56 protein-coding genes, 2 tRNA genes, 1 other RNA gene and 1 pseudogene (2 of these 60 only partly in view) are annotated in these 57,671 nt (G+C 70.6%); 14 read left to right on the top strand and 46 right to left on the bottom strand.

Annotated elements, in window-relative coordinates:
• Positions 1-266 carry the 5' portion of a hypothetical protein gene (locus tag C8E84_RS17085; RefSeq protein ID WP_246197009.1) on the bottom strand. Its footprint begins 19 nt before the window's first position, so only the first 266 of its 285 coding nucleotides appear in the window; its start codon is at positions 264-266; the stop codon falls past the left edge of the window.
• Between the two features lie 289 nt (positions 267-555).
• Between C8E84_RS17085 and C8E84_RS17080 the strand changes: the two genes are divergently transcribed.
• Positions 556-1,206: a copper resistance CopC family protein gene (locus tag C8E84_RS17080; protein WP_159904088.1), complete on the top strand. Its 651-nt coding sequence runs from the start codon at positions 556-558 to the stop codon at positions 1,204-1,206.
• A gap of 65 nt (positions 1,207-1,271) precedes the next feature.
• Positions 1,272-1,347, top strand: a tRNA-Lys gene (locus C8E84_RS17075).
• A gap of 148 nt (positions 1,348-1,495) precedes the next feature.
• Here the strand turns inward: C8E84_RS17075 and C8E84_RS17070 are convergent.
• From C8E84_RS17070 to C8E84_RS17015, 12 genes are all read right to left on the bottom strand, one after another.
• A complete protein-coding gene (locus tag C8E84_RS17070) occupies positions 1,496-1,807 on the bottom strand; it encodes a DUF3618 domain-containing protein (protein ID WP_159904086.1) in 312 nt (103 codons plus the stop codon).
• Positions 1,808-1,814: 7 nt separating this feature from the next.
• Positions 1,815-2,285, bottom strand: coding sequence for a thioredoxin-dependent thiol peroxidase (gene bcp, locus C8E84_RS17065; protein ID WP_159904084.1), 471 nt, complete (start codon positions 2,283-2,285; stop codon positions 1,815-1,817).
• A gap of 91 nt (positions 2,286-2,376) precedes the next feature.
• Positions 2,377-2,461: transfer RNA gene (locus C8E84_RS17060), tRNA-Leu, on the bottom strand.
• 28 nt (positions 2,462-2,489) lie between these two features.
• Positions 2,490-3,128, bottom strand: coding sequence for an RdgB/HAM1 family non-canonical purine NTP pyrophosphatase (rdgB, locus tag C8E84_RS17055; protein ID WP_159904082.1), 639 nt, complete (start codon positions 3,126-3,128; stop codon positions 2,490-2,492).
• Positions 3,125-3,883, bottom strand: coding sequence for a ribonuclease PH (rph, locus tag C8E84_RS17050; RefSeq protein ID WP_159904080.1), 759 nt, complete (start codon positions 3,881-3,883; stop codon positions 3,125-3,127). The genes rdgB and rph overlap by 4 nt, the downstream gene beginning before the upstream one ends.
• Before the next feature lie 123 nt (positions 3,884-4,006).
• On the bottom strand, positions 4,007-4,774 hold the full coding sequence (locus C8E84_RS17045; protein ID WP_159904078.1) for an MBL fold metallo-hydrolase: 768 nt from the start codon (positions 4,772-4,774) through the stop codon (positions 4,007-4,009).
• On the bottom strand, positions 4,771-5,598 hold the full coding sequence (gene murI / locus C8E84_RS17040) for a glutamate racemase (protein WP_159904076.1): 828 nt from the start codon (positions 5,596-5,598) through the stop codon (positions 4,771-4,773). The genes C8E84_RS17045 and murI overlap by 4 nt, the downstream gene beginning before the upstream one ends.
• Before the next feature lie 127 nt (positions 5,599-5,725).
• Positions 5,726-6,358, bottom strand: a complete 633-nt coding sequence (locus tag C8E84_RS17035; protein WP_159904074.1) for a DUF2017 family protein — start codon at positions 6,356-6,358, stop codon at positions 5,726-5,728.
• The gene (clpS, locus tag C8E84_RS17030; RefSeq protein WP_159904072.1) at positions 6,358-6,648 is read right to left on the bottom strand and encodes an ATP-dependent Clp protease adapter ClpS; all 291 of its coding nucleotides are present in this window, start codon (positions 6,646-6,648) and stop codon (positions 6,358-6,360) included. The genes C8E84_RS17035 and clpS overlap by 1 nt, the downstream gene beginning before the upstream one ends.
• 31 nt (positions 6,649-6,679) lie before the next feature.
• The gene (locus C8E84_RS17025) at positions 6,680-6,943 is read right to left on the bottom strand and encodes a hypothetical protein (RefSeq protein WP_159904070.1); all 264 of its coding nucleotides are present in this window, start codon (positions 6,941-6,943) and stop codon (positions 6,680-6,682) included.
• Positions 6,940-7,707 carry a hypothetical protein gene (locus C8E84_RS17020; RefSeq protein WP_159904068.1) on the bottom strand — a complete coding sequence of 256 codons (768 nt, stop codon included), beginning with the start codon at positions 7,705-7,707 and terminating at the stop codon, positions 6,940-6,942. Before C8E84_RS17020 ends, C8E84_RS17025 begins: the two co-directional genes overlap by 4 nt.
• Positions 7,708-7,784: 77 nt before the next feature.
• Positions 7,785-9,032 (bottom strand): homogentisate 1,2-dioxygenase, encoded by a 1,248-nt coding sequence (locus tag C8E84_RS17015; protein ID WP_159904066.1) that lies wholly within the window; start codon positions 9,030-9,032, stop codon positions 7,785-7,787.
• Positions 9,033-9,114: 82 nt separating this feature from the next.
• On the opposite strand from C8E84_RS17015, the gene C8E84_RS17010 reads away from it, so the two are divergent.
• Positions 9,115-9,984, top strand: coding sequence for a hypothetical protein (locus tag C8E84_RS17010; protein ID WP_159904064.1), 870 nt, complete (start codon positions 9,115-9,117; stop codon positions 9,982-9,984).
• 3 nt (positions 9,985-9,987) lie between these two features.
• Positions 9,988-11,214 carry a fumarylacetoacetase gene (gene fahA / locus C8E84_RS17005; RefSeq protein ID WP_159904063.1) on the top strand — a complete coding sequence of 409 codons (1,227 nt, stop codon included), beginning with the start codon at positions 9,988-9,990 and terminating at the stop codon, positions 11,212-11,214.
• A gap of 35 nt (positions 11,215-11,249) precedes the next feature.
• Here fahA and C8E84_RS17000 read toward each other — a convergent pair whose 3' ends face one another.
• Entirely contained in the window at positions 11,250-12,119 is an 870-nt protein-coding gene (locus tag C8E84_RS17000) for an RDD family protein (protein ID WP_159905084.1), read from the bottom strand.
• A 68-nt stretch (positions 12,120-12,187) separates the two neighbouring features.
• Entirely contained in the window at positions 12,188-13,426 is a 1,239-nt protein-coding gene (gene hppD / locus C8E84_RS16995; protein ID WP_159904061.1) for a 4-hydroxyphenylpyruvate dioxygenase, read from the bottom strand.
• 108 nt (positions 13,427-13,534) lie between these two features.
• Between hppD and C8E84_RS16990 the strand changes: the two genes are divergently transcribed.
• On the top strand, positions 13,535-14,026 hold the full coding sequence (locus C8E84_RS16990) for an Lrp/AsnC family transcriptional regulator (RefSeq protein ID WP_159904059.1): 492 nt from the start codon (positions 13,535-13,537) through the stop codon (positions 14,024-14,026).
• Here C8E84_RS16990 and C8E84_RS16985 read toward each other — a convergent pair.
• Together C8E84_RS16985 and C8E84_RS16980 are read right to left on the bottom strand one after the other, a co-directional pair.
• Positions 14,023-15,810: a DEAD/DEAH box helicase gene (locus C8E84_RS16985; protein WP_159904057.1), complete on the bottom strand. Its 1,788-nt coding sequence runs from the start codon at positions 15,808-15,810 to the stop codon at positions 14,023-14,025. The two genes, C8E84_RS16990 and C8E84_RS16985, sit on opposite strands and share 4 nt — an antisense overlap.
• Before the next feature lie 144 nt (positions 15,811-15,954).
• Positions 15,955-16,257, bottom strand: a complete 303-nt coding sequence (locus C8E84_RS16980; protein WP_159904055.1) for a DUF3039 domain-containing protein — start codon at positions 16,255-16,257, stop codon at positions 15,955-15,957.
• Between the two features lie 151 nt (positions 16,258-16,408).
• On the opposite strand from C8E84_RS16980, the gene C8E84_RS16975 reads away from it, so the two are divergent.
• Together C8E84_RS16975 and C8E84_RS16970 are read left to right on the top strand one after the other, a co-directional pair.
• On the top strand, positions 16,409-16,744 hold the full coding sequence (locus C8E84_RS16975) for a helix-turn-helix transcriptional regulator (protein WP_211675648.1): 336 nt from the start codon (positions 16,409-16,411) through the stop codon (positions 16,742-16,744).
• A 52-nt stretch (positions 16,745-16,796) separates the two neighbouring features.
• A complete protein-coding gene (locus C8E84_RS16970) occupies positions 16,797-17,972 on the top strand; it encodes a type II toxin-antitoxin system HipA family toxin (protein ID WP_246197008.1) in 1,176 nt (391 codons plus the stop codon).
• 5 nt (positions 17,973-17,977) lie between these two features.
• Here the strand turns inward: C8E84_RS16970 and C8E84_RS16965 are convergent, their stop codons facing one another.
• From C8E84_RS16965 to C8E84_RS16950, 4 genes are all read right to left on the bottom strand, one after another.
• Entirely contained in the window at positions 17,978-18,538 is a 561-nt protein-coding gene (locus C8E84_RS16965; protein ID WP_159904052.1) for a YqgE/AlgH family protein, read from the bottom strand.
• The gene (locus C8E84_RS16960; RefSeq protein WP_159904050.1) at positions 18,535-20,943 is read right to left on the bottom strand and encodes a DEAD/DEAH box helicase; all 2,409 of its coding nucleotides are present in this window, start codon (positions 20,941-20,943) and stop codon (positions 18,535-18,537) included. Before C8E84_RS16960 ends, C8E84_RS16965 begins: the two co-directional genes overlap by 4 nt.
• 322 nt (positions 20,944-21,265) lie before the next feature.
• Positions 21,266-21,652: a VanZ family protein gene (locus C8E84_RS16955; protein ID WP_159904048.1), complete on the bottom strand. Its 387-nt coding sequence runs from the start codon at positions 21,650-21,652 to the stop codon at positions 21,266-21,268.
• Complete coding sequence (locus tag C8E84_RS16950) at positions 21,649-23,046, bottom strand: NAD-dependent malic enzyme (protein ID WP_159904047.1); 1,398 nt, start codon at positions 23,044-23,046, stop codon at positions 21,649-21,651. Before C8E84_RS16950 ends, C8E84_RS16955 begins: the two co-directional genes overlap by 4 nt.
• A 78-nt stretch (positions 23,047-23,124) precedes the next feature.
• Between C8E84_RS16950 and C8E84_RS16945 the strand changes: the two genes are divergently transcribed.
• The 3 genes from C8E84_RS16945 to ppdK all read left to right on the top strand — a co-directional run bounded on the left by C8E84_RS16945 (position 23,125) and on the right by ppdK (position 27,142).
• Positions 23,125-23,745: an SIMPL domain-containing protein gene (locus C8E84_RS16945; RefSeq protein ID WP_159904045.1), complete on the top strand. Its 621-nt coding sequence runs from the start codon at positions 23,125-23,127 to the stop codon at positions 23,743-23,745.
• Between the two features lie 5 nt (positions 23,746-23,750).
• Positions 23,751-24,365 carry a YgjV family protein gene (locus C8E84_RS16940; protein WP_159904043.1) on the top strand — a complete coding sequence of 205 codons (615 nt, stop codon included), beginning with the start codon at positions 23,751-23,753 and terminating at the stop codon, positions 24,363-24,365.
• Between the two features lie 89 nt (positions 24,366-24,454).
• Positions 24,455-27,142, top strand: a complete 2,688-nt coding sequence (gene ppdK / locus C8E84_RS16935; protein WP_159904041.1) for a pyruvate, phosphate dikinase — start codon at positions 24,455-24,457, stop codon at positions 27,140-27,142.
• Here the strand turns inward: ppdK and C8E84_RS16930 are convergent.
• The 6 genes from C8E84_RS16930 to C8E84_RS16905 all read right to left on the bottom strand — a co-directional run bounded on the left by C8E84_RS16930 (position 27,061) and on the right by C8E84_RS16905 (position 34,294).
• Entirely contained in the window at positions 27,061-27,993 is a 933-nt protein-coding gene (locus C8E84_RS16930) for a phosphatase PAP2 family protein (protein WP_159904039.1), read from the bottom strand. The two genes, ppdK and C8E84_RS16930, sit on opposite strands and share 82 nt — an antisense overlap.
• 47 nt (positions 27,994-28,040) lie before the next feature.
• Positions 28,041-28,408, bottom strand: a transfer-messenger RNA (tmRNA) gene (gene ssrA / locus C8E84_RS16925).
• Positions 28,409-28,546: 138 nt separating this feature from the next.
• Entirely contained in the window at positions 28,547-29,095 is a 549-nt protein-coding gene (locus C8E84_RS16920) for a hypothetical protein (protein WP_159904037.1), read from the bottom strand.
• Between the two features lie 72 nt (positions 29,096-29,167).
• The gene (locus tag C8E84_RS16915; RefSeq protein ID WP_159904035.1) at positions 29,168-31,705 is read right to left on the bottom strand and encodes a GcvT family protein; all 2,538 of its coding nucleotides are present in this window, start codon (positions 31,703-31,705) and stop codon (positions 29,168-29,170) included.
• Positions 31,702-32,625, bottom strand: coding sequence for a choline kinase family protein (locus C8E84_RS16910; protein WP_159904033.1), 924 nt, complete (start codon positions 32,623-32,625; stop codon positions 31,702-31,704). The genes C8E84_RS16915 and C8E84_RS16910 overlap by 4 nt, the downstream gene beginning before the upstream one ends.
• 13 nt (positions 32,626-32,638) lie before the next feature.
• The gene (locus C8E84_RS16905; RefSeq protein WP_159904031.1) at positions 32,639-34,294 is read right to left on the bottom strand and encodes an amino acid permease; all 1,656 of its coding nucleotides are present in this window, start codon (positions 34,292-34,294) and stop codon (positions 32,639-32,641) included.
• A 265-nt stretch (positions 34,295-34,559) separates the two neighbouring features.
• On the opposite strand from C8E84_RS16905, the gene C8E84_RS16900 reads away from it, so the two are divergent.
• Both C8E84_RS16900 and C8E84_RS16895 read left to right on the top strand, forming a co-directional pair.
• Positions 34,560-37,946 carry a pyruvate carboxylase gene (locus C8E84_RS16900; RefSeq protein WP_159904029.1) on the top strand — a complete coding sequence of 1,129 codons (3,387 nt, stop codon included), beginning with the start codon at positions 34,560-34,562 and terminating at the stop codon, positions 37,944-37,946.
• Between the two features lie 151 nt (positions 37,947-38,097).
• Positions 38,098-38,271 (top strand): CsbD family protein, encoded by a 174-nt coding sequence (locus tag C8E84_RS16895; RefSeq protein WP_159904027.1) that lies wholly within the window; start codon positions 38,098-38,100, stop codon positions 38,269-38,271.
• Positions 38,272-38,432: 161 nt separating this feature from the next.
• Here the strand turns inward: C8E84_RS16895 and C8E84_RS16890 are convergent, their stop codons facing one another.
• The 17 genes and pseudogenes from C8E84_RS16890 to C8E84_RS16815 form a co-directional block, all read right to left on the bottom strand.
• Positions 38,433-40,499: a DUF2207 domain-containing protein gene (locus tag C8E84_RS16890; RefSeq protein WP_246197007.1), complete on the bottom strand. Its 2,067-nt coding sequence runs from the start codon at positions 40,497-40,499 to the stop codon at positions 38,433-38,435.
• Positions 40,500-40,979, bottom strand: a complete 480-nt coding sequence (gene smpB / locus C8E84_RS16885) for an SsrA-binding protein SmpB (RefSeq protein ID WP_159904025.1) — start codon at positions 40,977-40,979, stop codon at positions 40,500-40,502.
• A gap of 60 nt (positions 40,980-41,039) precedes the next feature.
• Positions 41,040-42,416, bottom strand: coding sequence for a M23 family metallopeptidase (locus C8E84_RS16880; RefSeq protein WP_159904023.1), 1,377 nt, complete (start codon positions 42,414-42,416; stop codon positions 41,040-41,042).
• Between the two features lie 92 nt (positions 42,417-42,508).
• Positions 42,509-43,414 (bottom strand): permease-like cell division protein FtsX, encoded by a 906-nt coding sequence (ftsX, locus tag C8E84_RS16875; RefSeq protein ID WP_159904021.1) that lies wholly within the window; start codon positions 43,412-43,414, stop codon positions 42,509-42,511.
• 3 nt (positions 43,415-43,417) lie between these two features.
• Complete coding sequence (gene ftsE, locus C8E84_RS16870) at positions 43,418-44,113, bottom strand: cell division ATP-binding protein FtsE (protein ID WP_159904019.1); 696 nt, start codon at positions 44,111-44,113, stop codon at positions 43,418-43,420.
• Positions 44,114-44,240: 127 nt separating this feature from the next.
• On the bottom strand, positions 44,241-44,684 hold the full coding sequence (locus C8E84_RS16865) for a TY-Chap domain-containing protein (protein ID WP_159904017.1): 444 nt from the start codon (positions 44,682-44,684) through the stop codon (positions 44,241-44,243).
• A gap of 3 nt (positions 44,685-44,687) precedes the next feature.
• Positions 44,688-45,806 (bottom strand): peptide chain release factor 2, encoded by a 1,119-nt coding sequence (gene prfB, locus C8E84_RS16860; protein WP_159904015.1) that lies wholly within the window; start codon positions 45,804-45,806, stop codon positions 44,688-44,690.
• 53 nt (positions 45,807-45,859) lie between these two features.
• Positions 45,860-46,318, bottom strand: coding sequence for a pilus assembly protein TadG-related protein (locus tag C8E84_RS16855; RefSeq protein ID WP_281348957.1), 459 nt, complete (start codon positions 46,316-46,318; stop codon positions 45,860-45,862).
• Positions 46,315-46,740 (bottom strand): TadE/TadG family type IV pilus assembly protein, encoded by a 426-nt coding sequence (locus C8E84_RS16850; RefSeq protein WP_246197006.1) that lies wholly within the window; start codon positions 46,738-46,740, stop codon positions 46,315-46,317. Before C8E84_RS16850 ends, C8E84_RS16855 begins: the two co-directional genes overlap by 4 nt.
• 32 nt (positions 46,741-46,772) lie before the next feature.
• Positions 46,773-47,153 (bottom strand): TadE/TadG family type IV pilus assembly protein, encoded by a 381-nt coding sequence (locus C8E84_RS16845; RefSeq protein ID WP_159904009.1) that lies wholly within the window; start codon positions 47,151-47,153, stop codon positions 46,773-46,775.
• A 9-nt stretch (positions 47,154-47,162) separates the two neighbouring features.
• Complete coding sequence (locus C8E84_RS16840) at positions 47,163-47,372, bottom strand: hypothetical protein (RefSeq protein WP_159904007.1); 210 nt, start codon at positions 47,370-47,372, stop codon at positions 47,163-47,165.
• A 23-nt stretch (positions 47,373-47,395) separates the two neighbouring features.
• The gene (locus C8E84_RS16835) at positions 47,396-48,328 is read right to left on the bottom strand and encodes a type II secretion system F family protein (protein WP_246197005.1); all 933 of its coding nucleotides are present in this window, start codon (positions 48,326-48,328) and stop codon (positions 47,396-47,398) included.
• Entirely contained in the window at positions 48,325-49,194 is an 870-nt protein-coding gene (locus C8E84_RS16830; protein WP_159904005.1) for a type II secretion system F family protein, read from the bottom strand. The genes C8E84_RS16835 and C8E84_RS16830 overlap by 4 nt, the downstream gene beginning before the upstream one ends.
• Positions 49,191-50,420, bottom strand: a complete 1,230-nt coding sequence (locus C8E84_RS16825) for a TadA family conjugal transfer-associated ATPase (protein WP_159904003.1) — start codon at positions 50,418-50,420, stop codon at positions 49,191-49,193. Before C8E84_RS16825 ends, C8E84_RS16830 begins: the two co-directional genes overlap by 4 nt.
• Before the next feature lie 139 nt (positions 50,421-50,559).
• Positions 50,560-51,396, bottom strand: coding sequence for an ERCC4 domain-containing protein (locus C8E84_RS16820; protein WP_159904001.1), 837 nt, complete (start codon positions 51,394-51,396; stop codon positions 50,560-50,562).
• A 200-nt stretch (positions 51,397-51,596) separates the two neighbouring features.
• Positions 51,597-51,773: pseudogene (locus C8E84_RS18620) on the bottom strand (phage tail sheath C-terminal domain-containing protein); the annotation flags it as partial.
• Positions 51,760-52,203, bottom strand: a complete 444-nt coding sequence (locus tag C8E84_RS16815; RefSeq protein WP_159903999.1) for a hypothetical protein — start codon at positions 52,201-52,203, stop codon at positions 51,760-51,762. The pseudogene C8E84_RS18620 and the gene C8E84_RS16815, both read right to left, overlap by 14 nt.
• A 231-nt stretch (positions 52,204-52,434) precedes the next feature.
• Here C8E84_RS16815 and C8E84_RS16810 point away from each other — a divergent pair, with 231 nt between their 5' ends.
• Positions 52,435-56,673 (top strand): FtsK/SpoIIIE domain-containing protein, encoded by a 4,239-nt coding sequence (locus C8E84_RS16810; protein WP_159903997.1) that lies wholly within the window; start codon positions 52,435-52,437, stop codon positions 56,671-56,673.
• Between the two features lie 30 nt (positions 56,674-56,703).
• On the opposite strand, the gene C8E84_RS16805 is transcribed toward C8E84_RS16810, so the two are convergent.
• The gene (locus C8E84_RS16805) at positions 56,704-57,111 is read right to left on the bottom strand and encodes a hypothetical protein (RefSeq protein WP_159903995.1); all 408 of its coding nucleotides are present in this window, start codon (positions 57,109-57,111) and stop codon (positions 56,704-56,706) included.
• Positions 57,112-57,329: 218 nt separating this feature from the next.
• On the opposite strand from C8E84_RS16805, the gene C8E84_RS16800 reads away from it, so the two are divergent.
• The gene (locus C8E84_RS16800; RefSeq protein ID WP_159903993.1) at positions 57,330-57,578 is read left to right on the top strand and encodes a WhiB family transcriptional regulator; all 249 of its coding nucleotides are present in this window, start codon (positions 57,330-57,332) and stop codon (positions 57,576-57,578) included.
• 41 nt (positions 57,579-57,619) lie between these two features.
• Here the strand turns inward: C8E84_RS16800 and C8E84_RS16795 are convergent, their stop codons facing one another.
• Positions 57,620-57,671: the 3' end of a sensor histidine kinase gene (locus tag C8E84_RS16795; protein ID WP_159903991.1), read on the bottom strand. Its footprint extends 1,430 nt past the window's final position; the window shows 52 of its 1,482 coding nt (coding positions 1,431-1,482); the start codon falls outside the window, past its right edge; the stop codon is at positions 57,620-57,622.

Below are 57,671 nucleotides of genomic sequence, written 5' to 3'. Positions count from 1 at the left end.
TCGTCCACGATGAGTCCCGCCTCGACCAGTGCAGCCCGCACGGCCTTACAGTCCACGCCCATCCGGCGACCGATGGCCCGCATCGAGACGCCCGCTCGGGTGAGCCGCACGGCCTCGACCTTCTCGTCGATCCCCAGCCTTGGTCGGCGGCTCGGCACGTTGCGGCGACGCAGATGGGAGAACACGGTGGCGCGGTGAATGCCGTACCTCTCAGCGAGCGCCTTGACGCTCATCCCGGCCAGGTAGTCGCCGACAAGCGCGTCCACCTCGGAGGCGGTCAGAAAAGTTTGAGCCGTCTCGACAGTGCTCGCAACAGGGCCACGATCATCCTTCGGAGCGGTATCCTGGGGACGTCGAGAGACCTCGTAGACCCCACGCTCTAGGCGGTTGACCAGGGTTTTTGTCTTGGGGGCGGAGTTGCCGAACGTACTACTCAGGCACCCCAGGCACTGCGAGGCCCCGATCCGCTACGGCGGGTCGGGGTTTTTGCAGTCCTCGGGGATGTCACCGGACCTGCGACCGGATCCGCGCGCAGGCTTTGGGAGGATGGGCCCCATGCAATCCCGTCGCTTCGCCACCGTGGTCACGCTCGTCATCGTGGTCGCGTTCTTCCTCGTCGCCATCGCGCCCGCCTTCGCCTCCCCTGCGCCCGGAACCCTGCCGTTCCACGCGCGCCTGGTGTCCTCGGAGCCGGCCGACCGGACGAGCGTCGAGACCGCGGACCGGGTGGTGCTGACCTTCAACGAGAGCATCAACCCCGACTTCGTCGCCGTCCGGGTGAGCGGACCCGAGGGGGCCGAGGTCGACGGGGCGCCGAGCGTCGAGGGCGCCACCGTGACGCAGCCCCTCGCGGCGCCACTGGCGGCGGGCGAGCACACGGTGACCTACCGGGTGGTGAGCAACGACGGGCACCCGATCTCCGGGACGGTGACGTTCACGTCGACGGCGGTCGCGGCCACTGCCTCCCCGACGGCGAGCACCCCGACGAGCACCCCGGAGGCGAGCCCGACGCCGACCGTCTCCACGGCATCCGCGACGCCCATGCCGTCGGACTCCCCCACACCCACCCCCGAGCCCGTGGCCGACGAGGCGGGCACGTCGCCGTGGGTCGGGGTCGGCATCGCCGTGGGTGTCGCCGCCCTCGCCGCCGCCCTGGGACTCGTGTGGCACCGCCGCCGCAGCCGGCCGGATGACCTGCGGGACTGAGCCGGGCACCGCTTCGCCACCGCGATTTCGCGGGTCGCGGGCCATCCTGCTAATGTCTGCGACGCGCGCCATTAGCTCAATTGGCAGAGCAGCTGACTCTTAATCAGCGGGTTCGGGGTTCGAGTCCCTGATGGCGCACCAGGCTGGACCGAACGAGGCTCCCCGACACCGGGGGGCCTCGTTCGCTGTTCCCGGACGTCTGCCCGTCGCGGAGACCGACTCGCCTCCCGGTCGTGCAGCATGCGGACGGGCAGCCGCCCCGTGGCCGCCGTCGAGGCCACGACCACGCTCAGCGGCGACGCAGCCGGCGCACGATCAGCCAGCTGCCCACGACCGCCGCCACGGCCACCACCGCGGCCAGCCGCTCCACGCGCAGCTCCCCCGACGGCGTGGTCGCGACGTCGGCGAACCGCTGCTTGGCCACGTCAGTCTGGCGCTGGATGATCGAGGACGGGCGCACGCGCTCGGCGAGCTCGTCGATGGTTTGTGCGAGCCGGTCACGACGCGCGGTGATCTCGGCCTCGAGGGCGGCGATGGTCAACGGTGCGGGTGCCGCGGCCCCGGTCGAGGGCCCCGTGGCCGCAGGCTGGACGTTGCTCATGGGTTCCTCACTGCAGTCCGAGGTCGCGCCGCAGCTTGGCGACGTGTCCGGTTGCCTTGACGTTGTAGAACGCGTGCGTCACGGTGCCCTGCTCATCGAGGACGACGGTGCTGCGGATGACACCCTGGACCGTCTTGCCGTAGAGCTTCTTCTCGCCGAAGGCACCCCACGCCGTCATGACGGCCCGGTCCGCGTCGGACAGCAGGGTGATCGTCAGGGCGTCCTTCTCGCGGAAGCGGGCAAGCTTCTCCGGCGTGTCCGGAGAGATGCCGAGCACCGTGTAGCCGTGCGCGCCCAAGGACTCCAGGGACTCGCTGAAGTCGCACGCCTGGGTGGTACACCCCGGCGTCATCGCCGCCGGGTAGAAGTAGACGATGACCTTGCCGCCGCGCAGTGCGCTCAGCGTCACCGGCGTGCCGGTGTCATCGGGCAGGGTGAAGTCGGGCGCGCTGTCGCCGGGGCTGAGCCGGTCACCCACGGTGCCTCCTCGTCGTGTCGTGCATCGGTGGTGCCAACCTACATCGGCCCCGGGACAATGGAACCGGGGGCCGACGAACCACCACGGGACCTGGTGCGCAAGGCGGGACTCGAACCCGCACACCCGAAGGCACCAGAACCTAAATCTGGCGCGTCTACCAGTTCCGCCACTCGCGCGCGGTCGACAGCCTACGACGAACGGCGCTCAGCCGCCGAGGAGTTCTCGCAGCACCGGCTCGAGGGCGCGGAAGGCCCGTCCCCGGTGGGAGATCGCATTCTTCTCCTCGTCGGTGTGCTCGGCGAGCGTGCGCTGCTGCCCGGTCGGGACGAACACGGGGTCGTAGCCGAAGCCGTGGTGGCCCTCGGGGGCGCGGGCGAGCCGGCCCTCCACGCGTCCCTCGACGCCGTGGACCCGACCGTCGGGCATCGCAAGGACGGCGGCGCACACGAAGGCCGCGGCCCGGTGCTCGTCGGGGACGTCGCCGAGCTGCTCCAGCAGCAGGTGCAGGTTGGCCCTGTCGACCTCCGCCCGCGTGGCCCCCGGCCCGGCGGCCGAGCCCGACCATCGGGCCGAGAACACGCCGGGGGATCCACCGAGGACCTCGACGGCGAGGCCGGAGTCATCGGCAAGCGCAGGCAGGCCGGTGGCCTCGGCCAGCGCCACGGCCTTGAGCCGGGCGTTGCCGAGGAACGTCACCTCGGTCTCGGCGACGTCCGGGGCGCCCTCCACGTCGCCGGCCCCGATGATCTCGAGGTCGAGGTCGGTGACCAGGCCGCCGAGGATCTGGCGCAGCTCGTGCACCTTGTGCTCGTTGCGGGTGGCCAGCACCAGCCGACGGCTCACGCGCGTCGCTCCCGCGGGGTCGCCTCAAGGGCTGCCTGCTGGAGGAGGGTGAGCTCCGCGCAGCCGACGGTCGCGAGGTCGAGCAGGTCGCCGAGCACGGCGCGGTCGAACGGCTCCCCCTCGGCGGTGCCCTGCACCTCCACGAACCGCCCGTCCCCGGTCATGACGACGTTCATGTCGGTCTGCGCCGTCGAGTCCTCCGGGTAGTCGAGGTCGAGCACCGGGAGCCCGTCGACGAGCCCGACGCTCACCGCCGCGATCGACCCGGTGAGCGGCTGGGCGGACGGTGGGATCAAGCCCCGGGACCGGGCATCGGCCACGGCATCCGCCAGGGCCACCCACGCCCCGGTGATCGCGGCAGTGCGGGTGCCACCGTCGGCCTGGAGGACGTCACAGTCCAGGACGATGGTGTTCTCGCCGAGGCCCTTGGTGTCGATGACCGCGCGCAGGCTGCGGCCGACGAGCCGGCTGATCTCATGGGTGCGTCCGCCGACCTTCCCCCGGCGCGACTCCCGGTCCGAGCGGGTGTTGGTCGACCTGGGCAGCATCTCGTACTCAGCGGTGACCCAGCCGGTGCCCCGGCCCTTGAGCCACCGAGGAACCCCTGCGGTGAACGAGGCCGCGCACAGGACGCGGGTTCGCCCGAACTCGACGAGCACGCTGCCCTCGGCGTGGTCGAGCCAGTTGCGGGTGATCCGCACCTCACGAAGTTGATCTGGGGCACGACCATCATGGCGAATTGAGTCAGAAGGCATGGACACAAGGCTATGGCGTCACGGGGGGCAGATCGGCCACCGCGGGCGGCGTCGAGCCGCGGGCGGCGTCGAGCCGCGGGCGGCCGCACGGTTGCCCGTGAGGTCCGCGCGCACAGGGGACGCTCAGATCTCGTAGACCGCATCCGCAGCGGCGAGCCCCACGGCAGAGGGCCAGTGCATGGCCGCCTGAGCACGACAGACCTCGGGGTCGTTCCAGGACGGGATGTGCGTCAGCACCAGGCTTTGCACGCCACCCGCGCGCAGAGCGGCCCTGGCGGCGCGGGACCCCGACAGGTGGATGTCGACGACGTCGTCGCGCCCGTCGATGAAGGCCGAGTCCATCAACGCGAGATCGACACCCCGCAGCAGGGGGTCGAGATTCGGGCAGTCGTCCGTGTCGCCGGTGTAGGCCAGGAGCGCGCCCCCCGCCTCGACCCGGTAGCCGTACGCCTCGACGGGGTGGTTCACGCGATAAGGAGTCACGGTGAACGGCCCGATCAGGATCGGTGCCGCATCCACCACGGTGTGGATGTCGAACTCGGCCTCCATCCCACCGGGCTCGAGACCGTGGTACATCAGCTGCAGCCGTCGTGCCGTTCCGGTCGGCCCGAAGACGGGTAGGCGTGCCGGCAACGGACCGAGGGGCCGGTAGCGACGCGAGACATAGAGGCCGCAGAGGTCGACGCAGTGATCAGGGTGCAGGTGCGTGACGAGCACGGCGTCGAGGTCGTCGGGGGACATCTGACGCTGCAGCGCCCCGAGCGCTCCGCTCCCGAGATCCAACAGGATGCTCCACGTCCGCCCACCGAACTCCGCCTGCACCAGGTACGAGGACGCTGGGGAGCTCGGGCCGGCGAAGGAGCCCGAGCACCCGATGACAGTGATTCTCACTCGGGCCCCTCGACGCCGAGGTGCAGCGGGGCGGTGAACACCGGTCCCAAGCGTGAGCCGACACCCAGGAAACGGGCGGCCAGGCGGCGGAACTCGTCCGGATCCCCCGTGGTCGTGAACCCGTGGTCAGGCGGCGGAAGTCCATCGGGTCGCAGGAGGTCTGCGTCGGCAAGGACGCGATAGACGTCCTTGGCGGTCTCCTCTGCCGACGAGACCAACGTGATGCCGTCGCCCATGACATACGTGATCACCGCCGCGAGCAGCGGATAGTGCGTACACCCGAGCACGAGGGTGTCGACACCCTGCTCACGCAACGGGTCAAGGTAGGTGTGCGCGACCGCGACCAACTCCGAGCCACCGGTAATGCCCCGCTCGACGAACTCGACGAAGCGCGGGCACGGCGTGCTCACGACGTCAAGGTGCGGAGCTGCGGCGAACGCGTCGAGGTAGGCACCCGACTGGTGGGTGCCGACGGTCGAGATGACACCGATCCGACCATTGCGCGTGGCAGAGGCCGCGCGGCGCACTGCGGGTCGGATCACCTCGATGACCGGGACGTCGTAGCGTTCACGGGCATCGTGCAACACCGCTGCACTCGCCGTGTTGCAGGCAATGACGAGCGCCTTGACACCGTGGTCGACGAGCCGGTCCAGGCACTCCAGAGCGAGCTCACGAGTCTGGGCGATGGGACGCGGGCCGTAGGGGGCGCGCGCCGTGTCACCGAAGTAGGCCACCGACTCGTGTGGCAGCTGGTCGAGGACCGCCCGCATGACGGTCAGCCCACCATAGCCGGAGTCGAACACCCCAATCGGTTGGTCAGCCACCCGCAAAGGGTATGCGCCCACGCCCACCGGCACATCGCCGTCGGCACGTCGCACGCGTCACAGCGCCCTCGCAGTCGCCCGGTGACGGGCTGGAACGCATGACCGAGGCGGCCGGGACCCGGCACGCTCACGCGGTCAGCATGGCCGAGGCCAGGGTCTCCTGGAACCAGGTGAGGAAGTCGTACACGGCCAGGGCGTACCCGAGCGGGTCGTCCGGGTCGAGCTCGCCGGCCGCCGCCTCGAGGGCCTCGAGGTCCTCGTCGGTGCGCAGGCCCATCCGCTCGCCGAGGACGAGCCGGACATCGGTGAGCGCGGTGAGGAAGGCACGCGCCGAGGCCTCGTCCAGCACGACCTTGTCCTCGGCACGGAGCAGGCTCGCCGCCAGCGCGAGGCCCGCTGCCTTGCGCTGGCGCAACCCGGTCTCGGTGAGCCGGCGGAACTCCGCCGCGGCCTCGTCGTCCTGGCGGTTGGCCGTCGGCAGCAGGCGGTCGAGCGCGGGGTCGCGGCCGGCCCCGGAGGCCACGAGGTCGGCCTGGTCCTGGGCCGCGACGGTGACACCCATCCCCAGGCCGGCGACGATCGCGGCGAACTCGTCCACCTGCCCCTCCGACCCGGGCCCGACGGTCGTCGGCGGCGGTGGCTCGAGCAGGTCGTGCACCTGGTCCATCAGCCCGGCGACGGTCGCCCGCTCGAGCGGGTCGAGGCGTGCGACGTAGGATGCGGCCCTTCCCCGCCCCTTGCGGCGGAACCCCCGCGCCACTAGGAGTCCTTCTGGAACGTCGCCCAGAGGCCGTAGCCCTGGAGCGCCTCGGTGTCGGCCTCCATGGCCTCCCGGGTGCCGTTCGCGACGACGGCGCGACCCTGGGTGTGCACGTCCATCATGAGCTTCTCCGCCTTGGCCCGGGAGTAGCCGAAGTGGCTCTGCAGCACGTAGGTCACGTATGACATGAGGTTGACCGGGTCGTTCCACACGATCGTGATCCACGGCAGGTCGGGGGCGAGGTCACCGCCGGTGGCGGTGACCTCCTGCGTGACGGGTGCGAGCGACACCTCGCAAGGATAGGCCGCACCCGCGCGGTGCTCAGCGCGAGGACCGCGTGAGGATGCCGCGGCGCACCATCATCGCGACCGCCGCCTCGGTCGCCTCCAGGGTCGAGCGGTCCGCAGGGGCTCCCACCTGGGACTCCAGGGCCTCGGCGAGGGACTCCACCTCGATCTCGTGCTCGGTGAGCTCGTAGATCGCGACGGCGACGGCGCTGAGCCGCAGGGCCTTGCCGTGGGCGAGCACGGCGGTCTCGCCGTCGCGGGTCAGCAGGTCGTCGACGGGGCGGCGCTGCACCTTCATGCCGCGCCACCCAGCAGGGCCGTCAGCGTGCCGTCGAGGTCGGCGGCCTCGGCGTAGCGAAGGCGCAGCACGGGGCCGGCCGCGTCGATGAAGTCGGCCATCCGGTGCAGTGGCCGTGGCAGCGCGGCCAGCGAGGACGACTGCTCGGTGAGGGCGAACACGGCATCCATGAAGGGCACCTCCTCGACGTCGGCGGCCGTGGCCGCAGGGTCCCGGGCCAGCAGCACGACCCGGGACGCCACCGGCGCCGGCGGCGCGGCGAGCAGGCCGAGGGCGTCGGGCGACAGCTCGTCCTTGACGCCCGGCTGCTCCTGCCGACGCACCGACAGCGGTTTGGGGTAGGGCAGGATCCGACCGTCGGCATCCATGCCGACGGTCTCGTCGGTGAGGTAGCCGTACGACTGCCCGAGGCGCCGGCTCAGGGTGGTCTTGCCCGTGCCCCCGGGGGCGACGTAGACGAGGCTGACCCCGGTCAGCGGGTGGCTGACCGCTCCGGCGTGCACCATGAGCAGGTGCCCCGCCTGGGCGGCGATCAGCGCCCGGGTCACCGTCTGGGTCGTGACCATCAGCCGCTGGGCCAGGTCACCCTCGTCGTCGAGCCGCGCCAGGACCGGGCTGGCAGCCCGGGACTCGCCGCGGCCGTCGGGGACGAGGCACCGTGACCATGCCGCCCGCAACGCCTCCAGCAGCGGGGCGGCCGCGTCACCGGAGCACCGGACCTCGACCGAGCACCCCAGCCCGTGCAGGGTCAGCACGTCACTCACGCGGTGGCCCCTCCTGCGGTGCGGGCCACGCACGCGACGGGGCCGAGATGAGCGGCCAGCCTACCCTCGCGGCACACTCAGGCGCGGTGGCGGTTCCACGACCCGGCGTACACGCCGTCGTCGCAGGCCCGGCCACCTTCACCGATCTCCAGCGGGCGGAAGGTGTCGACCATGACGGCGAGCTCGTCGAAGGACTCCTTGCCGATCGACGCCTCGGCCGCGCCGGGCTGGGGTCCGTGCGCGTGCCCCCCGGGGTGCAGGGAGATCGAGCCCTTGGCGATGCCCGACCCCTTGCGGGCCTCGTAGTCACCGTCGACGTAGAACATCACCTCGTCGCTGTCGACGTTGGAGTGGTAGTACGGCACGGGGATCGCCAGCGGGTGGTAGTCGACCTTGCGCGGCACGAAGTTGCAGATGACGAAGTTCCAGCCCTCGAAGACCTGGTGTGCCGGCGGCGGCTGGTGGATGCGCCCGGTGATCGGCTCGTAGTCGCTCACGTTGAACACGTACGGGTAGAGGCAGCCGTCCCAGCCGACGACGTCGAGGGGGTGGAAGGGCACGACGTGCACGGTGCCGACGATGCCGCCGCTGCTCGCCGGGCCACCTGCGCGGTGCTTGATGTAGACCTCGGTGTACGCGTCGGGGTCCTCACCGACGTCCTCGGCGAGCAGCGGCCCTTGCGGAACGCGCAGGTCCCGCTCGCAGTACGGGCTGTGCTCGAGGAACTGGCCGTACTTGCTCAGGTAGCGCTTCGGCGGCGCGATGTGGCTGCTCGCCTCGATGCAGATCGTGCGCAGCGGGTCCTTTGCGGACTGCTTCGGGATCCACCGGTGGGTCGTGGCCCGGGGGATCACCACGTAGTCGCCCTCACCGACCTCGAAGGAACCGAAGACGGTCTCCACGCGGGCCCGGCCGCGCTCGACGTAGACGCACTCGTCGCCGATGCCGTTGCGGTACCACGGGCTCGGGGCGCCCGCCACGGCATACGACAGGCGCACGTCGCCGTTGCCGAGCAGGAGGCGACGGCCGGTGACGACGTCGGTGTCCTTGACCACCTTGGCCGGGAACAGGTCGTGGGGCTTCAGGTGCAGCGGCAGCAACGGGTGGTTCGGCGTCGTCGAGAGGTCGCCGACGTTCCAGACCCGGTACTCGGCGACGGCCGAGGGGATGTTGCGGTGGTAGAGCAGGCTGGAGTCGGAGGAGAAGCCCTCCTCCCCCATGAGCTCCTCGGAGTACAGCTCACCGACCTGGCCGCGCTTGGCGGGCCGGCGGTGCTGGGTGTGCCGCTTCGGGGGGATGCTGCCCATTGCCTGGTAGTGCGCCACTGCTGTCGTCCACTCCCTCGAGGTCCCTGGTGTCTCCCCCGCAGGCTACGCCGGGTCGGGGCGGCTCGGTACCGTGAGCACCATGCCCTCGACGACCAGCAGCGTGTTCCGCGACCTGATCGACGACGCTGCCGTGTTCCCTCCCGGGAACGCCTCACTGCCGGATGCCGTGGCGCGCCACCGCGCCCACCGCACCTCGGGCTACGCGCAGTACATCGGGCCCCTGCTCGTCCCGGCTGGCAGCGCTGACGACCTGGTGGCCGTGCTCGACGGCGAGCCGAGCACCGAAGGTGAGCGGACGGCATCCGGGCTGATCGAGGTCGTGCTCATCGCGCGCCCCGGCGCGGACCCCGCGCTGGTGCCTGCGGCGCAGGACCTGCTGGTCGACGACCCGCGGGTGCAGGTCGTGGGCGCCGAGGTCGGGTGGTTCGACGGGTGGGTGAAGGCCCTCGCGGGGGCGCTGCCGCTGGCCATCGAGATCCCCCGGGGCCCTGATCAGCAGCGCGCGATCACCGAGATCCGTGCCGCGCGGGAGGCCGGCCACCCCGTCGTCGCGAAGTTCCGCACCGGGCAGACACCCACCTGGGTCTGGCCCGACGAGACCGAGCTGGCCGAGGTGCTGCGCTCCGTGGCCACCCAGGTGCCGTTCAAGCTGACCGGCGGGCTGCACCACGCCGTGCGCGGCACCTACGAGGTGGGCGGTGTGCCCGAGGAGAACCACGGCATCCTCAACATCCTGCTCGCGACGGCTGCCGCGCTCGACGGGGCCGGGCACGACGAGGTCGCCGGGCTGCTCGCTGTGCGCGCTGCGCAGGCCCTGGCCGCCCTCGTCGGCGCGTGGACGCCCGAGACAGCCAAGCGGGTACGCGCCGCCTTCACGGCCTACGGTTGCTGCACCGTGACCGACCCGATCGACGAACTGACCGTTCTCAACCTGCTGACGAAGGACTGAGCGATGACCTGGCTCGACCTGCCCGCCGACCACCCTTTCGGCATCCACAACCTGCCCTACGGGGTCTTCTCGACCCACGGCACGCAGCGACGCGTGGGGGTTCGCGTGGGCGACCACGTGCTCGACGTCGCCGCGTGCGCCGAGCAGGCGGGCATGGAGTCCGGCGCGGTGTGGCGGGCGGGCTCGCTCAACCCGTTCCTTGCCCAAGGGCGAGCCGCGTGGACGGCCGCCCGGGAGTGGCTCACCGAGCAGCTGACCAACGAGGCGCACCGCGAGTGCGTCGAGGCCCACCTGGTGCCGGTGGCCGAGGTAACGATGCACCTGCCGATCGAGGTCGCCGACTATGTCGACTTCTACGCCAGCGAGCACCACGCCACCAACGTCGGGCGGATGTTCCGGCCCGACTCCGAGCCGCTCACCCCGAACTGGAAACACCTGCCCATCGGTTACCACGGCCGCTCCGGCACCGTCGTCGTCTCGGGCACCGACATCGTGCGCCCCTGCGGCCAGCGCAAGCCCCCGACCGAGCCGGTGCCGGTGTTCGGGCCGTCGGCTCGTCTCGACATCGAGGCCGAGCTGGGCTTCGTCATCGGGGGCGCCACGACCCTCGGTGCGCCGGTGGCTCTCGCGGATGCCGGGGAGCACCTGTTCGGCGTCGTCATCCTCAACGACTGGTCGGCTCGCGACCTCCAGGCGTGGGAGTACGTGCCGCTCGGGCCCTTCCTCGGCAAGTCGTTCGCGACCTCGATCTCACCCTGGGTGGTCACCATGGACGCTCTGGGCGCAGCCCGCGTGCCGCTGCCCGGCCAGGACCCCGAGCCGTTGCCCTACCTGCGCGGTGAGCCGACCGCGGACGGTGCGAGCACGGCATCCGGGCTCGACATCAGCCTGGAGGTCGAGTGGAACGGCACGGTCGTGGCCCGGCCGCAGTTCCGCGACATGTACTGGTCACCCGCGCAGATGCTCGCTCACATGACCGTCAACGGCGCGACGCTTCGTGACGGCGACCTGTTCGGCTCGGGCACCATCTCCGGAGCGGAGAAGGACACGCGGGGCAGCTTCCTGGAACTGTCGTGGAGCGGTGCAGAGCGGGTCACCCTGGCCGACGGGTCACAGCGGACCTTCCTCGAGGACGGCGACACGGTCGTGCTGACTGCAGTTGCCCCCGGACCGGACGGTTCGGTCATCGGCCTCGGCGAGTGCGTAGGAAGGGTGCTGCCAGCCCGCTGAGGCGGCCCTCACGGGGTGGCGCGCCTGCCCGTGGCTCAGCGCTGCTTGAGCACGACCACCGTGTCGGCGACCTTGTCGTGCAGGGTCTGCCGCTTGGGGTCCCAGAGCAGCCACGCTGGGTCGAGGATGCTGACGATCGAGCCCAACAGCCCCACCACCGGCACCACACCGACGACAGCGGTGGCGAGCCCGATGAGCTGACGCTTGATGGCATCGACCACGGTGAGCTTGCCCGGCCCATCGACGCGACGAACCACCGTGCCCAGCGCCATCTTGCCGGGGGTGGCGCCACGCCAGGCGAGGAACACCGTCTCGTAGAGGAGGCCCACGACCAGGCTGACGATGGTGATCGGGAGGCTGGCTGCCAGCATCTCGGTGATGTAGGCGTTCTGGTCGGGCATGGCCCCACCCGCCTCTGCCGCCGCCACGGAGGCGTCGATGAAGTCGCTGACGGCCGTGAACAACGGGCCCAGCCAGGGAATGGCCACGATCACGGCCACGATGCTCGTGATGACGCTGTCGAGGATGCGGGCCAGCAGGCGACGCCACCACTGGGCGAGCACCGCCCCATCGGCAAGCACGTCGCGACGCTGGGCGTAGGCCGTGCCGTAGCCGCCGTATCCCTGACCGCCCCCGTAGGCCGGGCCCGACCAGCCACTCGACCCGGGGCCCTGGGGCCCTGGACCCAGAGGCGCGCCGTGCTGCGGCGCCCCCGGGTGAACCCACCCGCCCTGCAAGCCGGCACCCTCCTGCTGCGGCGCACCACGGCCGATCACGGAGTCGTCGATCGTCGGCGACTTGCGCGGCGTGGTGTGCGAACTCCACACCACGCCGTCGAAGTAGCGCAGCTGCGACGCGTCGTCAGGATCGTCGTACCAGCCGGGTCCGGAAGGGGTCTCGCTCATGGCCTCAGGGTCTCACGCGTGCGATGACTCCTGGACACGGCACACGCCCAACCGGTGCACCGCCTCGGTCAGAGGTTGCCGCGGCGCTCCTGCTCACGCTCGATCGACTCGAACAGGGCCTTGAAGTTGCCCTTGCCGAAGCCGAGCGAGCCGTGCCGCTCGATGATCTCGAAGAACACCGTCGGGCGGTCGCCGAGGGGGCGGGTGAAGATCTGGAGCAGGTAGCCGTCCTCGTCACGATCCACGAGGATGCCGCGTGACTTGAGGTCCTCGATCGGCACGCGCACCTCGCCGATGCGGGCGCGCAGCTCGGGGTCGTCGTAGTAGGCGTCGGGGGTGTCGAGGAACTCCACACCCTCCTTGCGCAGCTCGTCGACGGTGCGCACGATGTCGTTCGTCGCCAGGGCCAGGTGCTGGGCACCGGGGCCGGCATAGAACTCGAGGTACTCGTCGATCTGGCTCTTGCGCGCCGCGATCGCGGGCTCGTTCAGGGGGAACTTCACTCGGTGGTTGCCGTTGGCGACGACCTTGGACATCAACGCGGAGTAGTCGGTGGCGATGTCGTCACCGATGAACTCGGCCATGTTCACGAAGCCCATGACCTTGTTGTAGAACCCGACCCACTCGTCCATCTTGCCGAGCTCGACGTTGCCGACGACGTGGTCGAGCGCCTGGAACAACCGCTTGGGGGCGCCGTCGCGCTTGACGTACGTGGAGGTGGCGGTGACGTACCCGGGAAGGTACGGCCCGGCATACGTGACGCCGTCGATGTCGCGCTGAACGAGGGTGTGGCGGGTCTCGCCGTAGGTCGCGATCGCCGCGATGCGCACGCTGCCGTGCTCGTCGCTGACCGTCTCCGGCTCGCTGAGGATGGTGGCACCGGCGCGGCGGGCCTGCTCGATGCACCGGTCGACGTCGGGCACCTCGAGGGAGATGTCGACGACCCCGTCGCCGTGCTTCGCGTGGTGCGCGATGAGTGGGCTGTCCGGGCTGACCGCACCCTTGATGACGAACCGGATGGACCCCGACTTCAGCACGAACGCCTTGTGGTCGCGCTGACCGTGCTCGGGCCCGGTGTAGGCGACGAGCTCCATGCCCCAGGCGCTCTGGTAGTAGTGCGCGGCCTGCGTGGCGTTGCCGACGACGAAGACGAGGGCGTCCCAGCCGGTGACGGGGAACGGGTCCTGCTGCTCGTCGTAGTCGACGAGGCCGACGAGCTGCTTGAGCTGCTGCAGGTCCAGGCCGGCCTGGCGCTCCTGCTCGGTGAGGTCGATGTGGCTGGCAGGCGTCATGGTCGTGTCAGTCATCCGCTCACTCTGGGGCCTGTGGGCAGCGGTGTGCAACGGTGCCCCTCTTGGCTGGTCAGGGTGCGCACGGTGTTGCCCTGAGCGAGGGTCAACCCGAACAATGTGACCATGCCTCGCCAGACAGGGATCGACGATCTCGACGCCCGCCTCATCGCCTTGTTCACCGAGCAACCCCATGTCGGCGTGCTCGGCGCCTCGAGAACGTTGGGCGTCGCGCGGGGCACGGTGCAGGCTCGGCTCGACCGGCTCGAGGAACGCGGGGTCGTCACGTCCTATGCGCCGCACGTCAGTTCCGAGGCCCTGGGCTATCCCGTGACGGCGTTCTGCACCCTGGAGATCCGCCAGCGCCAGGGCCACGCACCGGTCGTCGCACACCTGTCGGCCATCCCCGAGGTGCTGGAGATCCACTCGATCACCGGCGTCGGCGACCTCATCGTGCGCATCGTCGCCCGCGACAACGCCGACCTCGGCCGGGTCATCGACGAGATCATCGACGACACGCACGTGCTGCGGGCCAACACGGCGATCTGCCTGGTGACCCACCTGGACCACCGCACCGGCCCCCTCGTCGAGGCAGCGGCAGCATCCAAGGACTCCTAGCAGCGGCCGACGAACCAGCGCCTGATCCGGTCGATCCGCTCGGTGACCTGCTCACTGGTCGCCGATGCGAGCTCGGGGCCGCCACACGCACGACGCAGGTCCATGTGGATGGTCGCGTGCGGGGTGCCCGTCTTCGACGAGTACGCCGCCACGAGCTTGTTCAGCTCCTTGCGCTGAGAGGCCAGCGCGCGGTGCGCAGAGACCACCGACGGGCCGGATGCCGTCGCCCCACCTCCCGCACCCGCCCCACCTCGGCGGGTCGCCGACTTGGATTGGCGCGCCTGCCGCTCGTTGAGCAGGGTCGTCACCTGTTCGGGCTCCAGCAGGCCCGGGAGCCCGAGATAGTCCTGCTCCTCCTGCGATCCCACGGCCGCGTGCAGGCCGAACTGCTGGGCGTCGAAGAGCACGTGGTCGAAGTGCGCGTCGGACTCCAGCGCCTCGAACGAGCTGTCCTCGAGGTCGGCCTCGGTCTCGGTGCGGTTGGCCGCGGCGAGCAGCCCCTCCTCCTCCGCCCACAGGGAGGCCTCACCCTCAGCGGTGGTCTTGCGGTCGAGGGCGTGGTCGCGCTCGACCTCCATCGCGGCGGCGTGGCTGAGGATCACGGGCACCGAGGGCAGGAACACCGACGCCGTCTCACCGCGCTTGCGGGCCCGCACGAACCGCCCCACGGCCTGCGCGAAGTACAGCGGCGTCGAGGTCGAGGTGGCATAGACGCCCACGCACAGGCGCGGCACGTCGACCCCTTCGGACACCATCCGCACCGCCACCATCCACCGTGAGGTGTCGGCTGCGAACGTCTCGATGCGGGTGCTCGCCCCGGCATCGTCGGAGAGCACCACGGTGGGCGCCACCCCGGTGATGCCCTGGAGCAGCTTGGCGTACGCGCGAGCGGCCGTCTGGTTCGACGCGATCACCAGCCCACCGGCATCCGGCACGTGGCGGCGCACCTCGCTCAAGCGCTTGTCGGCAGCAGCGAGCACCGAGGGCACCCACTCCCCCTTGGGGTCGAGCGCGGTGCGCCAAGCCTGCGCCGTGAGGTCCTTGGTGAGGGGTTCGCCCAGACGTGCCGAGACCTCGTCGCCGGCCTTGGTGCGCCAGCGCATCGCGCCGCCGTAGGCCAGGAAGAGCACGGGCCGCACGACCCCGTCGCGCAACGCCTCGGCGTAGCCGTAGGTGTGGTCCGAGGCCGAGCGCAGGATGCCGTCCTCCCCCATCTCGTAGCGCAAGAACGGGATCGCGTTGGTGTCGGACCGAAACGGTGTGCCGGTCAGAGACAGGCGGCGGGTGGCCGGCTCGAAGGCTTCCCGGATGCCGTCGCCCCACGACTTCGCGTCGCCGCCGTGGTGGATCTCGTCGAGGATCACCAGGGTCGGGGTGTCGGTGGTCCGGCGGCGGTGCAGGGCCGGGTTCGCGGCGACCTGCGCATAGGTGAGCGCGACGCCGTGGTACTCGTGGGACTGCACGCCGGTGGAGTTGGAGAACGCAGGGTTGAGGTGCACGCCGACGCGCGCCGCGGCATCCGCCCACTGGGTCTTCAGGTGCTCGGTCGGGGCGACGACGGTGACCGCCCGGATGATGCCGCGGTCGAGCAGTTCGGTCGCGACCCGCAGGGCGTAGGTGGTCTTGCCGGCGCCGGGGGTGGCGACGGCGAGGAAGTCGCGGCTCTCGCTGCGCAGGTAGCTGGCCAGCGCCTCTTCCTGCCAGGCGCGCAGCTTCGAAGCGGTTCCCCACGCCGCCCGCTCGGGGAAGGCGGGTGACAGGTGTCCGGCGGCAGAGGTACTCATGGGCGACGGCAACCCTAACCGCTCGACAGCCTCACCGCTGGCACCACCCCGCCCTTGCCGACATTCCCTGCGACAGGCCGGGCGACACGCCGTGTTCTGGTGGTCGAGGCGGCTTCTCGGAGGGAGGGAGAGGGCGGATGCCGCCTACTTGTCGCCGTCCTGGGGGGCGCGCAGACCGTCGTAGATCTCCTGGCAGGTCGGGCAGACCGGGAACTTCTTCGGGTCGCGCCCGGGCACCCAGACCTTCCCGCACAGGGCGGTGACCGGCTCGCCGGACAGGGCGCTCTCGAGGATCTTCTCCTTGCGCACGTAGTGCGAGAAGCGCTCGTGGTCGCCGGGTTCGGCGACCTGGGGCACGGCCTCGGTGCGCTCGAGCACGGCGGTGCGGGTCGCTGGCTGCCCGGCCGGAGCGTTCGGGTCGTCAAGGGGCGGCATCGTCTCGCTCATGGCGCCGAGTGTATGCGCCCACCCGTCCGGAGTCGGGAGCTGAGGCGGCTGCCCGCCGGGCCATGTCACTGCCCCTACCGCCCCACCCGTGGCGATACGAAACATTTAAAGGTACTCTTAGCGCTCTAAGAGTGTTTTTAAGGAGGCTACGGTGGCAAAGCACGCCCTGCCCTACAGCGCCCCGACCGTGCTGGCAGCGGAGCTGCTCGGCCAGCAGGTCGCCAAGGGACGCCGCGAAAGAGGGTGGACGGTCGCCGAGTTGGCCGAGCGGGTCGGGGTACACCCCGTGACGATCACCAAGATCGAGAGGGGCGCCCCAACCGTGGCACTGGGCACGGCGTTGGAGGCCGCAGTCCTGTGCGGCGTCACCCTGTTCGGGCGCGACGAACCTTCCCTCGTGGCCGAGGTGCGTCACGGGCGCGAGACGTTGGCGTTGCTCCCCACGAGAGTCCGACCACGCGAGGAGCCGGTCCGTGACGACTTCTGAACCGCGCGAGGCATACGTCTGGATTTGGCTTCCGGGCGCGACGGATCCAGTCGTGGCAGGGCTGCTCGAGGCCCAGAGCAACGGCATCGTCACCTTCACCTACGGGCGTTCCTACCTCAACCGCAGCGACGCCATTGCGCTCTACCTCCCAGAGCTGCCCCTCCGCCCCGGCCGCATCGAGCCACTACCCGGCCTGAGTCTGCCCTCCGCCATCCGTGATGCGGGGCCCGACTCCTGGGGTCAGCGGGTGATCCTGGCGCGTCGCACGGGACATCTGACGCGGCACTCCGACACCGGCGACCTCGGGCCGTTGACGTACCTGCTTGAGTCGGGATCAAACCGCATCGGCGCCTTGGACTTCCAGTCGCGCCCCGACGTCTACGTCCACCGCGGAGGTGAAGCGACGCTCGACCAGCTGGTGTCTGCTGCCCAAGCGCTGGACGCCGGCGAGGCACTCCCGGAGGAGCTCGGCGAGGCCTTGGTCCGGGGAACGTCGATCGGTGGGGCCCGACCCAAGGCGCTGATCAGCGACGGCACACGACACCTCGTCGCGAAGTTCTCGTCCGCGAGCGACACATACCCCGTGGTGAAGGCGGAGGCCCTCGGGATGCTCTTGGCCCGGGCCGCCGGCGTTCGAGTTCCGAACGTCGACGTCACCCGGTCCCTCGGCAGGGACGTGCTGCTCGTTGAGCGCTTCGATCGCACGACGATGGCCGGCGAACGACGGCAGATGGTGTCGGTTCTCACCATCCTTGGCCTGGACGAGATGATGGGTCGATACGCGACCTACACCGACGTCGCCGATGTCGTGAGGGCACGGTTCAGCGACCCCGCCGGCACGCTCGCGGAACTGTTCCGCCGGATCGCGGTCAACATCTGCATCGGCAACACCGATGACCACGCCCGCAATCACGCGGCGTTCTGGGATGGCCACACCTTGGCGCTGACGCCGGCCTACGACCTCTGCCCGCAGCCACGATCGGGCCGTGAAGCGAATCAGGCAATGGCCTTCGGTCCGAACGGGCAACGTGCGGCGAGACTGACCCTGCTGCTGGAGTCAGCACCCACCTACCTCCTCAGCCAGCGCGCGGCCCGCAACATCCTCGACGAGGTCGTGGACGGCATCCGAAATTCCTACCGCGACTGTGCGGATCAGGCGCGCTTGACGACGGAGGAGGCCTCCCGGCTCATGGGCCGGCAGATTCTGAATCCGTACGCCATCGAGTAGCGGGGTCAGTTCAGCGACGGGTCGCGCGGGTACCAGGCGACCCAGCGCAACGGGTCGCCCTGACGGCGCAGGACGCGCTGCCAGAGCCCGGCCGGCTCGTGCGTGAAGACGTCTCCGCTCTCGCTGTCGACGACGAACCACGACCCGGTCCTGATCTCGTCCTCGAGCTGGCCCGGCGACCACCCGGCATACCCGGCGAAGATCCGCAGGCCGGCCACCGCCGGCACGACGAGCGACGGCTGGGCGTCGAGGTCGACCAACGCGACGGAGCCGAACAACCGGCGCACCCCCGACGGCGCAGGAGAGTCGCCGGGGACGACGGCCAGGCCGAGCGCCGAGTCGAGCTGCACGGGGCCGCCCTGGAAGACCTTCGCCGGAGAACTGGCGTGGGCCTCCCACCCGGGCAGCACCGCGTCGATGTCGGCGTCGATCGGCCGGTTGAGGACCAGACCCTGGGCGCCGTCGTCATCGTGGTGGAGCACGAGGACGACGGAGCGTGCGAACACGCCCTCCTCGATCTGCGGGGTCGCGACGAGGAGCTTGCCCGTGGTGTGGCTGGTGCTCACCCGTCCATTCTGCCCCGGCCACCGGCCGGGCGTCCGGACCCGTGACGGGAGTGACCGCCACCGGAGTACGAGGGGCGACCACCGGGGCGGCCACCCGGGCGACCGGCGGGACGACCGTCCGGACGGCCACCACCACGGCGACCACCGTTCTTGCCGCCCTCGAGAATCGGGCGCCACACGGCATCCGGCACCGGCACACCGCTCGGTGCACGACCACCCATGGCCTGGACCGTCGCGTCACCGGGGGCGACCTTGGCGGTCTTGGCCTCGGCGCCGGCACCCTCGATGATCCGCGTGACCATCTTGCGCTGGTGAGGCAGGGCGAGCATGACGACTGCGCCCTCCTCCCCTGCCCGGGCGGTGCGGCCGGCACGGTGGAGGTAGTCCTTGTGGTCGGTCGGCGGGTCGACCTGGACGACCATGCCGACGTCGTCGACGTGGATGCCGCGCGCGGCGACGTCGGTCGCGACGAGGACGTTCATCGAGCCGTCACGGAAGGCGCCGAGCACGCGGTTGCGAACTGCCTGCGACAGGCCACCGTGAAGGGATGCCGCGAGCACGCCTCGCTCGCGCAGCTCGCCGGCGATGCGGTCGGAACCGAGCTGGGTGCGGGCGAAGACGATGACCCGCCCACCGCGACCGGCGAGCTCGGCCGTCATGGCCTTCTTGTCCTGGGGGTCGATCAGGAGCACGTGGTGGCTCATCGTCGTCACGGCCGCCTGCGCGTTGTCGGTCGAGTGGGTGACCGGGTCGACGAGGTAGCGGTCGACGAGGGTGTCGATGCCCTTGTCGAGCGTGGCGGAGAACAGCAGTCGCTGACCGCCCTGGGGAATGGTGTCGAGGATCGCGGTGACCTCGGGCAGGAAGCCCATGTCGGCCATGTGGTCGGCCTCGTCGAGCACGGCGATCTCCACCGCGCTCAGGTCGACCGCGCCACGCTCCATGAGGTCGGCGAGCCGGCCCGGAGTCGCGACGAGGATGTCCAGACCCTTGGCGAGCGCCTTGATCTGCGGCTCGTACGACAGACCACCGGCGACGAGCTTGTGGCGCAGACCGCTGACGTGGACGAACGGCTCGAGCGCGTCGCTGACCTGCATGGCCAGCTCACGGGTCGGGACGAGGATGAGCGAACGCGGACGCTTGCTCTGCGGCCGGCTGCCGTCGGCCAGGCGCGCGATCATCGACAGACCGAACGCGAGGGTCTTGCCCGACCCGGTGCGGCCACGCCCGAGGACGTCACGACCGGCGAGTGCGTCGGGGATCGTCGCCTCCTGGATCGGGAACGGGTCGGCGATGCCGTCACGGGCGAGGCGCTCGACGAGCACGGCGGGCACGCCGAGGGCAGCGAAGCCGTTGTCGGCCGTGACCTCCTTGGCGGCACCGGCCGTCGACGAGTAGTGGGTCCAGGTGTCGGCCTCGGCACGCTGCGCCTCGGCCTCCTCGAACGACAGGGGTCGGTCGTCGTCGACCTGGGGTGCACCGCGGTAGCCACGGTCGTCGCGACCCTGGTACCCACCACGACTGCCACCACGGTCATCGCGGCCCTGGTACCCACCACGGCTACCGCCACGGTCATCGCGGCCCTGGTACCCACCACGGCTACCGCCACGGTCATCACGGCCCTGGTACCCACCACGGCTACCGCCACGGTCATCGCGACCCTGGTACCCACCACGACTGCCGCCACGGTCATCGCGACCCTGGTACCCACCACGACTGCCGCCACGGTCATCGCGACCCTGGTAGCCACTTCGGTCATCGCGACCCTGGTACCCACCACGACTGGCGCCACGGTCGTCACGACCCTGGTAGCCACTTCGGTCATCGCGACCCTGGTACCCACCACGGTCGGCACCGCGGTCCACGCGCCGACCCTCGTGGCGATCGCGTCGGGCCGGGTCGGCCACGCGGGGGGCGCGGTCACGCACCGGTCGCTCGCCACGCTCGAGGCGGGGTCGCTCATCATGGGGACGGTGCACGTGTCGCTCCTCGCGCGAGTCCGAGACCCAACGCTTCGGTCGGTCGTTCCGGTCTTCGCGGTTCGAGGTGTAGCCCCGGTCGGACTGACCGGAGGAGTAGCGCGAGCCGCGGCTGTCGCCACGGGTCGAGCTGCCGCGGTCGTCGCGGCGGTAGGGGCGGTCGCCACCACGGGACTCGCCGCCACGGGAGTCGGGGCGCCCGGCGGCGGCCTGACGGCGCGGGTCCTCGCGGTCCCACCGGGGGGAACGCTCGGCGCGCGGACGCTTGGTGTACTCGCCGGACTCGGCGCGAGCGGCGCGCTTGGGCGCACTCTTCGGGCCGTCGGGCTGGCCGCGGTGGTGGGCCTTCTGCGGGGCCTTCCTGGCCTCGGACTTCTGGGCAGTGGTCCAGCGGGCCTTCTTGGGCCCGGTTGCCTTCTTGGGCATGGATGATTCACCTGTTTCATGGTTCGTGACGACTGGAGACAGACACGTCTTCGAGCCGATGGCGAACGCGGCGAAACAAGACGAGCCTCGACCGGACATCAGGGACGTCAGGTCGGTGGGGGCCGGTTCGACGTGAGTGTCACCGGCAGCACCGGGTGGGATGGGGCGCGATCGCACTCTGCGATCTCGGCGGACGCGGCCATGCGTCCGAGCACCTCGGTGGAACGACAATCTTAGCAGCGCGACGGCATCCCAAAAACCACGCCGGATGCCGTCCGCCTCCCCACGCCCCCCCGTCACCGGGGTCGAAACTTCTCCGCCGTCAGTGTGATGGCGCGGAAGTTCTCCGCCCCGTCACCGCCCGCCAGACGACGACACCGAGAACCACCCCGGACAGGTCGGCCAGCACGTCGAAGGGGTCACCGGCACGCATCGGCAGCAGCGCACCCTGCACCACCTCGCTCACCACCGCGTGGGCGGCGAACACCGGGACGACGACCCGCGCGGGCAACCCTGCGACGAGAGCCAGGGCCGTCGGCACGAGGAACACCAGCACGTGGACGACCTTGTCGGCGTGGGGGAACACCGGCAGGCCGCCGGGTTGCGCAGGCGCGTAGAGCACGACGAACTGGGCCGCGACGGCCAGCGCGAGCAGCATCAGCAGCATGCCCCGGCCCGACCGCCCGGATGCCGCACCAGCGTCGGTCACGCACCCTCGCGGGCTGCGACGGCGGCGCCCACGGCGTCGGCGACGACGGCACTGACGTCGGGGTGGAACACGCTCGGGATGATGTAGGTGGCGTTGCGCTCGTCGTCGCGCACGACGTCGGCGGCGGCGAGCAGCACGTCCATGTCGACGTGGGACACCCCGGAGTCGATGAGGCCGCGGAACACCCCGGGGAAGACCAGTACGTTGTTGATCTGGTTCGCGAAGTCCGAGCGGCCGGTCGCGACGACGGCCGCGTGCCGGGCGGCGATGTCGGGGTCGATCTCGGGGACCGGGTTGGCCATGGCGAACACGATGCTGTCCGGTGCCATCGAGGCGACGTCGGCCTCGGTGATGACGTCGGGTGCGGAGACTCCGAGGAACACGTCGGCGCCTCGCATGGCGTCGGAGAGGGTGCCGGTGACGTCGTCCGGGTTGGTGTTGGCAGCGATCCAGGCGTGGTTGGGGTGCTCCCCCGAGAGCACGTCGGCCCGACCGCGGTGGACGACCCCTTCGACGTCGGCGACGACCACGTGTTGGGCGCCCGCGTGCAGGAACAGCTTGAGGATCGCGGTCCCGGCGGCGCCGGCCCCGCTCATGACCAGGCGCACGTCCTCGAGTCGCTTGCCGACCACCCGGAGGGCGTTGCGCAGGGCCGCCAGCGCCACGATCGCCGTGCCGTGCTGGTCGTCGTGGAACACCGGGATGTCGAGCTCGGCGCGCAGCCGGGCCTCGATCTCGAAGCAGCGCGGCGCCGAGATGTCCTCGAGGTTGATACCGGCGAACGCGGGCGAGATGGCCTTGACGATGCTGATGATCTCCTCGGTGTCGGTGGTGTCGAGGCAGATCGGGAAGGCGTCGATGTCGGCGAACCGCTTGAACAGCGCGGCCTTGCCCTCCATGACGGGCAGTGCGGCGAGCGGGCCGATGTCACCGAGCCCCAGCACTGCGGTGCCGTCGGTGACGACGGCCACGGTGTTGCGCTTGATGGTCAGTCGGCGCGCGTCGGCAGGGTTCTCGGCGATGGCCAGGCAGACCCGGGCCACCCCCGGCGTGTAGACCATCGACAGGTCGTCGCGGGTGCGGATCGGCACCTTGGACTCCACGGACAGCTTGCCCCCGAGGTGCATGAGGAAGGTGCGGTCCGACACCCGGCCGATCTCGACGCCCTCGACCTCGCGCATCGCGGCGACGATCGTGTCGGCGTGCTCTGGGTCGTGGGTGAGCATCGTCATGTCGATGCGCACCTTGGTCGCACCGGATGCCGTCACGTCGAGTCCGGTGACCACCCCGCCGGCCTTCTCGATGACGCCCGTCATCTCGCTCACGGCGGTCGCGCGCGCCGGGAGGGTGAGGCGGACGGTCACGGAGTTGGCGATGGAGGGGCTCGACGGCATACCGATGATTGAACCTCCTACCGACAGGTAGACCGGAATCTGCGTCCATGTCGATCCCGTCGGCCTACAGTGACGCCCATGTTCGACCACGTGGAAGTGACCGGAACCGGTTCGGCGAGCGCCGTCCCCGACGTCGTCGTCCTCGACGCACGGGTCAGCTGTGATGCCCCGGACGTCGCGGGCGCGCTGGCGAAGGCGTCGGAGCGAGTATCCGCAGCCCTCGCCGCCGCGAGCGAGGCCGGGGTGGCCGCCGCCGACCGGCAGAGCACCGGCATGGGGGTGAACTCGCGGTGGGACCACGAGGGCCGAGGGGTCATCGGCTACAGCGCGTACCAGAGCCTGCGCCTGCTCATGCGTGACCGCGACGGGGTCGGCGACCTGATCAGCGCCTTGGCGCGGGCGGCCGGGGACTCCTTCGGGCTGGACGGCGTGCGCCTCGAGGTCGCGGAGAAGGCACCGCTGGTGGAGCAGGCGCGCGCCGCGGCGTTCGCGGACGCCGTCCGCACGGCCACGCAGTACGCGCAGCTCGCGGGGCGCCCCCTGGGGCAGGCGGTCAAGGTCATCGAGGGTGGCAGCGGCCCGGGCCCGGCACCCAAGATGCGCGCCATGGCGGCGATGGAATCCGGCGGTGGCATGCCGGTCGAGGCAGGCGAGAACGCCGTGACCGTCACCGTGGCGGTCCGCTTCGGGCTGGGCTGAGACCCGTGGGATGGGTCGACGCGCTCGGCTGGTTCGGCTCGGCGCTGCTCATCTACTCGCTGCTCCAGGCGCGCATCCTGCGGTTGCGTGTCCTGAACACGGTGGCGTGCCTGATCCTCATCGTGTTCAACCTGATGATCGGCGTCTGGCCGATGGTCGCGATGAACGTCGTGCTGGCAGCGATCAACCTCTTCTTCATCATCAGGCTCCTGCGTGAGCGCACGGATGACCAGGCGTATGCCGTGCTCCCGGTGCGCGAGGATGACGCCTACCTGGCGCACTTCCTGCACGTCCACCGGGCGGACATCGACACCTACTTCCCCGGCTTCACCGGCGGCGTCCCGCACGGCCGACTGACCTACCTCGTGCAGCACGGGGACGAGACGGCCGGGGTGATCGTCGTGCGGGATGCCGAAGGCGGCACCGCGCAGGTCGAGCTCGACTACGTGACCCCCAGGTGGCGTGACTTCTCACCGGGAGAGTTCGTCTTCCGGCAGTCCGGGCTGTTCCGTGATCGTGGCTTCACCGAGGTGCTGACCCCGCCCGGCATGGTGAGCCCGTACTACTCCAAGCTCGGCTTCACCCAGGACGGCGATCGGTACCGCCTGACCATCGTCTGAGCACCGCCTGGTTCCTTGCGCACCCCCGAGGGGCGCGGGGTTGTCCGGGGTCCTACGATGCAAAGACACCACTCTCAGGAGGCGCCGCCATGGCCCAGCCCCAGCTCGTTCACAACTTCGAAGCCGGCAGCATGGCGGACAAGGACCTGCTCGGCGGCAAGGGCGCGAACCTCGCGGAGATGACCCGGTTGGGCATCCCGGTGCCACCGGGGTTCACCATCACGACGCAGGCGTGTCGGGCCTACCTCGACTCCGGATCGGTCCCTCCCGCCCTGTTCGAGGAGGTCGAGACCCACCTCGCCGCGCTCGAGGAGCGGATGGGCCGCCGGCTCGGTGACGGCGAGGACCCGCTGCTGGTCTCGGTGCGTTCGGGCGCCAAGTTCTCGATGCCCGGGATGATGGAGACCGTCCTCAACATCGGCCTCAACGACGTCTCCGTCGAGGGCCTGGCCGCGCAGACCGGCAACGCCCGCTTCGCCTGGGACTCCTACCGGCGGCTCGTGCAGATGTACGGCAAGACGGTGCTCGACCTGGAGGGCCACCGCTTCGAGGACGCCCTCGACGAGGCCAAGGCGGCCAAGGGGGTGAGCGTCGACCTCGGGCTCGACGCCGACGACCTCAGGGCCCTCGTCGCCCGCTTCAAGGCCATCGTAGAGGAGGACTCGGGCGCGCCCTTCCCGCAGGACCCGCGAGCCCAGCTGCACGGCGCCATCGTCGCCGTCTTCGACTCGTGGAACTCACCACGGGCCATCCTGTACCGCCGTCGCGAGAACATCCCGACCGACCTCGGCACCGCCGTCAACGTCCAGGCGATGGCCTTCGGCAACCGCGGCGCCGACTCCGGCTCGGGGGTGGCGTTCACCCGTGACCCCTCGACGGGTGCCGTCGGTGTGTACGGCGACTACCTCGCGGACGCGCAGGGCGAGGACGTCGTCGCCGGCATCCGCAACACCCTGTCTCTGGCCGACCTCGAGGGTCTGGACAAGAAGAGCTTCGACGAGTTGCTCGGCATCATGGCGCGGCTCGAGGCGCACTACCGCGACGTGTGCGACATCGAGTTCACGATCGAACGCGGCAAGCTGTGGATGCTGCAGACCCGGGTCGGCAAGCGCACCGCCGAGGCGGCCTTCCGCATCGCCGTCGACCTCATCGACGAAGGCGTCATCACCGAGGAGGAAGCGCTCCAACGCGTGACGGGCGACCAGCTCGCCCAGCTGATGTTCCCGCACTTCGACCCGGAGAGCACCCGGTCCCTCATCGCCAAGGGCATGAGCGCCTCCCCCGGTGCGGCCGTCGGGGTCGCGGTGTTCGACTCGGATGCCGCGGTGCGCCTCGCCGAGGCCGGCACCCCGGTCATCCTCGTGCGCCGTGAGACCAACCCCGACGACCTGCACGGCATGGTCGCCGCGGCCGGTGTGCTCACGAGCCGTGGTGGCAAGACCTCGCACGCGGCGGTCGTCGCCCGCGGCATGGGCCGCACGTGTGTCTGTGGCGCGGAGTCCCTCGAGATCGACCTGAAGGCCCGGCAGTTCACCACCGCCGACGGCACGATCGTGCGCGAGGGCGACACCCTGTCGATCGACGGCGCCACCGGCGAGGTCTTCTCCGGGGAAGTGGCGGTGCGCCCCTCCCTCGTCGTGCGCTACTCCGAGGGCACGGTGTCGGTGGAGGAGGGCGGCCCGCTCGTCGCCGCCGTCGACCGCCTCATGCGGGTCGCCGACCGACTGCGCCGGATGAAGGTTCGCGCGAACGCCGACACCGGCGAGGATGCCGCTCGGGCGCGACGTTTCGGAGCCGAGGGAATCGGCCTGTGCCGCACGGAGCACATGTTCCTCGGGCCACGCCGCGAGATCGTCGAACGACTGATCCTCGCCGAGACCGATGACGAGAAGCAGGCCGTCTTCGACGAGCTGCTGCCGCTGCAACGGGCCGATTTCGTCGAGATCTTCGACGCCATGGACGGCCTGCCCGTCACCGTGCGCCTGCTCGACCCGCCGCTGCACGAGTTCCTCCCGGACTTCACCGACCTGTCGGTCAAGGTGGCCGTCGCCGAAGCCACAGGTCAGGACCACACCGAGGAGTCCCGCCTGCTCGCGGCCGTCCACCGGCTGCACGAGTCCAACCCGATGCTCGGCCTGCGCGGGGTGCGCCTGGGCCTGTCCCTGCCCGGCCTGTTCGAGATGCAGGCCCGCGCCATCCTCGAGGCGGCCGCCATCGTCAACGAACGTGGTGGCCACGCCCGCCCGGAGATCATGGTGCCGCTCGTCGGGTCCATCGCCGAGCTGCGCGCCATCCGGGTCGAGATCGATGACGCCGCCCACGAGGCCAGGGTCAAGCACAGCGTCCACATGGAGCACCTCGTCGGCACGATGATCGAGCTTCCCCGGGCCGCCCTCACGGCCGGGAGGATCGCCGAGGCTGCCGACTTCTTCTCCTTCGGCACCAACGACCTCACCCAGATGACCTGGGGCTTCTCACGCGACGACGTCGAGTCCAGCTTCTTCTCGCGCTACCTCGAGGACGGCATCCTCACGTCCTCACCGTTCGAGAACATCGACCGTGACGGCGTCGGGCGGCTCGTGAGCATCGGCACCGAGGAGGGCCGGCGCACCAAGCCCGAGCTCAAGGTCGGGGTGTGCGGCGAACACGGCGGCGACCCGGCATCGGTGCACTTCTTCGAGGAGCGCGGGCTCGACTACGTGTCGTGCTCACCGTTCCGAGTGCCCGTTGCCCGGCTCGAGGCCGGTCGCGCGATGGTGACCGACCCGGCTGGCTGATCCGCCGCCTGGTCCTCTCGCTGATCCGTGGCGCGTTCGGCGCGGTCGAGGGTGACCTTGACGCGGTGACCCGTGATGACCGCGGCGAGCCAGGCCAGGCCGACGAGCCAGCCCGCCATGACGTCGGTGAGCCAGTGGTGGCCCAGCCACACCCTCGACAACCCCATCGCCACGACGAACACGACGACGACCGAGGCGACGAGGACCCTGCTGCGCAGGTGCCGGCGCCCGAGCATCACCAGGTACGCCGACAGGCCGAGCACCACGGTGGCGTTCAGGGTGTGGCCCGACGGGAACGACGGCGAGGTCTCGAGCGGCGGCACCGCGTAGACCACCGGGGGTCGTGCCCGGGCCGTGAGGTCCTTGCCCAGCACGGTGATGAGTACCGACCCGGCCGTGGCGATGAGCATGAGGACCACCGGCAACCACGAACGGCGACGAACAGCGAGGGTGATGACGATCGCCGCGGCGATGAGCGGCATCCCCACCGTGCCGCCGAGGTCGGTGAAGTGGGTGACCCACTCCTCACTGGCAGGGGTGCGGCTGTTCACGGCGGCCTCGAGCACCGGCTCGTCGAGCGCGGCCAACCCGTCGTTCTCGACCACCGCCTCGTAGACCTCGGCCGAGAGCAGCGTCGCCCCGAGCACGATCACCCCACCGATGAGCGTCGTGAGCACCAGGGCGAGGTTGGCCAGGCTCCAGCGCCAGACGCGGCCGAGCACGACGACGACGCGGGCGATCGCGGCCACGAGGTGCTGGCCGAAGCGGGTGGGCCACTGCGCGAGATCACGCTCACCGATCCGCTCGAGCTCCGCGTCCTCACGGTCCGGTGGCGCGGGAGAAGTCGGCATACGGCATTCAATCACCGGGGATGCTGACAGCGTGGGAGTGAGACCGTTGGTGGAGGTGGCGGGAATCGAACCCGCGTCCACTGACGGGAAACCAGGGCTTCTCCGGGTGCAGTGCGCTATGGAATTTCTCGGCCCCAGCGCTCGCGCGCACACGTCCGCTGACAGGCCCAGTCGAGTTGGAGTCCCGCGCCGTCCCCCGACATGACGACGCAGCAAGATCCCTAGATGACGCTGGTTACTGAGTCAGGATCAAACTCAGGCCAACGGACTTCGAGGCTCGCTCAGGCGGCGAGGGCGAAGTCGGTGCGCTTGGAATTGGCACCTATTGGTTTGCACAGATCGTTAACGAGATGACCGTGCGTCCTCGACCCGCTTCCCCATGGTCTGCCGACCAATGTCGAAACCGATCACCCCCCTGAGGGGGCTCACTCCCACGCTGTTCAGTTGTGACGGCGCCGATCTCGCCGGTGCCGCGGTGCGGCGCTCGATCGACACAAGTCAGTATGCCGTCCAACACCGACACCCCCAAACGACATTCCTGCCGAGGGTGCCCTCAGGGGGTGGGGCCGACCTGGGTAGTCGGCCGTCCCGATGACGTCGCACGCGGGTTGCTGCCCCCTGACGGCCGCGACGTCGACCCGGGGTTGGGCGACGTGGTGGGCTTGGCCGAGGGCGTGGGCTTGGGCGGCTTGCTCGGCTTCGTCGGCTTCGTGGGTGTCGGCGGCGGCTTGAGGGTGGGCCTGACCGGAACCGTCGGCGAGACGGCTGGATCCGGGGTGCTGGGGTCGGCGGACACCGGGGGCTGTGCCGCCGGAGCCGACTGCGTGGGCGCCGTCGGCAGCACCGCGCTCACATCGGCCGGTGAGGTCGACAGCGGCACGGCGACCCGCGGGCCGGTCGGGCCGGGGGCGGTCGTGCCGGGCCCGACCGTCGGGGCGTCCACCGGGGACACCGTTCTCGGCCCCGTCGTCGACTCGACGCGATCGCCCACGACACCACCGTTGACGGGCGCAGGGCCCCCGGCGATGAAGGTCATCAGGGCCACGACGGACAGGGCGCCACCGGCGACCGCGAACGACTCGAAGAGACTCGCGGCAGCCACCGTCCGTTTCCGCGCACCGTGTCGTGCGGCATGGCCTGCCATGTCGTCAACTGTAGTGCGCCCGAGGGCAACTCAGGCTCGCGTGTGGCCGTTGGTCGGATCGTGGAGCGCCCGGGTCGACAACCGCACCGGATGCCGTGTCCCGGCGACGTCGACCGCGTAACCACCAGCGTCGAGAACCTGACGAGGCAGCGGTCCACCGTCGGGGTCCCACACCCAGGTCAGGCCCACCGCTGCACCCACGGTGGCGCTCCGCGCCGCACTGGTCACCTGACCCACGGGCACACCGTCGCGCAGCAGCAGCTCACCGCCCCACAACACCGCCTCGGGATCATCGACGATGAAGGATGCCAGCCTCCGGGGCGGACCGACGGCTCGCTGCCGCTCCAGTGCCTCCCGGCCGATGAAGGCCCGATCACCGGCCAGGTCGCAGGTGAACAGCAGCCCCGCCTCCAGTGGGGTGCGGTCCGGGCCCAGCTCGGCACCGAAGGCCCGGTAGCCCTTGTCCAGCCGGAGGGCATTGATGGCGTGGTAGCCGGCCAGTCGCACACCGAGGTCGCCCCCGGCATCCACGATGCGGTCCCAGACACCGGTGGCGAGCTCGGTCGGCACCATGAACTCCCAGCCGAGCTCGCCGACGTAGGTGATCCGGGTGGCTCGCACCAGGGCGGGACCGATGTCGATGACCCGACTCGTGCCGAACGCGAACCCCTCAGCGCCGACGTCAGCGGTCGATATCCGGGCCAACAGCTCACGCGAGCGCGGACCCATGAGACCGAACACGGCATACGACGTGGTGACGTCCTCGACCGACACCTGCCACGCGGGCGCGACGTGCCGACGCAACCAGTCGGCGTCGCGCACCGGCGAGGCCGAGCTCGTCACGATGAGCCACTCCTGCTCCCCGACCCTCGTCACGGTGACGTCGGCCTCGTAGCCGCCCCTGCTGTTGAGCATCGCCGTGTAGACGGCCGCGCCGACTGGGCGGTCGACGTTAGCCGTGCAGACCAGGTACAGCAACGACAACGCATCGGGTCCGTGCACCCGCAGCTTGCCGAACGAGGTCTGGTCGAACAGGGCTAGCGCCTCGCGGGTGGCGCGCTGCTCCTCGTCGACCCAGTCGTGCCAGGGCTGTCGCCCCCACCCGTAGGTGGCCGGGCGCTGCGACGGCGGCACGCTCAGCGGGGCGACGTAGTTCGGCCGTTCCCACCCCATCTTCGAGCCGAACCACGCGCCGGCTGCCTCCAGCCGGTCGTGCACCGGCGAGCAGCGGAAGGGACGGGCGGTGTCGAGCTCGCGCCCCGGCCACGGCACCGCGTAGTGCAACCCGAGCACCTCCGAGACCCGGTCGCGCAACCACGGCGTGCTCGCGTGGAACGGGGCGAACCGCCGGATGTCGACGAGGGCCAGGTCCTCCTGGGGCTCCCCGGCGACGACCCACTGCGCAAGCGCCCGACCGGCGCCACCGGCCGAGGCGATGCCCACCGAGTTGAACCCCGCGCCGACGAAGAACCCGGCGACATCGGGCGACTCCCCGAGGATGGACTGGTTGTCCGGGGTAAAGCTCTCGGGTCCGTTGTAGAACGTGCGGATGCCGGTGCGCTCGAGCACTGGCAACCGGTGGATCGCGCTGTCCATGAGCACGGCGAAGTGCTCCCAGTCCTCGTCGAGCAGCTGGAACTCGAACGGGTACGGGATGCTCTCGGGCGACACCCACGGTTTGGCCTCCGGCTCGAAGCCGCCGACGACGAGGCCGCCGACCTCCTCCTTGACGTAGGTCCACCCGTCCGGGTCGCGCAGGATCGGCATGCCCGGCGCCACTCCGCCGATCTGGTCGGTGACGACGTAGAAGTGCTCTGCCGAGTGCAGTGGCACGCCGACCCCGGCCATCGCCCCCACGGCCTTGGCCCACTGACCGGCGCAGTTGACGACCACCTCGCAGGCGACGTCCCCGGCATCCGTGCGCACGCCGCGCACCCGGCGACCACCGGGCGCGCCCGGGTCGGCCACGACGTCGAACCCGGTGACCCGCACCCGTTCCCGCACGGTGACCCCGAGCTGACGGGCACCCTTGGCCAGCGACTGGGTGACGTCGGTCGGGTTGGCGGTGCCGTCGCCCGGCAGCCAGATCGCGCCCTGGAGGTCGTCGGTGTACAGCAGCGGGTACCGCTCCCCCGCCTGCGCCGGAGTCAGCAGCTCGCAGTCGAGGTCGTAGGCGGCGGCCGTCGCGGCCGTGCGGCGCAGCGCCGTCATCCGCTCCGGCGTGCGCGCGACGATCAGGCCCCCGCACTGTCGGTAGCCGGTCGACAGCCCGGTCTCCGCCTCGAGCCGCTGGTAGAGGTCGGCCGAGTGCTGCACGAGCCGGGTGCCGCTCTCGCTGGCGCGCAACAACCCGACGAGCCCGGCCGCGTGCCACGTCGTGCCGCACGACAGCGTGCCCTGCTCGAGCAGCAGCACGTCGGTCTCGCCGAGGTGGGCCAGGTGATAGGCCGTCGACGCGCCGATCACTCCCCCGCCGACGATGACGATCCGGGCCCGCTGCGGCAGCCCCGTCGGCGTGCCGGCGCGGCCGTCCTCGGATGCCGTGGCACCGGTGCGTGGGTCGGTCACCGGGGCACCTCCCCCGCCACCCGGGCGAGCAGCTGCTCGAACCGGGCACTCGTGGCCAGCTCCTGCGCGGGCTCCCACTTGTCCATGGCCCACCCCCAGAAGTCGAAGTCCAGGCTGCTCATGCCGTCCTGGATCATCCCCCACAGCGTCCAGCCGTAGCGGGCGACCCAGCCCCACAGCTCGGCGCGGGCGACGCGGGCGTCGAGTCCTTCGGGGGTGAGGAGGTCGCCGTAGTAGGCGGTGCACAGGGCCGCCAGCTGGTCAGGGTCCAGGTGGGCCTCGGCCGCAGCGTTGCCGAGCTCGAAGGACGGCTCGTTCATGCCCGAGTACTCGTAGTCGATGATCCGCAAGTCCCCGCGGTCGTCGAGCACGTTCGCGGCGAGCAGGTCGTTGTGGCAGGGCACGAGGGGCTCGGGCGCCAGGGAGAAGGCGGCCTGCACCCGCTCGAGGTGAGGCTGGAGCGTGAGGTAGCGCGGCGGCATCCGGAATCCGTGCTCCCGCACGACGCCGAGGTACTGCTCGCGCACCGCGAACATGTCGAACCGGCCGATGAACGCCGGTCCGGCGTGCAGGCGACGCAGGGCCGCGGCCAGCCGCACCGGGTTGGCTGCGACGTCGGCGTCGACCCAGGTGCGCCCCGGGAGGAACCCCACGACCATGACGCCACGGCCCTCGAGGTAGTCGATCACCGGCGCGCCGACCCCGGCCGCAGCCGCCGCGAGGGTGTTGTGGTGTTCGGCGTGGCGATCGACGCCGAGGAGCCCGGTGTCGGGCGACGAGACGCGCACGACGACGTCGAGACCCGCATCCGTGCGCACCCGGTGGTTGACGTTGGTCAGCCCGCCGGGCAGGGGCGTCACGTGACGCCCCTGCCCGGTGAGGGTGGGGATGCCGTCGAGCAGCGTGTCGAGATCGGTCACGGTGGGTGCCCGATCAGGACAACGGGTCGCCGGGCTTCCAGTCGTGCGTCGTGCCACCGTGGGCGGTCTTGCCGTGGTGCTCGAGCTCGATCTCCTCCGCGGACGTGACGCCCTCGGGCAGGTCGATGGTCATCTTCGGCCCGGTGAACCACTTCTTGGCCGACAGGTGCCACCCGATCCACAGCGCCAACAACGTGCCGCCGGTGAGGATCGGTGCGTAGTTGACGAACTTCCACTCGAAGTTCTCGTTGAACGGGTTGGCCGCCGGGGTGAACGGGAGGATGAAGTAGATGCTGATGATCGCGATCTCCGCGACGGCGACCGGGGCCATCCAACGCCACTTGTTGCCCAGGTTCCACGACCCCTGCTTGAAGGAGTCGCCGGCCCGCCAGCGCAGGTAGATCGGCACCGCGAAGGCGGTGTAGAGGCCGATGACGCCGACGGAGACCACGGCGTAGAACGCGGTCGGCACGATGATCGGGGCCTCGTCGGTGCCGATGTTCACCTCGACGAGCGCCGGCACGGTGATGAGCGCCGCGATGACCGAGGAGATGATCACGGCGTTTGCCGGCACCTTGCTGGCGTTGAGAGTGGCCCACTTCGAGGCGAACGGCACGGCGCCGTCACGGCTGAACGCGAAGAGCATCCGGGAGGTGGAGGTCATGCACGCCGTCGTGCAGAAGAACTGCCCGATGCTCGCGATCAGCAGCACCGTCCCGGCCCAGCCCGACGACAACGCCTGGTTGAAGATCACGGCGACGCCACCGCCGCCGGCGGTCACGGCATCCGCGTCCTGGACGGCGAAGAGGAAGGCGAGCAGGAGCACCCACCCACCGACGGCGGAGTAGAAGATCGAGCGCCAGATGCCCTTGGCGGCGCCATCCGCGGCGTCGTGGGTCTCCTCGGACAGGTGGGCCGAGGCGTCGAAGCCGGTGATCGTGTACTGGGTGAGCAGGAAGCCGAGCGGGAGCACGTAGAACCAGAACGACCAGCCGCTGGTCTCGCCGCCCGCCAGGCCACCGCTGTTGTTGACCCGCATCGAGAAGACGTCCGCGACGCTCATGTGCTTCTCGGGCAGGAAGACGAGAATGGCGATGATGATCGCCGCGCCCGCGACGTGCCACCACACCGAGATGTTGTTGAGCATCGCGAGCAGGTGCCCGCCGAAGATGTTGACCATCGCGGTGAGGAACAGGACGACGAGGAACATCCAGAAGACGCGCTGGAGGCTGTAGCCCGCGGCCCACGACTCGCTCATCGTGCTGAAGGACAGGTCGAAGAAGGTCGCGCAGCCGTACGCCACCGACGCGTCGACTGCGAGCAGACCGATGAGGTTGAGCCAGCCGGTGTAGTACCCGGCCTTGGCGCCGCCGAGCTTGGCGGCCCACCAGTAGATGCCACCGGAGGTCGGGTAGGCCGAGACGAGCTCGCTCATGCAGAACCCGATGATGAGGATGAAGGCCGCGATGATGGGCCAGCCGATCGAGATGGCGATCGGGCCGCCGTTGTTCCACGCCTGACCGAAGGTCGTGAAGCATCCGGCCAGGATCGAGATGATCGAGAAGGAGATGGCGAAGTTGGAGAAGCCCGACCACGATCGGTTGAGCTCCTGCTTGTAGCCGAGCTCGGCGAGCTTGCGTTCGTCGTCCGTCAGGTGCACATCAGCCACGGTTAGCTCTCGGTGGTCCGGCCGGCCCCGAAGTGACCGGCGTCATGTGTGGTGCGACGGGCCGATGCTAGGGCTCCCGAGACGTAATTGGTATGGCTTTGGGCCATTCTTTACCTTCGGGCGCGTCGTGGTTTCGGCTACGGAATCCGCAGCCGATGCGCAAGAGGCGGGACGAGGGAGGCGCCCGCGCGCCACGCTCACTAGGCTGCGGATCACCGGCCCTGCGGCCGGGTGACGTGCCCACCGAAGACCCGGGAGGTCCCCCGTGTTCACCAAGATCCTCGTCGCCAACCGTGGGGAGATCGCGGTCCGCGCGTTCCGTGCGGCCACCGAACTCGGCGCGAAGACGGTTGCCGTCTTCCCGCACGAGGACCGCAACTCCGAGCACCGGCTCAAGGCCGATGAGTCCTACCAGATCGGTGAGCCCGGCCACCCGGTGCGCGCCTACCTCGACCACGAGAACATCGTGCGGGTAGCGGTCGAGTGCGGCGCCGACGCCATCTACCCGGGCTACGGATTCCTCTCCGAGAACCCCTTGCTGGCGGAGGCGTGCGAGGCCAACGGCATCACGTTCATCGGCCCACCGGCATCCGTCCTCCACCTCACGGGCAACAAGTCGCGGGCGATCACGGCCGCCCGCGCCGCCGGGCTGCCGACCCTGGCCAGCGCCGAGGCGTCGACCGACCTCGACGCCCTGGCCGCAGCCGCCGAGGACATCGGCTTCCCCGTCTTCGTCAAGGCCGTCTCCGGCGGCGGCGGCCGCGGCATGCGGCGCGTCGATGACCCGTCGACCCTGCGTGAGTCGCTCGAGGCGGCCCAGCGCGAGGCCGATGCCGCATTCGGCGACCCCACGCTCTACCTCGAGCAGGCCGTGGTCAACCCCCGGCACATCGAGGTGCAACTGCTGGCCGACGGCTCCGGCTCGGTGCTGCACCTCTACGAACGCGACTGCTCGGTGCAGCGCCGCCACCAGAAGGTCGTCGAGATCGCGCCCGCCCCGAACCTCGACCCCGACACCCGTGCGCAGATGTGCGCGGATGCCGTGCGCTTCGGTGAGTCGATCGGCTACCGCAACGCGGGAACGGTCGAGTTCCTCCTCGGCGAGGACGGCCGCTACGTCTTCATCGAGATGAACCCGCGCATCCAGGTCGAGCACACCGTCACCGAGGAGGTCACCGACGTCGACCTCGTCGTGGCGCAGATGCGCATCGCGGCGGGTGAGTCGTTCGAGGACCTCGGCATGAAGCAGGGCGACATCTACGTGCGCGGCGCGGCGCTTCAGTGCCGCATCACCACCGAGGACCCGGCCAACGGCTTCCGCCCGGATGCCGGGCAGATCAGCGTCTACCGCTCGGCCGGCGGTGGCGGGGTGCGTCTCGACGGCGGCACGGTGTTCGTCGGGGCGCAGGTCAGCCCCCACTTCGACTCCATGCTGGTCAAGCTCACCTGCCGGGGGCGCAGCTTCCCGATGGCGGTGCGCCGGGCCCGTCGGGCGCTCGCCGAGTTCCGCATCCGCGGGGTGTCGACGAACATCCCCTTCCTCGAGGCCGTGCTCGCCGACCCGGTGTTCCAGGCCGGGCAGGCGACGACGAGCTTCATCGACCAACGCCCCGAGCTGCTCGAGGCCCGCATGGGTGGCGACCGAGGCACGCGCCTGCTCACCTACCTCGCCGACGTCAGCGTCAACCAGCCCCACGGGCCCGCGACGACCCACCTCAAACCGCGCACGAAGCTGCCGACGCTCGACACGGCATCCCCCCTGCCACGCGGCAACCGCGACCTGCTACGCGAGGTCGGCCCTGCCGAGTTCGCGCGCCAGCTGCGCGAGCGCACCGACGTGCCCGTCACCGACACGACCTTCCGCGACGCCCACCAGAGCCTGCTCGCCACCCGGATGCGCACCCGCGACCTGCTGCACGTCGCCGGGCACGTCTCGCGCCTCACGCCCGAACTGCTGTCGATGGAGGCGTGGGGAGGCGCGACCTACGACGTCGCGCTGCGCTTCCTGTCCGAGGACCCCTGGGAGCGCCTGGCCCTGCTGCGCGAGGCGATGCCGAACATCCCGCTCCAGATGCTGCTGCGTGGGCGCAACACGGTGGGCTACACCCCGTACCCGACCAAGGTGACCGACGCGTTCGTCGCCGAGGCGGCCCGCACCGGCCTGGACATCTTCCGCATCTTCGACTCCCTCAACGACGTCTCGCAGATGCGCCCTGCCGTGGATGCCGTGCTCGCCACCGACACCGCGGTCGCCGAGGTGGCGCTGTGCTACACCGGCAACCTGCTCGACCCCGGTGAGCGCCTCTACACGCTCGACTACTACCTGCGCCTTGCCGAGCAGATCGTCGACACCGGCGCGCACGTGCTTGCCATCAAGGACATGGCGGGGTTGCTGCGGGCACCGGCCGCGGCGACGCTCGTGCGGGCGCTGCGGTCACGGTTCGACCTGCCCGTGCACCTGCACACCCACGACACCGCCGGCGGCCAGATCGGGACGCTGCTCGCCGCCATCGACGCCGGGGTGGATGCCGTGGACGCCGCCTGTTCGTCGATGTCCGGCACGACCAGCCAGCCGAGCCTGTCGGCGCTGGTCGCGGCGACCGACGGCACCGAGCGGCCGACCGGGTTGGACATCGACAAGGTGTTCTCGCTCGAGCCCTACTGGGAGGCCGTGCGCACGATCTACAAGCCGTTCGAGTCGGGGCTGGCCTCGCCGACGGGGCGCGTGTACTTCCACGAGATCCCCGGTGGGCAGCTGTCCAACCTGCGCCAGCAGGCGATCGCGCTCGGCCTCGGCGACCGGTTCGAGGACATCGAGGACATGTACGCCGCGGCGAACCGCATCCTCGGCAACATCGTCAAGGTGACGCCGTCGTCGAAGGTCGTCGGCGACCTGGCCCTAGCCCTGGTCGGGGCCGGAGCCGACCCGGCCGACTTCGAGGAGAACCCGACGAAGTACGACATCCCCGACTCGGTGATCGGCTTCCTCGAAGGCGAGCTCGGCGACCCGCCCGGCGGGTGGCCCGAGCCGTTCCGCACCAAGGCACTTCAGGGGCGCACCGCCAAGCCGCGGCAGACCGAACTGACCCCCGAGCAGGAGGCCGCGCTGGTCACCGACCCGCGCCGCACCCTGAACCAGTTGCTCTTCCCCGGGCCCACCAAGGAGTTCGAGGCGAGCCGCGAGGCCTTCGGTGACCTGTCGGTGCTCGGCACCATCGAGTTCCTGCACGGCCTGGAACAGGGCACCGAGTACGAGGCCGAGATCGAAGCCGGCAAGCGCCTCATCCTCGGGATCAGCTCGGTGGGTGAGGCCGACCGACAGGGCATGCGCACCGTGATGTGCACGCTCAACGGGCAGTTCCGGCCGGTGACGGTGCGCGACCGGTCGATCACCGCCGACGTCAAGGCCGTCGAGAAAGCCGACCCGTCGGTGCCCGGGCACGTGCCGGCGCCGTTCTCGGGGGTCGTCACGCCGGTCGTCGCCGAGGGTGACACCGTCGAGCCCGGCGGAGTCGTCGCGACGATCGAGGCGATGAAGATGGAGGCCAACATCACCAGCCCCGTGGGCGGCACCGTGGCACGGCTGGCCTTCAGCGGGCACCACCAGCAGGTCGAGGGTGGCGACCTGATCGTCGTCGTCACCCCGGCCTGACGCTGACGGTTGCCGGCCGGTCCTGCCCCACGGTCATTCTCGAAGGCGTCTGCGCGCAAACCCCCGTTTGGTTGAACACTTTCGTACCGTCGAGGCTCGCACCGGTCATCATCGTGGCTGGTGCTCCACCCATCGAACGAGGGAGAACACCATGGGAATTGGCGACAAGATCGAGAACGCCAAGGATGAGCTGGTGGGCAAGGGCAAGGAGGCCGCCGGCGAGGTGACCGACAACGAGCGCCTCGAGGCCGAGGGCCGCGTCCAGCAGGCCGAGGCCGACGTCAAGCAGGCCGGCGAGAAGGTCAAGGACGCGTTCAAGAACTGACCTCTCCCTCAGGGCCTCGCCCAAGGGAACCCGTACCCACATCGACCTATTGGTCGGTGTGGGTACGGCCGTTCTGTACCTGGAGTGACCTATTGGTCGGTGTCGGTACGGCCGTTCTGTACCTGGAGTGACCTATTGGTCGGTGTGGGTACGGCGACCCGCTACCAGCTGCCGCCTGATGAGCCGCCGCCACCACCACCGCTGAACCCGCCCCCGCCGCTGAACCCACTCGACCCGGACGAGCCCGGCGTCGAGACGAACGTCCCGGCAGCCACGGTCGAGAACGAGTCCATGCTCGAGGCGACGTCGGAGAAGCCGCCCGTGCCCCAGTTCCCGACGTACCAGGTGGGGCTGGCGACGCTCACCCCCGCGGCTGCAGCAGCGGCCGCCACCTCCTCGAACGTCTTGGCCCAGCGGTCCGCCAGGCCGAACACGATGGCGAACGGCAGAAACTTGGAGAAGACCTCCTGGGCTTCCTCCCACTTGATCTGGTTGGCCTCCGCGGTGGCGATGTACCGCTCGAAACCTCGCGACTGCGCCAGCATCGCTGACCCGGATGCCGTTCGCGCCGCCATCCGCTGGCCGAGGGCTCGCACGATCAGCCCGGACACCACCCCGCCCCCGACGAGCACCCACGTCGGTGAGATCGGGAAGCCGGAGTCCGCGAACAGGCCCGACAGCATCCCCCCGAGGAAGAACGCGGCGAAGACCGAGCCCATGATCAGCAGCGTGCCAAGACCCGTCCAGCCCGCGCGTGCACGCTCCGGGCTGCGACGGAACCACCCACGCTCCACGACCTCCTCGTACATCAGCCGCTCCACGGCATCCAAGGTGGGCTTGAAGCGGTTCTTCAACTGCGACAGGGCGATCCGGTTGCCGCCGGCGAAGATCGAGTCGATGAGCACCTGTTCGTACGAGGCGAGGGGGACGGCGGATGCCGGGGGTGCGGTTCGCGTGAGCACCCAGTCGTCAGCCCGGAATACGCCCCGGTCGTCCCGAGCGATCGTCAGGTGCCCACGCACGGCGAGGTCGACGAGCGTCGCGGTGACGTCGACGAGGTTGACCTGCTCGTCGAGGATGGTGCCGACCATCCCGGGCTGCACACCCGGCGGCGGGTTGAACTGCACCGCGACGGTGGGCTCCTTGCCGCCGACGACGACGGGGACGTCCTCGCCGGGGCCGGGGGTCAGGCCCGGGGTGAGACCGGCGTACTGCTCATCGCGCCCCCTGGTCCACACGAGCATGCCCATGAGCGAGCCGGCGAGCAGGGGCCCGAGCACGCCCAGGCCCATGGCCAACCAGCCCAGGGCACGCGCCTGCTCGGGGGTGACCGGCGATCCGGCGCCCGCTTCGGCGTTCCCGTCACGAAGGTCGGGGGTGAGGTCGCCGAAGGCGTCGCGCGGGTAGGACGTCACCACGCTCATGCCCTCGCGAGCGGCGAGGTCGGGCGAGCTGAACGTCGAGGTCGCCCCGGCCTGCGCCTGGCAGGGGGTGTCAGCCCCGAACTCGCCGTAGAAGCAGGCGGCCCTGGTGGCCGGGACGGGCGCTGTCACGGAGGCGCGAACACCCAGCTGCGGGAAGCCGTTCGAGGGGTCGACGACGTTGTAGTAGAACTCGGCCGTGCCGTCGCCGATGTCGTTGACGAGGTGCGCCAGGCGGAACTGCACGACGTAGTCGGCGGTGCCGCGCACGGTCTCCGAGGGGCTGCCGATGCGGATCTGACGGAAGGCGCCCATGTCGGAGATCGCGATGTCGGTCGGAGCCCCGGACGGTGAGGTGACCGACACCCCGGACAGCTCGTAGTAGCGGTACTGGGTCTCGCTGTCCTGGTAGCCGGCGCGGACCTTGACGTTGCGCAGGATGCCGTGGCGGTCCTCACCGTCGGGGAAGCGCCAGCGAATCGTCTCGGTGACGATGACCGATCCGTCCGCCTGGACCTCGAAGTCCGTCGACAACGAGTCGGCCTGCTCCTCGGCGGGGAGGGTCAAGGTCGACGCGGGGCCCCACGCCTGCAGCGCCGGCAGCGCCGCCATCCGCTCCCCCGCGACTGATTGCACGCCAGCCACCGCGGGCAGCCCGGACGCAGGTGGCTGCTGCGCCATCAGTGCGGTCGGGGCGGCCACAGCCAGCGGAACGAGCACCAGCGTCGCCACGATCACCCCCAGGCAGGCCCAGAACCCGACCCACGCCCTGACGGGTCGCCGCACCGGCACGACCGGGGTGTCCACTCAGTCCTCGCCGCGGGCGCGGGCCGACATGGCGCGGGCTGCCTCGCGATTGTCCTGACGTTCGCGCAGGGCGTGGCGCTTGTCGTAGTTCTTCTTGCCCTTGGCCACGGCCAGCTCGACCTTGGCCCGGCCGTCCTTGAAGTACAGCGAGAGCGGCACGATCGTGTGCCCGGTCTCGCGGGTCGCCTGGAGGATCTTGTTCAGCTCGCGCCGGTGGAGCAGCAGCTTGCGGCGGCGGCGCGGCGTGTGGTTGTTCCACGTCCCGTTGACGTACTCGGGGATGTGAACGCCCTCGAGCCACAGCTCGTCGTCGCGGTCGAAGCCCGCCCAGCCGTCGACGAGCGAGGCGCGCCCCATCCGCAGCGCCTTGACCTCCGTGCCCATGAGGACGAGGCCCGCCTCGTACGTGTCCTCGATGAGGTAGTCGTGACGGGCCTTGCGGTTGCTCGCGACGAGCTTTCGTCCGGTCTCCTTGGCCACGGGAGCGAGGTTACCTTCCGCGAGGGCGCTGACCGCACCCATTACCCGAAGCCCGGGATGTCACAGCCAGCGGCGCGGGTCGACCGGCTCGCCGTTCTGGTGGGTCTCGAAGTGCAGGTGGCAGCCGGTGGACAGGCCCGTGCTGCCCTCGTAGCCGATGACCTCGCCACGCGAGACCTTGCCGCTGCGCTGGGCGTAGCCTTCCAGGTGCTTGTACACCGTCGCGAGGTGCTCACCCTTGACGATGCCGTGGTCGATGACGATGCGGTTGCCCGCGCCAGGGGCGTAGCCGGCCATGATGATCTCGCCCGGGGCGGCGGCGCGCACGGGCGTCCCGCACGGTGCGGCGTAGTCGCGGCCGGCGTGCAGCCGCCACACGCGGTCGATGGGGTGGAAGCGCATCCCGAACTCGGAGCTGACCCGACCGGTCATGGGGCGGCTGAGGTAGCCACCGCCCTCACCGTCAGAGGAGCCACCACCCGTCGACGGCCGCGCTGCCAGCCCGGCTTTCCTCTCAGCGGCCCGCCGAGCAGCTTCTGCCTTGGCCGCGGCTGCCGCCTTGCGACGCGCCTCGGCCGCACGAGCCACGAGGATGGCCTTGAGCCGGCTCTGCTCAGCCCTCATGTCGTTGAGGCGAACCTTGTCAGCAGCGATCTGCGACTCGACCTCGGCGGCCTGGCTGGCCTGCTGCGCAGCGAGGGCGTCGAGGTCGGCCTTGGCGCGGGCCGCGGAGTCGCGAGCGCTCTCGGCGGCAGCAAGCGCCTCCTCGGCGCGCTTCTTCTTCGCGGCGGAGTCGGCACGCAGCGCGGAGAGGTGGTCCTCGAGAGCGGTGAGACTGGCCTTCTCGGTCGCGAGGCGGTCAAGGGTGTCGCCCTGCACGTCCATCACCGTGTCGACGAGGGCGATCCGGTCGGCGAACTGCTGCGGGTTGGTGCTGGACAGCGCCATGTCGAGCTGGCCGAAACCCTGCTCCTGGTAGATCTGCGCGGCGAACTGGGCCACCCGGGCGCGACCGGCCGTGACCTCCTTCGTCGTCGAGTCGAGCTCGGCCTGTGCCTTGGCCTCGCTGGCGCGGGCGGCTTCGAGCTCTTGGGCGGCCAGCGTGTTGGCCCGGTCTGCGGCGAGGGCGGCCGACTCGGCCTCGGCCAGGGCAGCCTGGGCAGCGGGCAGCTTGGCCTTGGTCTGCTGGAGCGCGATGTACGCGTTCGACAGTTCAGCCGAGGAATCCTCGAGCTCTTCGCGCAGCTTCTCGATCTGCGCGTCGACCTTGCGCTTCTCGGCACCGGGGTCGGATGCCGTGGCCGACGCCGGCAGCGGGGCGGTCGGGACCGCGGTCGCCGAGCTGACACCCAGGGCGGCGGCGCAGAGCAGCGCTACGCCCACAGCCGCTGATCGGCTGCGGGCGCGCACGATCGCCTCGCGGTCCTTGAGTCCCATGATCACCATTGGTAACACGTTTCACGCGCCGAGGGCAGCATCTGGAGGGGATGAATCGGTGGGCGGTCGCACTGTGCGAGCCCATCGGGGGGTCACACGCGCAGGTACCGGCGCAGGGTTGCCAGGCTCGTGAGGACGGCGACGGCCGTGACCCCCAGCACCATCCAGGGCGCGAGCAGCCACACGTCGGTGGTGCCGATGAACGCCTGGCTGAGCGCGATCTGGCTGGCTCCCTCGTTGAAGACGAACTGCATCAGGGCCACGAGCAACCCGACGGCAAGGCTCACCCCCAGCACCGAGACGATCACCATCTCGGCGATGAACGGCATCCGGATCGTCCAGTTCGAGGCGCCGACCAGGCGCATGATGCCGATCTCTCGGCGCCTGATGAACGCTGCCTGCCTGATGGTGGTCGCCATCAACAAGGCGGCACAGGCCACCATCAGGGCTGCGAGGAGCACGGCGAACGCGGTGATGTAGTTGATGATCGTGAAGAACTTGGAGAGCACCTTCTCCTGGTCCTGAACGGTGGCGACCCCCGGCGCGCCGACGAACTGGCTGGTCACGACGTCGAACTTCGTGGGGTCGTTCAGCTGCACCCGCAGGCTCTGCGGGATGTCGCCCACCTGCACGTTCCCGGCGATCGGGCTGTTGCGGAACTGCTCCTTGAACCGGTCGTAGGCCTCCTGCTCGGACTCGTAGAAGACCTCCTTGACCTCGGGCAGTGCCTTCAGCTGGTCCTGGATGGCGGTCTTCTGCGCCTCCGTGACGGCCCGGCCCTCACAGTTGGGCTGCAGCGAGTTCTCGGTGCACAGGTAGATCGACACCTGGATGCGGTCGTACCAGTAGCCCTTCATCGTGTCGGCCTGGCGCTGGGCGAGCATGCCGAGGCCGAGCAGGAACATCGAGACCATGGTGACCAGCACGACGGAGATCGCCATGGACATGTTGCGGCGCAGGCCCGATCGGACCTCGGAGAGCAGGAATCGCAGCTGCACGGCTCACACCTCCGCGGTGGGGTAGTAGCTGGCGTCCTGTTCGTCGCGGACCACGACACCGTCCTCGAGCTGGAGGACGCGGCGGCGCAGGTCGTTGACGATGTCGGCGTCGTGGGTCGCCATGACGATCGTCGTGCCGGTGCGGTTGATCCGGTCGAGCAGCCGGACGATGTCGAGGCTGATGGCGCGGTCGAGGTTGCCGGTCGGCTCGTCGCACAGCAGGATCTGCGGGCGGTTCACCACGGCGCGGGCGATCGCGACCCGCTGCTGCTCACCACCAGAGAGCTGGTGGGGGAAGCGCTTCTCCTTGCCGGCGAGGCCGACCATCTCCAGGGTCTCGGGGACCAGCTGGCGGATGACGTGCCCCGGCTTGCCGATCACCTGGAGGGCGTAGGCGACGTTCTCGTGGACCGTCTTGTTCGGCAGGAGGCGGAAGTCCTGGAAGACCGCACCCATCTCGCGGCGCAGCCGCGGCACCTGTCGCATCGGCATGGAGTTCAGGTCGTGGCCGGCGACGAGGACGGTGCCCTCGGTGGCGGCCTCCTCGCGCAGCGCGAGCCGCAGCAGGGTGGACTTGCCGGAGCCGGAGGGGCCCACGACGAAGACGAACTCACCCCGGTCGATGTCGACGCTGATGTTGTCGAGGGCTGCCCGTGTGGATCTCGGGTAGACCTTGGTGACCTTCTCGAAGCGGATCATGACGGGGGGTTGGCCTCAGGGTCAGGGTGCGATCGGACGACGGGCAACCACGGCGAATGCGGTTGCCCCGAGGAACAGGATAGGTCGACGCAGGGTGGATGCCGGGCGGTTATCGAGGTTCGGCGGGTCACCTCGGCGCGGTCAGCACCTGGACGAACGTCGCGGTGACCATGTCGACGGCCCGCTGGGCATCGTCGAGGGGCAGGTAGGGCCCCTGCGCGACGTCGTCTGGCCAGAACCGCACGTAGTGCTCACCGTCGCCGGGCCCGGGCCTGCGCCAGCCCAGGGTGAGGAGCGCGGCATCCTCCTGCGGGGACAGCGGATAGCCACCGGCAGCGGCCGCCGCGCCCACGCACTGCCCACGCAGGTGGTCCTCGACGCGCTCGAGCCGAACCCACGGGGCGACGACGTCGTGCTTGGCGGGCAGGAGGCCGCCCCACCGCCCCTTGCGCACCAGCGTGGGGCGGGCGTGGTCCTGCGATGCCGTGAGCGTCACCGACTCGCCGTCGGCGAGTGCCCGCAGGCGCTCGACGAGACCGTGGGCGGCATCCGGCCACCGGAGGTCGCTCACGGGTCAGCCCTGCGCTGCGGCCTTGTCCTGGGCGATCTGCCAGCGGATGCCGGCCTCGATGAAGGCGTCGATGTCGCCGTCGAAGACGCTCGAGGTGTTGCCGACCTCGTGGCCGGTGCGCAGGTCCTTGACCATCTGGTACGGGTGCAGCACGTAGGACCGCATCTGCTCCCCCCAGCTGGCCTTGACGTCGCCGGCGAGCTCCTTGCGCTCGGCGGCCTCCTCGGCCTTCTTCAGCAGCAGCAGGCGCGACTGCATGACGCGCAGGGCGGCGGCGCGGTTCTGGATCTGGGACTTCTCGTTCTGCATCGAGACCACGGTCCCGGTGGGGATGTGCGTCATGCGCACGGCGGAGTCGGTGGTGTTGACCGACTGGCCGCCGGGGCCGCTGGAGCGGAAGACGTCGACCTTGAGGTCGTTCTCGGGGATCTCGATGGTGTCGGTCTGCTCGATGAGCGGCACGACCTCGACGGCGGCGAAGCTGGTCTGGCGGCGGCCCTGATTGTCGAAGGGGCTGATCCGCACGAGGCGGTGGGTGCCGCCCTCGACGCTGAGGTTGCCGTAGGCGTAGGGCACGTCGACCTCGAAGGTGGCGGACTTCAGGCCGGCCTCCTCGGCGTAGGAGGTGTCGAGGACCTTGACGGGGTAGCCGTGGCGCTCGGCCCAGCGCAGGTACATGCGCATGAGCATCTCGGCGAAGTCGGCGGCGTCCACTCCCCCGGCGCCGGCGCGGATGGTCACGACCGCGGCCCGCTCGTCGTACTCGCCGGCGAGCAGGGTGCGCACCTCGAGCTCACCGACGGCCTTCTTCACGACGGCCAGCTCGGCCTCGGCCTCGGCCAGGGTGTCGGCGTCGTTCTCCTCCTGGCCCATCTCGACCAGGGCCTGAAGGTCGTCGATACGGGCGTCCATGTTCGTGACGCGCTCGTGCTCGGCCTTGGCGCGCGAGAGCCCCGAGGTGACGACCTGGGCCTTCTCCTGGTCATCCCACAGGTTCGGGTCTGAGGCCTGACGCTCGAAGTCGGCGATGGTCGCCTCGAGCTTGGACAGGTCGGTCACCTCACGCACGGACGCCATGGTCGTGCGGAGGTCCTTGATCTCCTGGGAGAAGTCGACAGCCACGATGGGCAAGCCTACGCGAGTCCGCGACGGCTGGCTTGCGGCCAGCGCAGCACTCAGGGTTCGAGGTCGGCGCGGGCGCTGGACTCCACGCTGATGCGGATGCTCACCCCGAGGTCGCTCAGCACGGCGCCGATCATGGGCAGTTCCGCCTCGCCACTGAGGGACACCACCGCCGTGCGCCCGTCGGGCGTGCCCGTGCCCGGTCCGAGCTTCCACGCGAGGATGCCGCCCGGCTTGGGGCGGCTCGCGACGTACCCGGCGGCGCGTTCGCGCACCGCGACGTTCGACAGCGGGACGGAGGTCTTGACCCCCGAGGTGTAGGCGGAGTTGTCCAGGCCGTTGGCTGCTGCCAGGGCTGCCCCGTCAGCGACGTCGAGCAACCGCATCCGGGACAGGTGAGCCGAGGTGACGGCGATCGAGCCCACGATGAGGATCATCGCGATGACCGTCAGGCCCACGATGAAGATGCTGATCGAGCCTTCTTCGTCGCGTGGCCGATCCCGCCCGGTCACGGCAGGCCCCGGAAACGGTCCACGGTCGACAGGTGGGTGGCCGATACCGGGACCGACGTCGGGATGACCTCGCGCGCGAAGGCGGGGATCAGCGGCAGCGGCACCCGCACGGTGGCCGTGGTCTCCACCCGCCCGTCCGGCCGCAGACACGGGCTGCCGTCACACGAGATCGACAACGAGCCCTTCGTGCCGAAGGAGTGGTCGAGAAAGGCGATCCTGGCCGCGGACTGGGCTCGGCCCGCCGCGTCGTCACCGCTCTCGGCCGTGACGAAGGCTCGGCCTGCTTCTCGTGCGGCCTGGCTGACGGCGAACGAGCCCGCCTGGAGCCTGGCCATCATCATGACGAGGTAGATGAGCGGGATCAGCATCAGCACGGCGAGCGCGATGAACTCCACGACGGCCGCGCCCTTCTCGTCACGCACCCCTCCCGTGCGAAGACGAGGGCCGACGTCGTTCACTGTGCCTCCAGGAACGCGCGACCGACGACGTCGAGACGATCGCTCGGACCGAGCAGGCCGAGCACCGGGATGGGCGCGATCACTCGCACCTCGACCACCCGGACCCCGTTGACGACGCTCTCCCGAGCGCTCACCTTGCGTGCGTACTCCGGCGACAGGGACTGGCTGATCAGGGACTGGGTGCGCGCGACGCCCTGTCCGGGAACGGCGTCCAGCCGAGCCCCCAGGCGAGCCCCCTCGGAGGCACAGGAGATCAGGGTGTTGCGGGTGTGCAAGGTCAGTCCGAGCTGGAACACCGCGAGGAAGAGCATGACGACGAGCACGGACACCATGACGAAGTCCGCCACGGCCGCGCCCCGCTCGTCGTGCCGACGCATCGCGACAGGTCAGCCCGTCACCGAGGACAGGGCGTTCTGGAACATCGAGACCAGCTGACCCTTGGCGACGACCCACAGGGCCGTGACCAGGCCGGCGGTCATCAAGGTGATGAGCACCCAGCCCGGCACGTCACCCCGCTCTGATCTGCGGGCTGCACGCGTGGCGAGCACCTGGGTGGCGACGATGATTCGGGCGGACAGGCTGCGGGTGATCGACATGGGGTCGGTCCTTTCCATGGGGGTCAGAGCGAGAACTGGAAGTAGCTGAAACCGGGGAACACGGCGAAGAGCACGGTGACCGGGAGGATGAGGAACACGACCGGGACCATCATGGCGATCTCCTTGCGCCCGCCCGCCTCCATCAGGCCCCGCCGGCCTTCCTCACGGACGTCCTGCGCCTGTGCTCGCAGCACCTCTGCCAACGGGGTGCCGCGCTGGACGGCGATGACCACGCCATCGACGAACCGGCGCAGGCTGGGCAGCCCGGTGCGGTCGGCGAGCCCTTGCAGCGCGGTGGGCAGGTTCGCACCGGCGCGGGCATCGGCCAGGCATCGCCGCAGTTCGCCGGCCAGCTCACCGCTGGACAGACGGCAGACCCGGTCGAGCGCCCCGACCGCCCCCTCACCGGCGGCAACGGCCAGGGCGAGGAGCTCGGCAACGGTCGGGAACTCCATGAGCATGCGGGCCTCGCGGCGCTGCGCCCGACGGGAGAGGTTGTAGTCGGCTCCGGTGATGCCGACCCCGACACCGATGAGCGTCATCATCACCACGGTCACGGCACCGGCATCCCTGACGATGAAGGCCGTGGCACCCAGGAGCCCGCCGACCGCGGCCCCGAGAGCACCCCACAGCACCTGTTCGGCTCGGAAGCGGTCGACATCGGCTGCCATGCCGGCACGCTGCTGCCGCCGCCGCACCGATTCGGCACCGCCCATGATCCGCTCGACGAGGGCGCCGAGGTCCTTGACCATCGGGGCGGCGACCGCAGCCAGGGCCCCCTTGGGCTCTCGCTCGGTGTCGAGCAGTCGCGACGGTCTGGGGGTGTCGCGCAGGTACGGGACCACCCGGCCGGCGAGCCCGGGCCGACGGTGCCGGGGAAGCCCCACCCAGATGAGCAGGAGGCCGCAGCCCATGAGGAAGCCGAGGATCGCCCCCGAACGCGCCAAGCCGCTCACCGCAGCACCCGCTCGTCCTCGGGCAGTCGGCCGATGCGCAACATCGACCAGTACGCAAGGGCCGTGAGCGCGCCGCCGACGGCCAGCACGACGAACCCCAACCCGCTGGCGTAGGCACGCACCGACTGCGGGTTCGTGGACAGCATGGCGAGCACGAGCCACGGGGCGGCCACAGCCAGGCGCGCGGCGTTGACGGTCCACGACTGCCGCGTCTCGAGCTCGGCCCGGGTGCGCGCGTCTTCACGTAGGAAGCCCGACAGGGTACGCAGCAGGTGCCCGAGGTCAGTGCCGCCCACCTCACGAGCAATGCGCAGGCTCTCGACCAGGCGGTCACCGACCGGGTCGCTGAGTCGCTCCTTGAGGCGGTCCAGACAGTCGTGGAACCGCCCGCTCAGGCGGTAGTCGTCGGCGAAGGCGAGGAAGGGCTCGCGCAACTCGTCCGGGCCTCGCGTGCCGAGCTGGGACAGCGCCTCCGGCAGGGCCATCCCGGCCCGGACCCCCGAGGTGATGTTGTCGACGGCATCCGGCCACAGGTCGCGAAGGCGAGCCCGCCGCATCCGGGCCCGCCGACGCACCAGGGCAATGGGGGCGAACGACGTCATGAGGGCGAAGCAGCCGGCGATCGGCAGGACTCCGACCGCCGCCTGCACGAAGGCCAGCACGAGGACGAACGCGATGATGCACGCGGCGATCAGCGTGCGAACGGAGAGCCCGGTGAACCCGGCTTGGACGATCTCGTCGGAGAGCCGCTCGAGGGGACCGACGCGGGTGACCGAGCTGGCCTCGCGCGGGGTCGGCACCCAGAAGCTCCACCAGATGAGGAAGGTCCCCACTCCGAAGGTCAGGCCGAGCAGCAACCCGGTCATGGCGCACCCGGTGCCAGCAGCGCGGAGAGGTCGTAGCCGGCGCGCTCGAACCGCTCCTCGTGGGGTGGGAAGCCCTCGGCCCGCTGGAGCTCGCCGCGGCGCCTGACGAAGAGGTCGGCGATCTCCACGACATCGCCCTCGACGCGGCCGGGAACAGCGGCGATCTCGCGCACGACACGTCGACCATCGCGCTCGAGGGCGGCATGCACGACGATGTCGATCGACGAGGCGACCGTCGGCACGACGAACCTGGCCGAGACGTTCTCGCCCGCGAGCAGTGGCAGGGTGCACATCTTGGTGACGGCCTCACGGGCACTGTTGGCGTGCACGGTCGCCATGCCGGGAAGCCCCGAGTTCAACGCGATGAGCAGGTCCAGGCTCTCGGCCTGGCGCACCTCTCCGACGACGATCCGCGAGGGCCGCATGCGCAGCGCCTCCTTGACCAGTCGGCGCAGCGGGATCTCACCGGTGCCCTCGAGGGAGGGCTGGCGACACTGCATCGCGGCGACGTCCCTATGCGGGATCCGCAGCTCGAAGACCTCTTCACAGGTGACGATCCGCTCACGGGGTGGCACCGCGGCACCGAGACAATTGAGGAAGGTGGTCTTGCCGGCCTGAGTCCCACCGGCGACGAGGATGTTGAGGCCGGCGACGACGGCCGCCTCGAGGAAGTGCGCGGCCTGCCGTGTCAGGGTGCCGAGCCGCACGAGGTCGTCCATCGAATCGGCCTTGACCACGAACTTGCGGACGTTGACGAACCAGTGGTCACGGGTGATGTCGGGGATGACGACGTGAAGGCGACTGCCGTCCGGGAGCACGGCATCCACGAAAGGCGTCGAGAGGTCGACTCGCCGACCCGATGACTTGAGCATGCGTTCGACCAGGTCTCGAACCTGGTCCTTCGTCAGCAGGGTCGTCGTCAGCTCGGCAACACCGTTGCGGGCCACGAACACCTTGGAGGGCTCGTTGACCCAGATCTCCTCCACGCTCGGGTCGTCGAAGTACTGCTGGAGCGGGCCGTAGCCGGCAACGCTGTCCCACACCGAGCGCGAGGCCGCCTCCAGATCGGCGAGCACCGGCATCCCACCGGAGAGCGAACGCTCGTCATAGTCCGACACCGCCTCGCCGACGAGGCGGCGCACAGCCACCTCGTCGCGCGAGGGATCCAACCCCGAGCGACGGATGAGCTCACGCACCTCGGTCTCGAGTGTGCGGACGGCATCCATGACAAGCCCCTCCCTCCCCCACGACCGCCCCTTCGACGACCCGCAGAGTCACATCGAACCGCACCGGGCCCCGACCCGCACCCCGAGAACACCAACCTGTGGATAACCCCGGATGCCGGACCTCACCACCCAGCCAGCGTCACCCGTCGCTTCCGTCGGGCAACACCCGCCGTGCCTGCTCCCCCATCGTGTGCTCGGCAACGGCGGCCCCGAGGAAGCGGAACGTCCACTCCTCGGCAAGTGCGCGGGTCTCGGCGAAGATGATCGGCACGCTCGGCCAGCGCACCTGGCACTCGCCCAACTGGTCGGCGACGAGCGAGTGACGCACGTGCTCGAGCTTGAACACGGACGAGTACCGGTCCTCCACCACGAGCGCCGCGCGCGGTGTCTCCGCAAGCGCCGACAGCCGGTACGCCAGACGCCCCGACGTCAACGCCCCGGCGAGGTCAGCCAGCGACTTGCGCTCGACCACCGCCACGAGCGCGTCATCGACGAACGCGCCGTAGTCCCCGACCGGCAGGGCATGCTTGCGGGTCGTCGCCTGCTGGTGGGTGAACTTCCACGCATAGCGCTCGCGGGTGTCGACGACGATCTCGAGGTCGGCCACGCCGGCAGCCCGGGCCGTGGGGAGGGCGACGTTGGGCCGGGCCGCCTTGGCAACACGCGGGCTCTGCCAGAAGATCATCTCCCGCCCCCGCGCCCGGGTGAGCACGAACTGGCTGCGCGACTCGCGGGTGCGGTCGGCGACGATCTCGATGGCCGCCCCCCGCCGGGTCACCGAGCGCAGCGGCACCTCGTCGACGATCTCGGCGTCATCGCTCCACGGCTCGTCGTGGCGATAGCAGTACACCTTCGACGTGCGCGGCCACGTCTCCTTCGTCCGCAGCACGATGCCCTCACCGAGAGGGATGCGGACGAGGAACGGCAGGCTGGATGCCGGGTCCGGGTTGCGCGCAATGAGCAGCGGGTCGGGCACGAGGGACACGCTACGCGCGGCCGCCCAGCGGCGTCGCCTGTCGGACCTGAAGGGTGACGAATTCCCCCGCCCGGATCGGCGCGAACCCGACGGTCATGGTGCACCCCGGCGGCGATCTCGTCCGGGGTCATCGTGTCCGGGCCGCAGGCCACCGTGTACGCGTCACGCTCGATGCTCGTCGCAGGAAACGCCCCGGCCTCGAACCTCGAATGCATGAACGCGGTCACCGCGGAGCGCACCTGCGCCCACGTCTGCTCCGTGTTCGCCTCTGCCCCAACCCAAGTCGTGCCGCGCTGCACGCTCTCCTCGATGAACAGTGCGGTGCGCCGAACCGACAGGTACTTCCACGGCGACCCGGCTGCGTCAGCCCCGTCCATCGTGCGGGCGCTCCACACCACGCGGCCACCGCCGGGCAGTGACCGCCGGCAGCTGATCCCCGCGGCCGTGAGGGCGCTGACCTCGCGCGCCGTCAGGTCGACGTCGAGGTGCGGCACGCGGTTCAGCAGGGCCCCGGCCGGGGAGCCCCACCCCGCCGGTTCGGGCATCGGTGCGGGCGATGACCCCGGCGACGGCGCCGGTGGCCGAGAGCCGGTCGCCCAGGCGCGGGAAGATCAGGGCGACGTTGGCGCGCGACGCGCCGACGACGGCATCCAGACCGGCCTCGTGGGCGGCGAGGACGTCCTGCGCACTGGTCCACGTGGGCGGGCTGTCGAGCAACGACACCGCGTGCCGCTCGCGGCAGTACTCCTCCGCGGCGCGCACCACGATCGGGTCGAGGGAACCATCGGGGGCGTGCGGGGGGATCACGAGCACCATCGTCACGACGACCTTCCAACCCTTCCTCGACGCCGATAGCTGAAGTCTTTTCAATGTTGGGAGGCTGTCGAGGTGTTGGCAACGACGACTCCAGCGAACCTGTGGAAAACCTCAGGAACGGTCTTCAGGGGCCCTACCGTGGGCGTGGACGGATGAGTTGGGGCCCGTCACCGGGGACCATCTGAGGGGATGACATGGGTATGCAGTCATGGGGATGACGACGTGCGCCTGACGCTCACCGTGCACGTGCCGCGGCGCAGGCCGCTGCCCGTCGACGTCTGCGTGGAGTGGGTGGGCGAGCACACCGTGGGCGACCTCTGCCGGGCACTGGCGGAGCACCTCGGCGAGTCGGTCGACGCGCTGTCCAGCCGAGGGCAGGTCCTCGGCGCCAGCGCCATCGTGGGGTTGCCGCCTTTGGTCCACGGAGCGTCGGTGGTGGTGGTCGGGGCCCCACCACCACGTGCTGAGCCCGGTCATGCCGGCAGCACCCACGTCGCCGGCACCGCCCACGGCGTCGGCGTCGGCGTCGGCGTCGGTGGCGTGGCACCTCGGGGCGTGACGCCTCACGGCCTGCTCGACCTCGTCGTCACGGGCGGGCCGGATGCCGGTCGGGCCCACCCCCTGGTGCCGCCCGGCGTGAGCGTCGGCCGCGCACCCGCCGCCGGGCTGGCCCTGGCCGACCAGGCGCTGAGTCGAACCCACGCGGTGCTCGAGGTCGGCGCGTCGGGCGTCAGCGTGCGCGATGCCGGGTCGACCAACGGGGTGTTCGTCGACGGCGCACGTGTCACCGAGACCACCCCGGTGGATGCCGCGTCGACGATCGTCGTCGGGTCCTCGACGTTGCGGTTGCGCCGGGCAGCAGGGCGTGGCCTGCCCACCCGGTCAGCAGGTGACGGCACCCTGATCGTGCAACCCTCGACGTGGCCGACCCCCGATCCGGGGCCTGTCGAGATCGTCTGCCCGCCGGCTCCCGGTGAGAGACACCGCGTCCGCATCCCCTGGGTCGCAGCCCTGGTCCCCGTCCCGATCGGGGTGGGGCTGGCGTTCTTCCTCGGCCCCTACCTGCTGATCTTTGCCCTGATGGGTCCACTCGTCCTGCTGACGAGCGCGCTCGGGGACCGGTGGGGCTCTGGCCGGTCCCATCGAGCGGCCGTTGCCGCGCATGCCGTGGCCGTCGACGCGGCGCGAGGTCGACTTCGGGCGGCGTTGGTCGACGAGACGGTACGGCTCAACCAGAGCCATGCCGACCCCCATCAGGTGCTCAGGGTCGCGGAGGGAGCACTCCCGGGGCTCTGGTCGGCCGGTGCTTCAGACGGCGCGCTCCCCCTTCGCCTCGGCACCGGATCGGTCGCCACCCGAGTGGTCTGGGTCGACGGCCCGGACCGGGTCACCCCTGCCGCCGACAACGCTCCGGTCGTGCTCGATCTCGCTGCCTGCCGCGCCGTGGCGGTCGTGGGCCCCCGGTCGGTGACCGACGGTCACCTTCGGATGCTCATCGGACAGCTGTGCACGACCTACCCTCCGCAGCGGCTGACCGTCGCCGTGGTGGCGCCGGACACCTCCTGGGGCTGGGCCGGCCTGCTCCCCCACGCGCACGACGTGGCGGACCTCGTCGCTGCCCCGGGTCCGGCGTCGGCGCCATGGTGCCACCGAGTGCTCGTCCTCCCCGAGCCGACGGGTGTCGTCGGTGGGGTGCAGGCCCTCATCACCCGCGCCCTGGATGCCGGCGTTCATGTGGTGCTCGCGTGCACCGACCGCGCCCACGTGCCCGAGGGGGTGAGCACGGTGGTGGAGCCGGGTACCGACGGGCGCCACGTGCTCCGCCACGGCGGAGGGCAGGAGGGTGAGGAGGTCGCGATCGACGTGGTGGGCCCCTGGTGGGCCGATCGGGTCGCTCGGGCGCTGGCACCGCTGCGATCAGCCGAGGGCGAGGCCGTCCCCCTCCCCCGGTCGATCTCGCTGTCGCAGGCGGTCGCCGCCGACCTCAGCCCGGCCGCAGTCGCCGCCCGGTGGCGGGCACCCGCACGATCCAGGACACCGTCGGCCGTGGTCGGCGTCACGGCTGACGGGCCGTTCTCGATCGACCTGGTGCGCGACGGCCCGCACGTGCTGATCGGCGGCACGACCGGATCGGGCAAGTCCGAGTTCCTGCGCACCCTGGTCACCTCGCTCGCCCTGGCCTGCCCGCCCGAGGACCTGACGTTCGTGCTCGTCGACTTCAAGGGGGGCGCCGCCTTCGGACCGTGCGCCTCACTGCCGCACGTCGTCGGGCTGGTCACCGACCTCGACGAGCACCTCGTGTCCCGGGCCCTTCGCTCCCTCGGCGCCGAGCTGCGGCGGCGGGAACGGATCTTCGCGACGGTGGGGGCGAGTGACCTCGAGGGGTACCACCGCGCCCACGGCCCCGGAACGGAGAGCGTGCCCCGCCTCGTCATCGTCATCGACGAACTCAAGGCCCTGGTCGACGAGGTGCCCGACTTCATCAGCGGACTGGTGCGCCTGGCCGCCCTCGGGCGCTCGCTGGGCGTCCACCTCGTGCTCGCCACGCAGCGCCCGTCAGGTGCGGTCACCGCCGAGATCCAGGCCAACGTCAACCTCCGCATCGCCTTCAGGGTCCGCGACCGCGCCGACTCCGTCGACATCCTCGAGGACCCGGCCGCGGCCGGCATCCGCTCGAGCACTCCCGGACGCGCCCTCAGCCGCGGCGGCGACGGCATCCTGGTCACGTTCCAGGCCGCGACCGTCAGCGGCGCAGAGAGCGATGCCGAGCCGTTCCTCACGGTGAGCGCGCTCGGCGCGCCGGAAGAACCCAAGGTGTCGGCTCCCTCGGTGCACGCGGTCACGCCCCTGGTCGATGCGGCTCGGCAGGCGCACGTCCTGCGCGGGGGTGCCACGCCCCGCACGCCGTGGCTCCCGCCCCTGCCCGACGTCGTGCAGCCGGTCATCGAACCGCCGATCCCCGCTCACGACCCCGCCCCGGGGGCCGGCATCGGGATAGTCGACGAACCCGAGCACCAACAGGTCTCACCGCTCGTGTGGACTCCCGGCGACGGCTCGTGGCTGCTGTCCGGCCGCCCCGGCAGCGGTCGCACCACGGCGCTGCGCACGATGGTGCTCTCGCTCGCGCGGCGTCTGACGTCGGACCGCCTACACGTCCACCTCATCGACCCGGGCGCCTCGCTCGCAGACCTCGAAGCCCTCCCGCACGTGGGCACACGCCTCACACCGACGCGTCGACGCGGTCTCGCCTCCCTGATCGCCCACCTCAGCCGCGAGGTGGAGTCGCGGCGATCAACCCCCGCCCATCCGCCGGACGCACCGCTGGTCGTCGTGGTGATCGACGGCTGGGAGCAGTTCGCCGAGGCGCAGGGCGCCCTCGACCTCGAGGGCGTCGTGGATGCCGTGCTCGCGATCCTGCGCGATGGCGCCTCCGTCGGGGTGGTAGGCGTGGTCGCCGGCGGACGCAGCCTGCTCCAGCCCCGATGGTCGGCGATCGCAGCGACCACCCTGCTCCTCGGCACGATCGACCCCCTGGATGCCACCCTGGCCGGTTTGCGCCTCGCGGACGTCCCCCGCGAGCCACCGCGGGGGAGGGCCGTTCGGCTGGCAGACCGCCGCGAGGTGCAGATCGCCACCTCGACGGCACAGGACTCCTGCGAGGTCGCCGCACACTCCAGCCGAGGCGGCCGCGGCCACCACACCCAGGTCCGCCAGCCGTGGGTGTGGCGGGACCTGCCCGCCATCGCTCATCGAGCAGCGAGCGACCCCGGCGGCACCGACGGCACCGACTGCACCGACTGCACCGACTGCACCGAGGGATACCACCAGGGCGCGACCGCTGGTGCGACCCCCCTCGGCCTGAGCCTGGGCCTGCGCGCGCCCAGCCACGAGGTGTGGCGATGGGATCCCGTGGACATCGGGCGTCGCCTGCTCGTCGCAGGACCACCCGGCTCCGGCCGCACCACGACCCTGGCAACGCTCGCGCGCTCTGCGCAGGAGGCGGGCCTCCCGGTCGCGGTGATCCGAGGCATGGGGCACGACGACCGCTCCCAGCCCGGGTTCGGCTCCGCAGCGGTGCTGTCCACACGAGACGTCGACCAGTTGATCACGTTGCGCCAGCGCCACCACGACCTCGTGCTCCTCGTCGACGACGCGGACCAGATCGGTGACGACTGCGCCATGCTGCCCGTGTTGACCGAGATCGCCGAGCTCGTCGACCGAGACCGGGGTCTGCTCGGGGCGTCGAGCAACACCGCCTCGCTCGCCGTGCGGTTCCGCGGGCTCGACGTCGACCTCGCCCGCCGCCGGACCGGCATCCTGCTCACCCCCGAACGCGGTGACGGTGACCTGCTGGGCGCACGGCTGACCGACGTGCCGCCGCGGCTGCCGGGGCGGGCCCTCGTGGTGGCGCGCGGCGACGTGACCGAGGTTCAGGTCTTCGCGGCGGACGGCCGCGTCTGAGCGCTCACCCTGAGGGCCCAGGCGGACGACTCAGGCGGACTGCTCCCCCGGCTCGCCTGGTTCGACGACGGTCTCCGGCTCCTTGGCCGCGACCGCAGCAAGCGCCGTGACCAGCGCCACACCGACGACGAGCCACCCCACGAGGGTCTTCGTCCCCTGGATGAGCCCCCACCCGACGGGGAGCAGCAACAGGCTCCAGACGATGGTGGGGGTGCGAGGCCACCAGCTGCCGCGCAGCCATCCGCGGGTCACCACGGCCAGCCCGATCCCACCCAGGGCGATGACGAGGGCTGACATGACCACCCGAACGGCATCGCTGCCCTCACCGATCGAGAGCTCGTAGATGTAGAAGACGGCGAACCCGACGAGGATGACGGCCTGGGCTCCGAGCGACAACGCGGCGAGTCGGCGGGCAGCAGGGGTGGAGTCGACGGGCACGGCATCCAGCGTAGTGATGCGCTGAAGGGGAACCCCACCCGGTCGCGAATAGTTGAATCAGCAAACCCTCACGGAATTCTACGGTTACCGGTAGTGTTGCCCCACGGACGTCTGTGCTGTGGACGTCCGTCTTGGTTGCGACGACGCACCCAGCGGGCGTCTGCACCACCCCTTCAGGCGCTCGACCTCTGCTACATCCGCGACAAGGAGCACCCTTCATGGACTGGCGCGACCGCGCTGCCTGCCTCGACGAGGACCCCGAGCTGTTCTTCCCCATCGGGAACACCGGCCCGGCGATCGCTCAGATCGAGGAGGCCAAAGTCGTGTGCCGCCGGTGCGAGGTCGTGGACACGTGCCTGAAGTGGGCCATCGAGTCCGGGCAGGACGCCGGCGTCTGGGGCGGCATGTCCGAGGACGAGCGCCGCGCCCTCAAGCGCCGCAACGCCCGGGCGCGCCGCGCCGGCTGACCACCGGTGCAGGTCTGACCACGTGGTCACATCTGCTCGACTCAGCGGCTGAGTGGGCGTAGCCGCGCGACGAACTCCACCCGCGTTCCGTGC

The organism is Ornithinibacter aureus (genome assembly GCF_009858245.1).
In the GTDB taxonomy this organism is placed as follows: Bacteria; Actinomycetota; Actinomycetes; order Actinomycetales; family Dermatophilaceae; genus Fodinibacter; species Fodinibacter aureus.
This window is presented reverse-complemented; position numbering and strand designations above follow the sequence as displayed.

Coding starts and splice junctions, on each gene's coding strand:
- C8E84_RS16825 (WP_159904003.1), bottom strand. CDS start 50,420: ATGGATGCCGTCCGCACACTCGAGACCGAGGTGCGTGAGCTCATCCGT.
- C8E84_RS16950 (WP_159904047.1), bottom strand. CDS start 23,046: ATGCCGTCGAGCCCCTCCATCGCCAACTCCGTGACCGTCCGCCTCACC.
- C8E84_RS16845 (WP_159904009.1), bottom strand. CDS start 47,153: ATGCGTCGGCACGACGAGCGGGGCGCGGCCGTGGCGGACTTCGTCATG.
- C8E84_RS17010 (WP_159904064.1), top strand. CDS start 9,115: ATGCCCTCGACGACCAGCAGCGTGTTCCGCGACCTGATCGACGACGCT.
- C8E84_RS16830 (WP_159904005.1), bottom strand. CDS start 49,194: ATGACCGGGTTGCTGCTCGGCCTGACCTTCGGAGTGGGGACCTTCCTC.
- C8E84_RS17025 (WP_159904070.1), bottom strand. CDS start 6,943: ATGAAGGTGCAGCGCCGCCCCGTCGACGACCTGCTGACCCGCGACGGC.
- C8E84_RS16880 (WP_159904023.1), bottom strand. CDS start 42,416: ATGGGACTCAAGGACCGCGAGGCGATCGTGCGCGCCCGCAGCCGATCA.
- C8E84_RS16800 (WP_159903993.1), top strand. CDS start 57,330: ATGGACTGGCGCGACCGCGCTGCCTGCCTCGACGAGGACCCCGAGCTG.
- fahA (WP_159904063.1), top strand. CDS start 9,988: ATGACCTGGCTCGACCTGCCCGCCGACCACCCTTTCGGCATCCACAAC.
- C8E84_RS16930 (WP_159904039.1), bottom strand. CDS start 27,993: ATGCCGACTTCTCCCGCGCCACCGGACCGTGAGGACGCGGAGCTCGAG.
- C8E84_RS16980 (WP_159904055.1), bottom strand. CDS start 16,257: ATGAGCGAGACGATGCCGCCCCTTGACGACCCGAACGCTCCGGCCGGG.
- C8E84_RS16985 (WP_159904057.1), bottom strand. CDS start 15,810: ATGAGTACCTCTGCCGCCGGACACCTGTCACCCGCCTTCCCCGAGCGG.
- ppdK (WP_159904041.1), top strand. CDS start 24,455: ATGGCCCAGCCCCAGCTCGTTCACAACTTCGAAGCCGGCAGCATGGCG.
- ftsE (WP_159904019.1), bottom strand. CDS start 44,113: ATGATCCGCTTCGAGAAGGTCACCAAGGTCTACCCGAGATCCACACGG.
- hppD (WP_159904061.1), bottom strand. CDS start 13,426: ATGACTGACACGACCATGACGCCTGCCAGCCACATCGACCTCACCGAG.
- C8E84_RS16895 (WP_159904027.1), top strand. CDS start 38,098: ATGGGAATTGGCGACAAGATCGAGAACGCCAAGGATGAGCTGGTGGGC.
- C8E84_RS17080 (WP_159904088.1), top strand. CDS start 556: ATGCAATCCCGTCGCTTCGCCACCGTGGTCACGCTCGTCATCGTGGTC.
- rph (WP_159904080.1), bottom strand. CDS start 3,883: ATGCCTTCTGACTCAATTCGCCATGATGGTCGTGCCCCAGATCAACTT.
- C8E84_RS16945 (WP_159904045.1), top strand. CDS start 23,125: ATGTTCGACCACGTGGAAGTGACCGGAACCGGTTCGGCGAGCGCCGTC.
- C8E84_RS16990 (WP_159904059.1), top strand. CDS start 13,535: ATGCCTCGCCAGACAGGGATCGACGATCTCGACGCCCGCCTCATCGCC.
- C8E84_RS17070 (WP_159904086.1), bottom strand. CDS start 1,807: ATGAGCAACGTCCAGCCTGCGGCCACGGGGCCCTCGACCGGGGCCGCG.
- C8E84_RS16960 (WP_159904050.1), bottom strand. CDS start 20,943: ATGCCCAAGAAGGCAACCGGGCCCAAGAAGGCCCGCTGGACCACTGCC.
- C8E84_RS16840 (WP_159904007.1), bottom strand. CDS start 47,372: ATGTCGATCACCCGCAGCCTGTCCGCCCGAATCATCGTCGCCACCCAG.
- C8E84_RS17000 (WP_159905084.1), bottom strand. CDS start 12,119: ATGAGCGAGACCCCTTCCGGACCCGGCTGGTACGACGATCCTGACGAC.